Origin of the sequence: Haloarcula sp. Atlit-120R, assembly GCF_003665885.1 — an archaeon.
GTDB classification, from domain to species: Archaea; Halobacteriota; Halobacteria; order Halobacteriales; family Haloarculaceae; genus Haloarcula; species Haloarcula taiwanensis.
The window spans coordinates 1-55,832 of the sequence record NZ_QPLN01000010.1; the positions used below are offsets into that span (position 1 = coordinate 1).

Sequence of the window (55,832 nt, forward strand, 5' to 3'; positions counted from 1 at the left end):
TGGATCTGGACAAGGACGAGCGCAACCACCGCGTCCACGCTGAGGGGAACTTCCAGACGGAGGACGAGCGGGTCTTCGCCATCGGCGACTCGGCGCTGATCGACCAGCCGGGCGACCAGCCCGCGCCGCCGACGGCCCAGGCCGCCTGGCAGGCCGCCGAGGTGGCCGGCGAAAACCTCGCCCGGGCGGCACGGGGTCAGCCGCTGAAGACGTGGACCCACAAGGACAAAGGGACGGTCGTCTCCGTCGGGGAGAAAGCCGTCGCCCACGACGTGGTGAACGTCCCAGTTGAGACGTTTGGCGGGCTGCCCGCGAAACTGCTGAAGAAAGCGATTGCCGCCCGCTGGATCAACGACGTGACCGGCGTTGGTCGGGCCGCCAAGGCCTGGCCCGACATGTAGATAGGACCTTTTTATTTCGTCGGGGTCGACCTGACCGCGCGACCTACTCCTCGCAAAGCGTGGACTAAAAAGGCGCGAAATCGCGGGGCGATTCGCGCGAAACCGCACCAGAGAGACGGTATTCGGGGTCTACCGGAGCTCTGAGCGGCATTCACTGCCGGCTACCAGGCCGACTCTAACACACTGACAATGTCCTTTCGTGTGGGTGCCAGTTCTGACGGGGCGTTCGCTATGAAGGCGTCTTCGAGGACGGCATCAGCAACTTCGGGGAACGCCTCGCGGCCGGGCCCGTCGACATCCCGAAGTCGCGTCGGGAGTCCAAGCGCAGTCACCACGTCGTTTATTTGGTCGATGACCGCAGCAGTGGGGTCTGAAGCATCGCCGGCGCCGAGTGCGTCGGCCAAAAGCGACCGCCGACCGTCGACCTGCTCGAACAGATATGAGAGTGCGTGCGGAGCAATGACCGCGTGGGCCGCGCCCTGCTGGACCTCGTAGGCCCGGGTCAGCCCGTGACCGAGGGCATGAATCAGTGAGAGCGTCGTCCCGTCAGCCCGCGAAATGCCGTACTGGACGAGCATGAGACCCTGGGTGAGCGACTGGTACACCCATGGGTCGTCGTCACCAGTACCGAATGCGAGCAGTCCGTCCGTGAGAAGGCCGAGGCCGCGAGAGGCTGTGGCGTCGGTTACTGGCGTTGCGCTGGCCGCGTACAGCGTCTCGATACCTTTATCGAAGCCGTTCATCGCTGACGCCGCGAGGATCGGACGGGGCGTCGTCGCAATCAGATCGGGGTCATAACAGACTGCTTCGGGCATCAGTTTCGGATCGCTGACACCACCACTGGCAGGCTCGTTCACAGGGCAGGTGTCTGGCGCGGCTGTGACCCCGGCGACGAGAGACAGGTCAGCGCCGGCCAGCGTCGTCGGGGCGGCGATAATCGGCGGCAGCTCCGCCTCGGGGACAGCTATCGTTCCGGAGTCGACAAACGCTTGGCCGACAGCCGCCGGGTCGCGGTCAGTCGCTGCGAGGATACTGATGATTTTCGCAACGTCGAGACTGCTCCCACCGCCGACGGCCACGAGACAATCGGCATCGACTTCTCGGAGGCGTTCGAGTCCGTCGCAGGCGGTGCCGAGCCGCTTGGCTGGCGTCGTTTCGGCGAAGGTGCCGGCCAGTCGGTCGCCGAGACCCTCCCGAACGGGGTCCATCACAGCCGGCGTGTCACCAACGGTCGCGCCACAGACGACCAGCGCACTGTTGTAGCCTTGCGCGTCTAACTCCGCACCCAGCGACTGCACGGCGTCAGGGGCGTATCGGAGTGTCGCAGGCTCGTACTCGAACCGGAACGGGGAATCGAGGTCAGCGGCAACCGATGTGTCGGGCATCGCTGTGACCCATTCAGCCCTGCTCGTGTTTATCACTTCAGGTCGCCAGTGCCGTCTTCCAGTGGTACCTGCAAGCGCAGGTACGTCGCAGTCGCTTGCGGGTCATAGCGTAATCCTGGCGGGTGTCACGGTGCTCAGGTCGACGCCGTCACTGCACTTCTATGCCAGCCAGTCCGTCGGCCAGCGAGTCGAGGTCTTCGAGGGTCGCGGCGAGCGCGTCGACGCTGTCTTTCTCCCGCCGATTCGGATTAGCGAGCACCCGAACGGGCTGGGTTCCGAGCGAGACGAAGCCGAGGCCGAGTTTCGCCGCCGTGGCGCGGAGACCGAGGCCCGCGTCCGCGTCGCCCGCCAGGACCTTCCGGGCGGGGCTTTCGTGGGCCTTCGTCGTGAGTTCGTAGCCGTCGACGGCGTCGGCGACTTCGGCGCGACCGAGGCCCCGCTCCTCGCCAAGAGCGTCGAGCGCGTCGTCGAAGCTCCGACGGAGTCCGGAGGCGGTGTCGCGGTTGACGAAGCGGTAGTCGCCGTCGACGAGGTCGGCCAGGTCGGAGATGTCGGCCTCGGCGTCGACGACCAGCCCCCACTCGCGCTGCCAGCCGCCGATATCGGTTGCCTCGTGGTCGGCGTCGGTCGGACCCGCGACGACGGCGACGTCGGGCACGCCGTTGCCGAGGCGGCGGGCCCCCTCGGTCGATCCCAGCGGGAGGTACCGCGGGCGGTCGATTGTATCGAGCAGGCGCGAGAGGAGCGGGTCGTCCTCGCCCATGCCCAGCAGCGTCGGCGGCCTGACGGCGGGGGAAAACAGCGTCACGTCGACCGTCTCCCCCTCGGCGAGGTAGTCGGTCCCCGGCGGCACGTCGACGAAGCCGTCGGCGTCGACGAGGCTCGTCGTCGCGCCGCTGCCCTTGTCGACCGGGTAGACCAGCAGCGACCCGGAGTCGTCTTCGACCAGCCCGGCTGGCATGAGGCGTCGTCGCCCTTCGCCGTAGCGTTCCTGGACTGCCATTGTGCCGGAGGCCGTAGCTGTCTGTGGCTGCTCCCGTCCAGCAGCGTTCCGTACTGCTGGCGCGACGAACGTCTGGAAAATAGTCAGCGCCGAAACTGGGTAGCCAGGCAGCCCGACGTACGCCGAGTCGCCGATAGTCCCCACGAGCATCGGCTTGCCGGGTTTGACGGCCACACCGTGGAGCCTGAGTTCGCCGCGTTCCTCGATGACGCGGTAGATGACGTCGACCGCGCTGGCGCTGGTCGACCCTGACGAGAGGACGAGGTCGCATTCGTCAGCCGCTTGGTGGAGCAATCGCTCCATTTCCTCGTAGTCGTCGCCAGCGTGGGGGTACATCACCGGCTCACCGCCGGCCTCCGCGACCGCGCCCGCCAGCGTGTAGCTGTTCACGTCGTAAATCTGGCCGGCGGCGCTGTCGAGGGGGTCCCCGGGCCGGACAAGTTCATCGCCCGTCGAGAGAATGCCGACCTGTGGCCGGCCACGCACCGGAACCTCGTCGACGCCAAGGGCAGACAGGAGTCCGATTTCACGGGGCGTGATTCGCGTTCCTGGACCGAGGGCGCGCGCGCCGGCCGCGATATCTGCGCCGGCGAGCATCACGTTATCACCGGGCGCGACGGATGTGCGTATCTCGACGCCGGCGTCGGTTTCAGTCGTTCGCTCGACCATCACGACGGCGTCGGCACCGGGCGGCATCACCGCGCCGGTCGAAATCTCGGCGACCGAACCCGGTTCGACCGTTACGTCGGGCTTCTCACCCGCGTGGACTTCCCCGGCGACCGACAGCGTCACCGGGTCGGCCTCGTCAGCGCCGAAGGTGTCTCTGGCGTGGACGGCGTAGCCGTCCATACTCGCGCGGTCGAACCCTGGCACGTCGATGTCGGCGTCGATCCGCTCGGTGAGGACGCGGTCGCGGGCGTCGGCGAGCGGGACCGTTTCCGGGTCGGGGTCGATGTCGAGGTTTGCGACGACCTCGTGGGCCTCCTCCGGTGATGCGAGGTCGCGGAACTCGCGGCGGTCGCTCATTGGGACCACTCCCAGTCCTCGACGGGCACAGTGTCACCGGCGTCGTAGCCCTCCACGGACTCCGGCACGACGACCCAGCCGTCGGCGAGCGCGACGCTGGAGAGGACGCCCGACCCGCTGGCCCGCGTCGGCGTCGCGGTCGGTCCGTCGTCGTCCTCCTCGCGCAGTTGTACCCGAGCGTAGGTCCGGGTCCCCGGCTCGCTGGCTATCTTCCGCGTGAGTTCGGCCTCGGTCGTCGGCGGGTCGGTCGCCGGGAGGTGGCCGGCACGGCGGAGCGCCGGCCGGAGGAACTGGACGGCGTTGACGATGCAGGCGACCGGATAACCCGGGAGCATCAGAATCGGCGTCTCTTCGACCACGCCCAGCGCGACCGGGTGACCCGGCTTCAGCGCGACGCCGTGGACCAGCACCTCGCCGAGGTCGTCGACGACTTCCGGGAGCAGGTCCCGCTCGCCGACGGAAGAGCCGCCGGTCGTCACCACGAGGTCGTGGTCCAAGTCGTCGCTGATGGCCGCCCGGAGCGCGTCCACGTCGTCGGTAACGATGTCGCGGTAGGTCGCGTCACCCCCCCAGCGCTCGACGTACTGCGTGACGGTCTGGCCGTTCGTCTCGACTACTTGGCCCGGTTCCGGGTCATCTTGGACTAACTCCTCACCGGTCGGAATCACGCTGACAGTCGGCCGCTCGTACACCTCGACAGCGTCGTTCCCGACCGATTTCAACAGCCCGAGGTCCGACGGGCGGAGCAGGTGGCCGTCTGCATACAGCGTCTGCCCTTGCTCTACGTCCTCGCCGACAGGAGCGACGTTCTCCCCGCCAGCAACCGCATCGAACACGGTGACGGTGTCACCGGCGACCTCGGTCTCCTCGATCATCACGACGGCGTCGGCACCCGCTGGGAGTTCGCTGCCCGTGTGTACGCGGGTCGCCGTGCCGGTGGTCACTGTCTCTCCGACCTGGAGCGATTCCGGCGACCGCTGGCTCGCGCCGAACGTGTCTTCCGCGCTGACGGCGAAGCCGTCCATCGCCGCGCGCCGGTAGTGGGGCACCGCTCGCTCGGCGGTGATTTCCCCCGCGACGACGCGCTCGTCGGCGTCGCGTAGCGAGACGCGCTCCGTCCGCTCGTGTGGGAACACTGCGTCCAGCAGCGCCTCCCTGGCTGTCGTTACCGGCGTCCGGTCCTTGAACCCGGCCGACTTTCGGGACTCGTTGCTCATGTGTGTACGAAGGGCCGGCACACCAAAAAGCTCGCCAGGTTCAGGGGGCTTCGGTCGGAAGAGAACGTCTGGCTGAGTCGGACCTGCGCTGTCGCCTCTTCGGGAGCGCCCTCTCGAAAGGACTGGTCGCGACCGACAGTCGGCACTGCTGTCTCACCACCCCTCCTAGCGCCGGGACTCACGCCGAACACGGTCCGGTCGGCCCGCACTACGCTGTAGAGTGGTAGCCGGGCCGAACGTCGCGGAGGTTCAAGTACGGGAACGGGGCCACGCCCCGCTATGCAGTCCATGGCTCCCGCCGTCGACCCGACAGCGACGCTCGCGCTCCTCGCTGCGGTTGGGGCGGGAGTTGGACTGGGAACGCTTAGCGGGCTCGTTCCGGGGTTGCACGCCAACACCTTCGCACTTTTGCTCGCCGCGGCGGCGAGCAGTCTACCGGGGCCACGACTCTACGTCGGCGTGGCAATGCTGGCGGCCGGGGTGACACACACCTTTCTCGACGTGATTCCGGCGCTGGCGCTGGGCGTGCCGGACCCGGCACTGGCGGCCAGTGCGCTGCCGAGCCACCAGCTGGTCATCGAGGGTCGCGGTCGGGAGGCGCTGCGCCTGTCAGCGCTGGGGAGCGGGTTGGCCGTAGTGTTTGCCGTCCCGCTGGCGGTTCCACTCACCCTCCTGATGGAGCGAGCGTATCCGCTGCTCCAGCCGTGGCTGTCGGTACTTCTCGCGGGAGTCGCTGTCCTGCTTGTGGTCACGGAACAGGGCCGCCGTCGGCAAATCGGCGCGGCGTGTTCACTGGCAGCCAGCGGTCTGCTTGGAATCGCCCTCCTCGACGCGCCGGTGACCGGAGTGCTGCCAGTCTCCGACGTGCTGGTCCCGCTGTTTTCGGGGCTGTTCGGCGCACCGGTGCTTCTGGCCGCCATCGAGGGGGAGGGGGTCCCGCCACAGGCCGACGCGGCGGTGACGACGCCGCCCCGAACCGTCGGCGTCCTCGCGGGCGTCGGGACGCTCTGTGGCGGCGCCGTGGGCTACATCCCCGGGGTTTCCAGCGCCATCGCGGCCACGCTGGCGCTGGGCCTCGTCGCCGACCGGGGCCCGCGGGCGTTCGTCGTCACGACGAGCGGGGTCAACACGGCGACGGCAGTCTTCGCGCTGTTCGCGCTCATCTCGCTCGGGACGCCCCGAACCGGTGTCCTCGTCGCGCTCAACCGGGCCGAGGTCCCGCTCGTGCTCCCGGCGCTGCTCGCGGCGGTCGCCGTCGCCGCCGTCGCTGGCGCGATACTCGTCCCGACACTGGGTGACCGCTATCTCCGGGCCGTCGGTCGGGTGGACCAGACGGCCCTCTCGCTTTCAGTGGTCGCGGTCCTTGTCGGCCTCTCGGCGCTGTTTGCCGGCCTCGTGGGCGTCGGCGCGTTCGGGGCGGCCACGCTGGTCGGACATCTCCCGCCGCGGTTCGGGTCCCGACGGGCGACGCTGATGGGGGTGTTGCTCGTCCCGCTTGCGCTATAGGTAGCCCCGCTGGCGGAAGTGGCCGAGCAATATTGCGACGATGAGCCCCATGCCGACCATCACCGCGGGATAGCCGAACGTCCAGCCCAGTTCCGGCATGTTGTACGGGCTATCGGCGAAGTTCATCCCGTAGACCCCGACGACGAACGTCAGCGGGATGAAGACCGTCGCGACGACGGTCAGCACCTTCATCACCTCGTTGGTCGACTGCGAGACGGTGTTGAGGTAGATGTCCCGCGCACCCGAGACGAGGTCGCGGTAGGTCTCGGTCAGGTCCACAATCTGGACGAGGTGGTCGTAGACGTCCCGGAAGTACTTCTCCGTCTGTGGCTGTATCTGCTTTGGGTCGCCACGGGCGAGGCTGCCGACGGCCTCGCGCGCGGGCCAGGCCTGCTTGCGGAACGACAGCAGGTCCCGCCGGACGTCGTTTATCTTCTCGATGGTCTCGCTGTCGGTGGAGACGGTGACCTCCTCCTCTATCTCCTCGATGTCCGTCTCGATGTCGTCGAGCAGGTCGAAGTAGGCGTCGACGACGACGTCGACGACGCGGTAGGCGGTGAAGTCCGGGCCGTGTTGGAGCAGGCGCTCGTCCCCCCGGCGGGCGGCGTCCATCACGCGCTGGACCGGCCGGGCCTCGTCTAAGCCCAGCGAGACGACCCAGTCGCGGCCGACGAACACGCCGACCGGGCTTGTCGTCACCTCCTTCTCGAAGGTGGTCTCGCCCGGGGTGAGCCGCATCGTCTTCAGCAGGACGAAGGTGTAGTCGCGGTACTCCTCGGTCTTGGCCCGGACGTCCCCCCGGAGGTCGTCGATGGCGAGCGGGTGGAGGTCGAATGCCGACTGGACGGCGCGTATCTCCTCGTCGGTCGCCTCGGCGGCGTGGACCCACGTCGTCCCCGCGGCCGCGCGGGCGGCCCCGAGGTCGTCGTAGGGCTCGGCCGTCTCGCCGGCGTAGACGAGTGCGGATATCACGCCCCGCCCTCCGTCTCGTCCGAGCGGCCGACGGCCAGCAGCGTCATCCCGGCGAGCAAGGCGGTCACCGAGAACGCGCGGCCGGGGTACGGCACCGCGACGCCCGCGACGTAGCCCGCCAGGCCGACGACGGTGAGCCCCAGGCCCAGCGCCAGGACGGTGTTCATGGCCCAGCCATCACCGCGCCCGATAAAAAGGGTATGCCCGAGGCCGCCGGCGTCCGAACTCACTGCATCCCGAAGCCCGTCAGTCGCCGCCGTGCTGGAGGCCGGACAGCAGGTCGTCGACGGCGTCGGTCTCGTCGACGGTCTCGGGGTGGACGGCGACGCCGATGACGATGTCGCCCTCGTGCTGGAAGCTGACGAGGTGAAGGCGGACGTCGATGGACTGGCCCGCCACCTCGGTCGTGCCGGTGTACTCGCTGACCTGGCGGTCCGCGCCCAGCGCCCGGACCGTCCGGTTCCCGGCCGACTCGACGTCGTCGATGCTGCCGGTCTGGCCCTGGACCGCTTCGAGGACCCGCCGGTTCGCCCAGTCGGCGGCGGGGTTGAGCGTCTGGCCGGCGACGGTCGCGCTCGGAACGGAGACGACGACGAACCGCGACAGCTCCACGACCTCGACGCCGAGCAGGGAGCCGCTCCGGGTGTACTGTCTGCGCTCGGTCACGAGCCGCACCGTCCGGTCCTGCCCGGCGACGGTCACGTCGCGGGTGACGTTCGCCTGTGTCGCGTTGTTAAGTTCGTATCCGGTCGAGTCGAGCGTGCTGTCAGAAACGGTCGCGGGCGAGGCCTCGAAGGTGACCGTCTCGCCGGTGATGAGCCCGACACAGCCGGAGGTCACGAGAAGGAGCGCCACGGCGACGGGGAGCAAGCGGCGTACCATCTACTTCCAAGCACTGTCCGGTACGGGAAAACGTTTTGTGGCCGCTGGGCGTCGGCCGCGTCAGCCGAAGATGCCCCGGAGGACGTCGGCGACCACGTTAATCGCGTACCACTTGACGCCGCCCAAGAGGCCGATACCGGAGACGCTGATTTCGCCCGCGGTGACGGCATTCTTGAATTCCACAGTGGGGTTGTTCGACGCGATGACTCGGTCCATCGTCGCCTTGTCCGTGTTCATCTGGATAGTAGCGTCGTCACGGGTGCCAAGCGCCAGTTCCTGCATCTGAAGGGCGTTGTTCATGCTGAACGACACCGACGCTTCGGTTCCGTTCTCGGGGTCGTCCACCACGAGGTTCACCTTCTCACCTTGTAGCTCACCAGCTATGAAGCCAAAGTCCTCCGGGTCGACGTTCGCGTTGTACGTCTCGACCATCGGTCCCATGTCCTCGAACATCTGGACGGCCCAGTCGGGCTGGTCGCTCTGTGCGGCGACGGGGGATGCGACCGCGCCGACCGCGGCAACAACGAGCATGAGAGAGACGATCATCCGGGTGAAACCGACAGTAGTTGGTACGTATTTCATAACAATTATATAAACGCACTAATAGTATATAAAATCGTAGTGAGGCGTGTTAGAATGTCCTAAATACGCAATCTGGATATGAAATATCAGATTCGATATGTCGGCCCGTCATCAGTATCTTGGACCTCGACGCCGAGGGCTTCGAGTTCGTCGCGGAGTTCGTCGGCCCGCTCGTAGTTGCCGGCGTCCCGCTCCTGCTCACGGACTGTCAGGACCAGGTCGACCACGTCGCCGGCCAGCGACACGTCGCCGCCGCCGTCCTCGCCGAAGGACAGCCCCAGAATGTCGCCGCCCAGTTCCTCGAACGTCTCGACGGCGCGCCGGAGCCCCCGGTAGTCGTACTCGTCGCGGCCGTCGACGTGCGTGTTGACCGCAGCGGTCAGGTTCAGCAGTGCGGTCATCGCCTCCCGCGTGTTGAAGTCGTCGTTCATCGCGGCCTCGAACGTCGAGCGGGCGTCGTCGACAGCATCCCGAAGCGTCTCGTCGGTCACTTTCGCGTGGGCGTCCACATCGTCGCAGGCTTCAGCCGCTCGCTCGTAGCCCCGGGAGAGGCGGTCCCAGCGCTCCTCGGCCTCCGAGACAGTCTCGTCGCTGTAGGTCGCCCGCGAAGTATATGCCGTCGACAGCAGGAAGGTCCGGAGCACGTCGGGACCGAACTCCTCGACTGCGTCGCTGACGCTGAAGTAGTTGCCAAGCGAGGAGGACATTTTCTCCTCCTCGGTCTCCAGCAGGCGGACGTGGAGCCAGTACTTCGCGAACTGCTCGCCGGTCGCGGCCTCGCTCTGGGCCACCTCGTTCTCGTGGTGGGGAAAGACAAGGTCCTGCCCGCCGACGTGGATGTCGATGGATTCGTCTAAGTGTGTCATCGACATCGCCGAGCACTCGATGTGCCAGCCGGGTCGGCCTTCACCCCACGGAGAGTCCCAGGTCTGTGCGGTCTGGCAGGCCTCCTCGGCCGGGGCGGCCTCTGGGTGCTGATGTTCGGCGATGTCCTCGGGGTCGACGCCGCCGGCCTTCCAGAGCGCAAAGTCGGCCGGGTGTCGCTTCTCGCCTTCGGTGTCCGCGCCCTGTGATTCGATGTCCTCGACGGACTGGTTCGAGAGTTTGCCGTAGTCCTCGAAGCTTGTCACGTCGAAGTAGACGGAGCCGTTGGCCTCGTAGGCGTGGCCGCTCTCGACGAGGCGCTCGACGAGGTCGATGATTTCGGGGACGTGCTCTGAGACGCGGGGGTACACTTCCGCGCGGCCGAGGTTGAGCGAGCGCATGTCGTCGATGACCTGCCGGACGTAGTGGCGGGCCACGTCGGCCTCGCTATCGCCGTCCTCGCCGACGCGGGCGACGATTTTCTCGTTGACGTCGGTGAAGTTCTCGACGTGGTGGACGTCATAGCCCAGATAGTCGAGCCAGCGGGCCATCACGTCGACATGAACCCAGCCGCGCGCGTGGCCGAGGTGGGGCGGGTCGGAGGTCGTCAGCCCGCAGTAGTACAGCAACACAGAATCGGGGTCGCGCGGCTCGAAGGCCTCTTTCTCACCGGTCAACGTGTTCGTCACGCGAAGCGTCATTACCGGGAGGAACTGCGTCCGCCCGCTTTAAGCCGTCGGAAGGCGACTCATCCCTGCACCACCGCCTCAACCATCCGGAGCGCGTCCGGTCCCGCACGGCGACCCACTACCACGACGAGCGCGTCGTCGGTGACGCCGGCGGCCTCGACCGCGACGTCCGCCGCCCGCAGGCGGCCCAGCACCTCGGCCAGCGCCGGCGGCGAGAGGTCGCCGGTAGCGACGATGCCCGTTAGCGAGCCAGCGCCCTCGGCGAAGGCGGCGTCCCCGACTCGGAAGACGATAGCCGACACAGCGTCGGGCGATTCGACCCGACCCAGCCCGCTCTGCATCGAGACGCGGGCGTCGCTGTCGTGGGCCGGGCTGTCGTCCAGTTCCTCGGCGAACCGTCGGAGGGCGGTCGCGACGGCTTCCGCATCGCCGTCAATTTCGAGCGTGCGCGCGGCGGCCGTGTAGTTGACGACGCCCGCTCGAAGTGCGTCGTAGAGAAACGGGCGCTCGCGGACGGCGTCCCTGGTCGCGGCGGCGAGTGACATTGGCGTCGGCCACGCCCGGCGCGGGCAAAAGTCGTTCTATCGCCGGCGGGCGACCACGGGTACGGGACAGGCCGTGTCGGGCCATAACCGACACACGGGCGCGCTATCCCCTCAGAACTGCGGCCCCACTCCCAGCGAGTGAGAACAGGCCGGGGGGTTTGTCCCCCTCGGCGTCCGCTCTCTACACGAGGGAAAGACAATGGCGATTGCACAACGAGAGCGGAAGGCGTTCGGACAGCCCCTGGGAGCAGCGGAGCGAATCATCGGCGGCATCGTCGTCGCTGCCGGCGCGCTGGGACACGCGGCACTGCTTGCGGCCGCTGGACTGTTGTTCTACGTCCTCCTGTTCGGGCTGTGATCGGGCGGAATCGGGCGGCAAAGACACATTTCGGCGCGCAATGTTGCACAGCCCGCCGGCTATCTGTACAGGGCAACGAAGGCCCTAAGGACGACTCGCCCCAACCGAAGTGCATGGACGAAGCACTCGTTATCGCGGCCCACGGCTCCCATCTGAACGCCGAGTCGAGTACGCCCACCTACGACCACGCCGACACGATTCGGGCGACGGGCGCGTTCTCCGAGGTCCGTGAGTCCTTCTGGAAGGAGGAACCGTCGTTCCGGGAGGCCCTGCGGACCGTCGACGCCGAGGAGGTGTATCTGGTCCCGCTGTTCATTTCGGAGGGCTACTTCACCGAGCAGGTCATCCCACGGGAGTTCCGACTCGAAGACTGGGACCCCGAGCTGTGGGACTCCGACGGGACGAGCGCGACCAACGCGACGCTGGCCGCCGAGGACACGGCCCAGACGGTCCACTACTGTGGCCCGGTCGGAACGCATGATTCGATGAGCGATGTCATCGTCCAGCGAGCGGAGTCTGTCACCGGCGATCCCGATGTTGGCGAAGGATTCGGCCTGGCAGTCGTCGGCCACGGGACGGAGCGCAACGAAAACTCCGCGAAGGCCATCCAGTACCATGCCGACCGCATCCGCGCGCGGGACCGCTTCGACGAGGTGCAGTCGCTGTTCATGGACGAGGACCCTGAAGTCGACGACGTTGCGGACTACTTCGAGAGCGACGACATCGTCGTCGTGCCGCTGTTTATCGCCGACGGCTTCCACACACAGGAGGACATCCCCGAGGACATGGGGCTGACCGACGACTACCGGACCGGCTACGACGTGCCGACCACCGTCGAGGGCCACGACATCTGGTACGCCGGCGCGGTCGGCACGGAACCACTGATGGCTGACGTGGTGCTGGAGCGGGCCGCCGACGCGGGCGCGGACGTGAGCGCTGCCATCGAGCAGGTGCGCGAGGAGACTGGCGGCGCGACGCCCGCGACCGGCGACTGACAGGTCGCCGACTGCCGCTATCGGGTCAGAGACCGGAACTGATTACGCCGCTTGCTGGCCGGAACCAGCCGACTTTTGCCGACCGAGTACCGTTTTCCAGTATGGACGGCGAGTACGTGGACGCGCTGGTGGCAACTGCCCCCGATGGCATCGCCTTCGACGACCTCCACGTGACCCACGAGAGTGACGGGTACACGTTCCGAACACCGGATGTGGACCACAGCGGCATCGACGAGGAGACGCTTCGGACGGTAGCGGCGGAGTCACCGTACGTCCGAAACTGGTACTTCTGGCACGCCACCGCGCCCCAGAAGGCGGACCGCTGGGCGTTCCTCCGCTGGCTCGAAGGGGCAGAGCAGCGAGACGTGGCCGAGCGCTACGACGCGCTCGCCGACGGGGTGTCCGCGACCTGGGGGGAACTGCACCTGACCGTTACGCTCTCCGACGGAACGCGGACATACAGCATCCGGCACCGCGCCGACGTCGATGTCGGAACCAGCGCGCTCGACGAGTACGACGACCCCCTCGACGCACGCGAAATTGCGAAACACGACGACGACGGCGGCTACCGCCCGCTCAAGACCGCGCCGTCGCTCCAGACCGGGTGGGCGTTCCCCGAGCTATCGGCGAGCGAGTTCGTCACGACGGTCGACGCGTTCTACCCGGCGACCATCGCGAACTGGCACCGGGAACAGGAGGGGGACCTCGACGTGACCCACTGGCGGGACACCGTCGACCGCCAGACCGGGATTTACGGCGTTGTCAAGACCTGGGACCGCGGTGACGGCTACGAACACGTCAACTGGGTCGCCGAGGCCTGCTGTGACGATTCCCAGTGTCTCAAACGCCGGGAGTGGCAGTACGACGAGGAGACAGAACTCGATGTCGACGGCGGGTCAGGTGAGTTCCCCTGCCGGGAGCCCTGCTCGCTTGTCATCGCCGGCGCGCGCAAGTGGACAAAGCTCGAAGGCGAGCAAGCCCAGACCTACGAGTTCGAACTCACGCCCAGCGAGAAAGAACAGATCGAGGATATCATCGATGCCGTCGCAGACGGCGAGGCAGACGACATCCGTGAAGCCGATATCTACGAGGGAGCCAACCGGTACCGGACACGGTTCCTGCGAGCAAAGCTGTTCGACGACGAGGGGAACCTCGGCGGCGTCGAGACGGAACAGTAGCGGCGCGTCAGGTCGGGCGAACGGCGACGGAGAGGAGTCCTATGACGATTGTGACCGCGAGTACAGCGACGACTGTCAATAGCACGCTCTCGGTGAGCACCAGCGTGATGAGTCCCGCAATCAGGACGGTGAAACCGCCAGCCGCCAGTATCGGTCCCGCAGACAGGTCTTCGAGGCCGGACGCTGATTCTGCCGCCGGTTTCGGCTGTGGCTTCGACAGCTCGTCGTCGACGATGACCGGTTCGTTCTCGGTCCCACCTTCCGGAATATAGATGTCGATGTACCGGGTCTCGGCGCCATATCCGGTCACGACCTTTAGCTTGCCACGGACTGGCCCGTCACCGTCAACGGTCACTCTGACTAACCGATCGGTTTCGGCCCGTACGTGGTGGTTTGTGGCGTCGAGCGACGCGACAGAAGAGAGCGAGTCGTCGAGATGAAGGTGGACGTGCAGGGCCTCGCCGTGGTTGACTAATCGAACGTCGAAACTCCCTGTCGCGTCGAACTCGTTTGGAACTTCCAGACTGTGGATGTCCGTCCGGTTGAGGTGCACGGGCAGGGAGTCAGGCACGGACGTGACTCCGCGTGGCGAGGAAAAAAAGGTTCAGGCCGGTGCCTCGTCGCGCATGTCCGGGGGGAGCAGGTTCGGGATGCCGTCCTCGATGGGGAACGTCTCACTGCACTCGGTGCAAACGAGTTCGCCCGACAGGATCTCGCCGTCGTCGCGCTCCGTCACTTCGAGGTCGAGGTCGTGCTTGTCCAGAGGGCAGCAGATAATTTCCATCAGGTCCTCTTTCATACATTCGACCAAGACCGGCGGTCGCAAAAGTCTGCCGCTCTCCCAGCGGTATCGCCCCGTCGCCGGGTACTCGTGTGTGAACTCGACCGTCGAGTCAGAACGGAGCGCCTGCTAGAACGGATGCTCGCGGACGATAGTTTCACCGCGGCCGGGGCCGACGCCGATGGCGTAGGCCGGGGTGTCGAGTTCGTCCTCGATGTACTCGACGTAGGCCTTCGCGTTCTCCGGCAGCGCGTCGTACCCCTCGTCGGCGGCGTCCGCCCAGTCGACCTCGGGCCACCCGTCGAAGGACTTGAAATTGGCTTCACAGCGCTTCCACTGCTCGGTGGTCGCGGGCATCGACGCCAACTGCTCGCCGTCGAGCGTGTAGCTGTGGCCGACCTTCACTTCGTCGAGGCCGGCGAGCACGTCGAGGTGGTTGATGGCGAGGCCGGTGAAGCCGGAGACCCGCGTGGAGTGGCGGAGCATCGGCAGGTCGAGCCAGCCGACGCGTCGCGGACGGCCGGTAACGGTGCCGTACTCGCCCCCCTCCTCGCGGATGTAGTTCGCCAGCTCCTCGTTTTCGCCTTCGCCCTGCTCGTCGTAGCCGGGCGTATCGCCGGCGACGCCCCCGAGTTCGGTCGGGAGCGGGCCGCTTCCGACCCGGGTGAGGTACGCCTTCACGATACCGATAACCTCGCCGTCGCCGACGACGCTGGGGCTGAGTCCGGTCCCGGTCGCTGCGCCACCGGCCGTCGGGTTCGAAGAGGTGACGTAGGGATAGTTCCCGTGGTCGATGTCGATAATGGTTCCCTGTGCGCCCTCAAGCATGACGTTCTGGCCCTCGTCGATGGTCGCGCTGAGGAACGCGCCAGCGTTGACAGTCATGTCCTCGGCCTCGAAGCGGCGGCCGAACTCGCGGAACTCCTCGAAGATGGCGTCCACGTCGAAGGCGTCCGGGTCGTCAAGCTCGTCGACGTCGAGGTCGTACACGTCCTCGACGACGGCCCGCTTCTGGGGGACGACGTATTCGAGGCGCTCCCTGAGCACGTCCGGGTCAAGCAGGTCGCCGACGCGGACACCGCGCCGACCGGCCTTGTCCTCGTAGGTCGGACCGATACCCCGACCTGTCGTTCCGACTTCCTGATCCGTTTCGCTCTTTACTTCCTCCTCGATGCCGTCGAGCACGCGGTGGAAGGGGAGAATGACGTGTGCTCGTTCAGCGATGCGAACGTCCGGGTCGAGGCCGCGTTCCTGAAGCGTGTCTATCTCGTCGAACAGCGTTCGCGGATTGACGACACACCCGTTGCCGAGTACGCCGACCTTGCCGCGGATGGCTCCGCTCGGAACCAGCGAGAGCTTGTACTCCTCGCCCTCGTGGACGACGGTATGGCCGGCGTTGTCGCCGCCCTGATAGCGCGCGACGACGTCTACGTCGTCGCCGTACAGGTCGACGATGCCGCCCTTTCCTTCGTCGCCGAGCTGTGAGCCGACGATGGTTACGGTCATCGCACGCACCTTCCAGCCACCGTGATAAACAGATTACGGTCCGGAAATCACGCTCGTGAGCAGTACCCATGTGAACCGTTACGACGGTTTTAAGACACCCCTGTTCGAACGTATCAACGTTGTAGCGATTATCCGAGGGAGAACCTTTAAATACCGCAAACACAAGTTAACAATTGCCATGATAGACAGGCTTGAAAAGGAAGTTGACATGCTAGAGCGCCACTTGCAGGTGCTTCGCATGGTTATCGAGAACGAGCCTATCGGTATCGTGAAGATGTCCAACGAAACCGGCTACCCGCACCACAAGGTGCGGTACTCCCTGCGCGTTCTCGAAGAGGAGAACCTCATCGAGCCCTCCAGCCAGGGTGCGATCACGACCGAACAGACCGGTGAGTTCGTCGACGACCTCGACGAGAAGGTCGACGAGATCATCGACAAGCTCGAAGGTATGAAGATCGAAGACGCGGCCGAAATCGAAGGCTAAGCTTCTTTCTCAGAGTTCCGGGACCGCCAGGTGGAACTCCTGGTTTCTCGCTTCTAACAGACAGAGGTGAAAGCCCTTTTTCCGTGAGATGTTCACGAAGCTCTTTCGCTTATCGCGGTTGAACAGTCCACTGGAGGTCGCTTCTTCGGCGGTTTCGAGCGCGCCCGGCTCGAAGAAACTGCTCGTGACGAGAAACGCCGACGCAAGCGACCCGGAGGCGTTACCGACCCGCTCGGCGTTTCGGATGAGGTCCGACATCTGGCCCTCGGAGGCCGGTTCGCGCGAGTCGTTGATGTTTGCGACGACCAGCGGGTTCCCCATCCGGTCGCGGACGACCACATCGAACCGTTCCTGCGAGCGGTTCTCCTGCCCGTCTTCTGTGTAGGTCACTGTGACGTTGCCGTTCAGTTCGGCGCGGTCGATGGCCGGAAGCCCCTCATAGAGGTCCTTCATGGCCCCTGCATGGCCAGTATCTCGAATCTCATAGAGGAGGTTCCGGATGAGCCAGTTAACAAAGCGGTACTGGATGCTGTCTTCGAGGTACTCCTCGAAAGGCGTCCCGTTGACCGTTGCGCCCTCGGCCTCGAACTGCGTGTGATACTCCAGCCTGAGGTTCGCCTCGACCTCCTCGCGGCTCGCCTCGCCGTCCTTGGCCTCCTCAAGCGTCGCCTTGCCCTTCGAATCGTACCTGACGAAGAGGTTCGTCCCGTTTATCGCCTCGCCGGCGCTGAGCCGGGCACCACCTGCGGCGGCGTCGTTCTGCTCGTCGAGTTGTTCCTCCAGCCGGTCGATTTCGGCCCGTGCGTCGGCTAGCTCCGACTCCAGACGGTCGCGCTCGTCTCGAAGCTCTCGGTTCGTTGCCTCCAGATCGGTGAGTTCAGATTCGAGTTCCGACACCGTCTCGGCTTGCTGTTCGAGTTCGGATTCGAGCTCCGCGACACGCTCTCGCTCGCGTGGTGACGGCTCCTCGCTGGCAGGCGACTGTCGCTGGTCCCCTGCCGACGGCTGTGGCTGCGGTGCCTCGGCCTGCTGTGGGTCGTTTTCGGCTGGGCCGCGGCTGTCCTGTGCCGGTGCCGGTCCCTGAACGCTGGAGTCGGTCGACGGTTTCGAGTCGTCCTGTGCCGGCTGGTCACGTCGTGGTGCCGACGCCTGTTGCCCACCCGTCGGTGGCGTCTGCGTGGGTGACACGCTGGTGGCTGTGCTTTCCTGCGCACCGCCGGACTTGTTCGGGTCCAGCGACGGGACCGAGCGCGTCTCTAGATCCCCACTCGCCCCGCCAGAACCGGCTTCGGGCGTCGGAGTTGCCGTATCAGCCCCGGACCGGGACGGCTGTGACTCGGAGCGCTGGGTCGGTTTCGATTCCGCCGGCTCTTCGCGGCGGTCTGTCGAAGCCGCTTGGTCACTCTGTGTCGGGGCGCTCCGTGCGCTGGCGTGCTGGGGTTCCTGTGTCTGTGACGGCTCAGTTGCCGGTCGTTTTTGTTCGGTCTCCCCGGCAGTCTCACGCACTCCGGTCTCCCGTTCGGTGGCGTCGTGGTCGGGTTCTCTCCGTGTCGCGGTGTCAGTCTCCGTCGTCGCTCGCTCGGTTGCGCTGCTGTCTGGCCGGCTATCCGCTTTCGGCCTCTCGTCCGCATTCGGTTGCGCATCTGACCCGGACCGACCGCGGGACCGGCCCGGATTCGCACCGGCAGCTTTCGATCCGGGCGGGCCGCCGCTTGCGGGGCCGCGGTCCGGTGTCGACTCTGTCTCGGCCTGGGCCTGTCCAGCATCGTCGGTTCCATCGGCTACAGTATCTCCGGCCGAGTCTGTGGACGGCTCCACCGGGTCGTCGCTGCTGTGGTCGTGTTGCGTTGTTCCGCCCGGCTCTGCCCCGCCTGCCGGCGCGGCGTCCGCCGCACCGGCGTCGTCCGGTTCGTCGGCGACAGCCGCCTTATCATCAGCGTCAAGCGGGTCGACGCCGGCGGCCGCCGAGTCTGCTGACTGCTCGTCCGCCCTGTCGTCGGGCGGTTCTGGAATCTCAATCGGCTCGATATCGACTGGCATGACCTCGTAGATACCGACCTCATCGTTGGCTGTCTCGAAGGCCTCGTCATCGGTGAGCAGCTTATCCGAGTTACCGACCCACGCGACGCTCATCGAACGGCCCTGATGATACACGGTGTAGTAGTCGCCCGAGAGGACGTTTTCGGAGAGTTCGATAAAGCCAGTAAAGTTCCCGCTCGACAGTGTCTGGTCGACTTCTGCAAGCGCTGTATCTTCAGTGTAGTACTGTGCTTTCACCTCGTCGGCGCGTTCCTGCATCACTGCAAGCAGTGGCAGCGCCTCGTGCGGTGACCGTTTGGCTGTTCCCGACGCGTCCTCGAAATCCTCGATGTTGCCGTCGAGGACGCCGACGACGGTCCCGTTCAACATGAACAGGCGCGTCGGACCCGCGATGACCGCGCCGGAGAACTCCTGTCCGGCGAGGTCCTGCAGGCCCGCGAACCCGCCGTCGAACGGAACCGACTCCCAGCCGTCGACCCGTTCGACCGTGCGTGTACTCATTACTCCCACCAAGCCGGATGGTGAACAAATAGTTTGTGCCCACGGGCGCGGTCCGATGGACATATGACGAGTCGGCCTCAAGAACTGGTATGGTAGAGGAGCCGGGACTAAGCGACCAGTATCCGACCGCAAGTCCGTGGCCGCTGTTTGTCGCACTGGGATTAGCACTGTCAGAAATTGGCGTGTTTGTCGGACTCTTTCCAGTGGCTGTTTTCGGCCTGATACTGTTCGGCGGTAGTATCGCCGGTATCCTCACCGAGTCCGGGTACGTGGAGCGGCCGTGGCCGACCCTGCTCGGAGTCGGAGTCGTTCTTATCGTCCTCGCCGCTGCGTTTACCGTCTGGCAGGTCCCGGCCGCCGACATCGCGCTCTCGAACGTCGGGACCGGGCCGCTGTTCACTCGGCTGGTGGCCGTCGCCGTGGCGGGCGCGGTGATGATCGGGATGGGCGGCGTCGCTTCGGTTATGGAACAGACCGCAGCCTGAGACAGGCACCAGCGCGATTCGGAAACCAACACTCTATTTACTGGCCTGCCCTAACGAGAAGGCATGGCACTGTTCGGGTTCGAAAAAGATACCCTGCTCGACCTCACCGTGAACGTCATCCCGCTCGGGATTCTCTTCTTCTTCATCGTCGCGTTCGCCGCGTTCCCGGCGTTCGGAACCGACCCCGTCTTCTCCGGGATGCAGTTCGCACTGATTATCTCGATGTTCCTGTTGCTCGCCGTCCTGACCTACTACGCGGGGAAGGCCGTCGAGAACGCTGAGAAAGAGAACGGCGAACTGGGCCACGAAGACTGAGCGGAGGGCGTCGGACAGACTGCTTCGAAGACCGACCGCGCTTGCCACTGGGTGACCGTGTGCGGTGGCCGCTTGTTTTTGCGGTTTCAATGTGGGATGGAAGCCGTATTTTATGGTCGTTGCTGCAGGAATCGACCCTTTGATAATGTCCCAGTCCTGAAGGACGACTATGGTAGCAGGAGATATTGTGCTGACGGGGCTGATGGCCGTCCTCCTCGTCGGCGTCGCCGCGCTTCTCACCCGTGTCGAGAACTGGCGTTCGTATACGCCGCTCGCGGGTGGCGGGGCCGTCACTGGTGACGAGGCGACAGTCATCAACCGTGAGAAACCCGCAGGTATCATTCGCTGGCTAACAACTGTCGACCACAAGGATATCGGTCTCTTGTACGGGGTGTACGCGGTCATCGCTCTTGCTGTCGGTGGGATCATGGCGATGCTCATTCGCATCCAGCTCGTCACGCCCGCCGGAGCCATCCTTGGCAACAACGCCTACAACTCCATCCTGACGAGTCACGGCATTACGATGCTGTTCCTGTTCGGGACGCCCATCATCGCGGCGTTCGCGAATTACTTCATCCCGCTGCTCATCGGGGCTGACGACATGGCGTTCCCACGTATCAACGCCATCGCGTTCTGGCTCCTCCCGCCGGCGGCACTGCTGATCTGGGCGGGATTCTTCCTCGCGCCGGTGACCGACAACATGATCGAGCCGGCCCGCACGGCCTGGACGATGTACACGCCGCTATCGGTCGAGCAGGCGAACCCCGGCGTCGACCTGATGCTGCTGGGCCTGCACCTCTCGGGTGTTGCGGCGACGATGGGAGCGATCAACTTCATCGCGACCATCTTCACGGAGCGCAACGAGGAGGTCAACTGGGCGAACCTCGACATCTTCTCGTGGACGATCCTCACCCAGTCAGCGCTCATCCTGTTCGCCTTCCCGCTGCTGGGGAGCGCTATCGTGATGCTGCTACTCGACCGGAACCTTCAGACGACGTTCTTCGCCGTCGAAGGTGGCGGCCCGCTGCTGTGGCAGCACCTGTTCTGGTTCTTCGGCCACCCTGAGGTGTACATCCTTGTCCTGCCGCCGATGGGACTGGTCAGCCTCATCCTGCCGAAGTTCTCCGGCCGAAAGCTGTTCGGCTTCAAGTTCGTCGTCTACTCGACGCTCGCCATCGGGGTCCTCTCCTTCGGCGTCTGGGCCCACCACATGTTCTCGACGGGCATGGACCCGCGGCTCCGGGCGTCGTTCATGGCCGTCTCGCTTGCGATTGCGATACCGAGCGCTGTCAAGACGTTCAACTGGATCACGACGATGTGGAACGGCCGCCTACGTCTGACGACGCCGATGCTGTTCTGTATCGGCTTCGTCTCGAACTTCATCATCGGGGGCGTCACCGGCGTGTTCCTCGCCTCCATCCCCGTCGACCTGATCCTCCACGACACCTACTACGTCGTGGGTCACTTCCACTACATCGTGATGGGGGCCATCGGCTTCGCGGCCTTCGCCGGCATCTACTACTGGTTCCCGATATTCACCGGCCGGATGTACCAGCGCACCCTCGGCAAAGCGCACTTCTGGCTCTCGATGGTCGGGACCAACATCACGTTCTTCGCGATGCTCGCGCTGGGCTATCTGGGGATGCCCCGGCGCTACGCCACCTACCAGTTCGACGGCGCTATCGCGCCACTGACGCAGGTGTCGACGTTCCACCAAGCAGCGACGGTGGGCGCAGTCATCCTGTTTATCGGCCAGCTGTTCTTCGTCTGGAACATCGTCCAGTCCTGGCTCGAAGGCCCGAAGGTCGAGGACGGTGACCCGTGGAACCTCGAGCGCGACGGCATGCTGGACCGCGAGTTCCAGTGGTTCGACGAGCAGCTCGAAGCTGACAGTCCGGAAAAGGACCCATCGCTACTCGCCGACGGCGGGCAGGAAGAACAAGACGACTCGTAAGCGTCCCGCTGTTTTCGCTGCTTTTGTTTCATCCGTAGCCACGACCGAACTGACAGTGCCCGTTAGCTTGCGCCGGAAACGAGCACCATAGCCGTCACGAACATCATGAGTGCAATTCCGGTCAGGACGAGAAACAGTAGCTCCTTCTGTGACATAGGATAGCTACGGCGTGGAAGTGAAAAAGGCTAATCGTCTTCGCGCCGTTGATTCCACATGAGCGAAGTTGAGGCCAGGTCTGGACGACAGATCGTCCTTCGCCTGTACGTTGCTATCGTTGTTCTTGCCGGAGTGATGGGGTTCGTTCTCGGCAGCATCCGGCCGGAGGACCTCGAACCGGAACTGTTCGGTGTGATCGCACTGCCGCCGACGCCGTTTGGCGTCGCTATCTACGGATTCGTCACCATCGGTATCGTACTTGGCGTGTTGCTCGGTCTCGTCATATACGTCTCTGAGCGAATCGACGACGCGGCCGGGTCCTGAGAGGCGATGTGGCATCACACGCTGTGTATAGCGACTGTCCGGTCTCTTGTTGCCTGAGCCCTACATTCCGTTAGTTTAATTCAGCCCGGCTAAAAAGCGGATTCTAGTCGCATACGTGACACTAAGTCAGTGTCTCGTCGCCCTCCCCACAGATGCTCTCCGAGATTGCCTTCCGTCGGCGGCTGGTCCGCCGTATCGCTATCGACCGACGTGCGCTTGCAGCGTTCAGAGTGGTGCTCGGGCTGTGTCTCCTCACCGACATCGCGCTGCGGTTGTCGGACATCGGTGCGTTTTATACCGATAGTGGCGCGCTCCCACGCTCGACACTGACTGAACTGTATCCAGTTCTGGGGCCCATGTCGCCGCTCGCTGTCTGGGGGACCGTCTGGCTGCCGGTAGTAGTCTTCGGACTGACAGCACTCACAGCCCTCGCGCTGGTGGTCGGCTACCGACCCCGTCTGAGTGCGGGCGTCGCGTTCGTCCTGCTCGTATCGATACAGCTTCGGAACCCCATCGTCCTCAATGCCGGCGATACGCTGTTTCGGCGACTACTGTTCTGGAGCCTCCTGCTCCCGCTCGGCTGTGGCTGGGAAAACGGGTCGGCGGAGTCCGCCTCGACACGGGTCGCCACCGCCGGCACTGCAGGAATCCTCCTCCAAGTGCTTGCCGTGTACGTGACGAACGGCCTCATGAAGCTTCGTGGTACGTACTGGCACCAAGGGACTGCGGTGCAGTACGCGTTCCAGCTCGACCACCTCACTATCCGGCTTGGTGACGTGGTTGCGGGCTGGGACCCGGTGCTGGTCCTGGGGAACTGGCTCTGGCTTGCCTTGCTCGTGGGGTCCCCGTTGTTGCTTATCTGGACCGGAAGATATCGGACTGGACTGGTCGCGGCGTTCGTCACCGCCCACATCTGCATGGCACTCTCGTTTCTCCTGGGTGTGTTTCCGCTCGTTTCGATTCTCGGATTGGTACTATTTTTGCCGACGCCGTTCTGGGACCCGCTCGCAGACCGCTGGCCCGACGCAATCGAAGCGTTGCGCCCGCGGTGGCCGGATTCAACGACAGGTCCGCCACAGATCTGGTTCCCTACGACGACGCGCTCGGTAGCGACGCTCGGTATCGTCGCGATTGTGATTCTCAACGCCGTCGCGGTCGGCTTTGTCACCGCACCAACGGGCACGCCGGATAGAATCGAGGACCGGAGCTGGAACATGTTCGCGCCAGACCCGCCACAGGAAACGTGGTGGTACGCGGCCCCGGCAACTCTGGAGTCCGGGAACCGGGTCGACGCGCTGGCCGGGGAGCCGGTCAATCTCTCACGGCCACCGGAGGTGTCCGACCGGTTCCCGAACCAGCGCTGGAAGAAGTTCCTCGGGACAGCGCGTCACGAACCCAGCCTCCGACGGTCGCTCGCAACGTATCTGTGTTCGCGGTGGAACCGAAGCCACGGCGACGCGATGAAACGCGTGGAGTTGATTGTCCTGACCGAGTCGACCAACCTGAACGGGTCCGAATCTGTCGACCGGGAGGGACTCGGGTCGTATCAGTGTGCCTGATGCGGGTGATGAGGGGATTTTGTGCCTCGGAAACAATGGAGCGGACAGTCTAGCGGTCAGGCAATGCTTGCTGTCTCCTGATAGCTCCCGTACTCTGCCTCGAAGACGGCCATAATCTCGCCCATCGTCGCGTAGGCTTTCACCGCGTCGATGATGACTGGCATGACGTTCCCGCCGTCAGTGATTACCTGCTGCAGTTCGTCGAGCGCTGCTTCCACGGCCGCGTCGTCGCGGTCTGCCTTGACCGTCGCGAGCTTGTCCCGCTGGCGTTCCTGTACGTCCTCGTCGACGGTGAGAATCTCGGGTTCGGTGTCTTCCTCGACCGTGTACTTGTTGACGCCGACCATGACCTCGTCCTCGTTCTCGACGCGCTGCTGGTACTCGTAGGCGGCGTCCTGAATCTCACGCTGGAAGTAGCCGTCCTGAATCCCCTGAATAACGCCGTCGCGGACCGATCCGTCGCCGAGTTCGTCCCTGATGTGATTGATGTAGGCCATCGCCTTCTCTTCGACCTCGTCGGTCAGCGACTCGATGGCGAAACTGCCGCCCATCGGGTCGACGATGTCGGCGGCCCCCGACTCCTCCGCGATGATCTGTTGTGTCCGGAGGGCGACTCGAACGGCCTGCTCGGACGGGAGGGCCAGGGCCTCGTCGAAGCTGTTGGTGTGCAGGCTCTGAGTGCCGCCCAGTACACCTGCGAGGGCCTGAATCGTCACACGGACGATATTGTTCAGCGGTTGCTGAGCGGTCAGTGACTGACCGGCGGTCTGAGTGTGGAACTTCAGTTGCTTGCTGGCGTCGGCCTCTGCGCCGTACCAGTCGTCCATCACGCGGGCGTAGATGCGCCGGGCCGCGCGGAACTTCGCTATCTCCTCGAAGATGGAGTTGTGTGAGTTGAAGAAGAAGGAGAGTTGTGGGGCGAACTCGTCGACGTCCATACCCCGGCTCAGGCAGTCCTCGACGTAGGCGAAGCCGTCCGCGAGCGTGAACGCGAGTTCCTGTACCGCCGTCGAACCCGCCTCGCGGATGTGATATCCTGACACCGAGATGGGCTTGAACTTCGGGGTCTCCTGACTGGCGAACTCGATGGTGTCGGTAACGAGTTTCAGCGACGGCTCCGGTGGGATAACCCACTCTTTCTGAGCGATAAACTCTTTGAACATATCGTTCTGGAGCGTCCCACGGATCTCCTCACGCGGGACGCCCTGCTGGTCGGCCAGCGCGATGTACATCGCATAGATAACGGGAGCGCTAGGGTTGATCGTGAATGAGGTCGACACCTCACCGAGGTCGATGCCGTCGAACAGCCGCTCCATATCCGCCAGCGTGTCGACGGCGACGCCTTCCTTGCCCACCTCGCCATCGGCCATCACGTCGTCGGAGTCGATCCCCATCAGCGTCGGCATGTCAAAGGCCGTCGACAGCCCGGTCTGGCCCTCATCGATGAGGTAGTGAAAGCGCTCGTTGGTCTCGTCAGCGGTCCCGAAGCCCGCGAACTGTCGCATGGTCCACTGTCGGCCGCGGTACATCGTTGGATAGACGCCGCGTGTGAACGGCTCCTCACCGGGGAAGCCGATGTCGTCCTCATAATCGATGTCATCCACGTCGAGTGGCGTGTACAGCCGGTCTACATCGAGGTTTGAGACCGTTGCGAACTGCTCTTTGCGCTCGCCGTAGGCGTCCAGTACGGGGTCCAGTGTCTCGGCTTCCCACTCGTCTTTCCGCTCGCGGATGCGCTGGAGGTCCGACTCGTCGAACATACTCCGGTGTATGTCATGATTTAGTAAGAAGGTTCGGGGAAAGCGGGGTGCTAGCGTCAATCACATCGCTCCGGACTAGTCCTGGAGTCGCTCCGTCGTCTGCACGAGCGGGTGGTGGGCGTAGTCGACGACTTCAATATCGTCGATTGACTCCAAGTCGGAGTCCGCGGCCGTCTCGGCCATCCCAAGCTCGACCGTCTCATCGAGGACAATGACATAGGCGTCCATCTCATCGATGTCGAGCCGTGCGGCGGCTTTCACGCGGTGGTGGCCGTCCGCCAGCAAGAGGTCGCCGCCGTTGTCGATAACGACGAGCGGTTCCGCCAGTCCGCGCTCCAGTTCGTACACCCGTCCTTCGAGTTCGTCGGCGTACACTGTCGTCTGTGTCGGCGTCAGGTCGGCAAGCTCTACCTCACGGCGGCCTTCGTGTGTCGTGATGCCGTGGATGTTCTCGAGCGTCCGGCCAAGCTTGTCCACCTTGCCCGGTGTCGCCCGCTCGATCTGTGAGCGAATCACGTCAGCGTTCGAGATGATGCCGACGAGGTGGCCGGCGTCGTCGACAACTGGGAGTTTCTGGATCCCCGACCGCAGGATGACGCGCGCGGCGTCCTGGACGGCCATGTCCGGGTGCGCCACGAGGATATCGTCGGTCATCACGCGGAACATCGGCTCGTGGTCCTCCGCGAGCAGCAGGTCACGTGCGCTGACAAACCCCTCGACGCGGCGGCCGTCAGTCACCGGAAACCCGCTGAAGTGGTCGTTATCGGCGATTCGTCGGGCGACTTCCCCGACGGTATCGTCGAGCTCGACGGTGGCAACCTCGCGTGTCATGTAGTCTCCGACCGTCGGCCGATTCGAGTCCTCCATCGGCACAGAGTTCTCGACCGGCAATAAAAAAGGCTCGCCTACGACCGGTCGTTGTCATCTGGTTCGATGAGTGTCTCCGGGCTGTCCGCCCCCTGCTCTGACTCGTCGTCTGTCGGTTCAGCCGCGTCGGCTGCCTGTTCTGTCTCGTCATTGCCGCCTTCGTCACCGTTTTCCAGAAACATCACATCGGAGTTCCAGTCCGTTGTGCTCTCGTCGCCGGCCTCCCCAGATGCGTCTTCAGCCGTCGCGGGGGTATCTTCGCTGTCCTGTCTGAGCGCCGTCGACTCCGTGAACGCGGCCACGTCATAGTCGGCGCGGGCATAGACACGGCCGAGCAGCCGGTGGGACCGCGACTGGACGGCGTCGAGAAACCGGTCGGAGACAATCGATCGGACGATTTCCGCCAGCGACTCTTCGCGGTCGTCGACGGTAATCATCCCGAGGTCGATCTGTGCGCCCGCCATATCGGCGTGACCGCCTGCGGACCCGATCTGCCCGAAGGCGTCCCGGAGCGCCTCGCCGAGGTCGATATCCGCGCCGCGTGCCCGAGCGGACGCGTAAATCGTCCCGTCGACGACGCCGTACACCATTGTCGCATGGACGCCTTCCAGATCAAGTAGCCTGTCGGCCGCCTGTGCGAGCGCGTCACGGTCACTGATCTCGCCGACGCCGGTCAGGAGCACTGACCCCTCCTGTTCGCGGTTCGAAATCGCGCGGCCGATGACTGACAGCGTCTCCGGACTCACACTCGGGTCTTCGATACGCTGGAGCGTCGCCATGTCAGCGTTTGTCACGAGATGCGCGGCGGCCTCGAAGTCCGCGGCAGCGACTTCCCGACGAAAGTCCTTCGTGTCGACCTGAATGCCGAATAGCAGGCCCGTTGCGATAGGTGTCGGAATGTCGACGTTGAACCGCTGGAGATAGTCGACCAGCAGGGTGCTCGTCGCCCCGACGCCGCTGCGGAGGTCAACGAAGCGGGCTTCGACTGGGACACGCGGCGGGTGGTGATCGATGACGATGTCGATAGGTGTCTCCGGCGGGAGCTGGTCGTTGACACCGGCTCTGGAGTGATCGACGAGGGCGAAGCCGTCGAACGCTTCCAGCTCGTCCGGCGACTCAGCATCGAGGTTCCGGAGGTCGAATTCGAGGAGGTTAACGAACGCCCGGTTTTCCTGATGCGAAATCTCCCCGTAGTAACAGATTGTCACCTCGCAGTCGGCCCGTTCAGCAAGCGCGCCGAGGGCGACAGCGCTAGCAATCGCGTCAGGATCGGGATTGTCGTGCGTGACGACGGCGAGATGGTCGTCGATGTCCCGGAGCACCTGATGGAGCTGTCTGGCTCGTGTTCCTTCGTCGCCGACCGATTGGGTAACGTAGTCAGTGATGACTGTCTCCGGCGTGACCAGCCGGTCCGCCACGCTGTCGAGTCGGTCGCGCTGGTCGACCGTCGCGCCGTGCCCGGCGTAAGCGAGGAGGAACGCGTCGGGAAAGCGGTCACGCGCGGTCAGTGCCGCGTTGACGTTCTGTTCTGGCTCTTCGCTGGCGACGATGACGCTTTCGGGCTGGATGTCGAGACCGGTGAGAACAGACGGATCAGCCTGGTCGGCTTCGTGGACATCGATTCCATCCGCTCGAAGCGTTTCAGCACGGTGCTCGTCCTGTGTCACGACTGCCAGATCACCGCGGTCGCCGCTAATCGCGTCGAGAATGTCCGCGGCCGTTGGCCCGAGGCCGAGCACCAGCCGAGAAGGCATACCGTGCAGTCAGCGCTGGAGCGTCTAAAAACCCGTTACTTCAGCCGTTCCTGGAGAAACGACGGATGTGCGGCGGTAACGCCGTCGAGGGCGAGAATCTTGTCTTCGATGACATCCGCCAGCGAGTCGCCGTCCATCGCTCGGACCTCCGCCATCAGCATGTGGTCACCGCTTGACGTGTACAGTTCTTCCATCTCCGGAATCTCTTTGAGGTTCCGCGTAGCCTCAACGTAGCAATCGCTCGCGATATCGATGCCGACCAGGGCAATCGACTGGCCTGCTAGCTTCTTCGGGTCAACATCGGCGGAGTACCCGACGATGACGCCCTCCTCTTCGAGCTTCTGGATGTATTTCCGGACTGTCGGTTTCGATACGTCGGCTCGCTCCGCGATTTCTGCGTACGAGGCCTGTGCGTCCTCTTCGAGGACCGACAGGATTCGACGCTCCGTAGACTCGGCACTCATGGACTAATCTTTTCGGTGCATGAAAAAATATCTTCCGAACCGGAAACCGTCGTTCGAGATGGTATTCGCAGTCCGGCAGCGAGTCCTATTTGTGGTGTTCGAGGAGGTTGTCGTAGGTCCGCTCCCACTCCGCGTCCTCGTCGAAGTACCGCTCTGCGAGCGGTTCCTCGGGCATCTCGCCGATCTGGCGCTTCTCCTCGCCGTAGGATGGGCGACTGTCATCGACGTACATCCGTCCGGTCAGCACTTCACCCTCGTAGAGGCGTTCCTCGGTCTTTCGCATCATCTCCGCGGCTTCCGCGCGGTCCGAGACGTCGAAGTCGAACTCATCGGACTGCTGCACGTCCGTGTACGGGACGTAGTGTTTCGCGTCCTTGTTCCAGGTCGGACACTGGGTCAGGAAGTCGATGTGCGCGAAGCCGTCGTGTTCGATGGCCTCGGCGATGATTTCCTTGGCCTGGTTCGGGTTCACGGCGGCAGTCCGGGCGATGTAGGTCGCGCCGGCGTTGAGCTGCTGGGACAGGGGGCGAATCGGCGACTTCGCCGACCCGTGGGGCTGTGTCTTGGACTTGTGGCCCTTCGGCGATGTCGGCGATGTCTGGCCCTTGGTCAGCCCGAAGATCTCGTTGTTGAACACGATATAGGTCATATCGTGGTTTTCACGGGCCGTGTGGATGGTGTGGTTCCCGCCGATACCGTAGCCGTCGCCGTCCCCGCCGGCCGCGATGACTTCGAGGTTGGGGTTGGCGAGCTTCGCGGCCCGGGCGACGGGCAGCGAGCGGCCGTGGATGGTGTGGAACCCGTAGCTGTTGAAGTAGCTGTTGAGCTTGCCCGAACAGCCGATGCCGGTAAACAGCGCGACCTCGTCGGGATTCTTGCCGACTTCCGGCATGGCCTGCTTGAGCGCCTTGAGGACGCCGAAGTCGCCACAGCCCGGACACCAGGTCGCCTGCGGTTCGATGCCGGGTGTAAACTCGTCGCGCTCGATTTCGCGTTCTTCGTTGATTGCTGAGAATGCACTCATAGGTTAGTCACCTGCCGCGGGTAGGTACTTCATGTTGCTCGCGGCGAGTTCCTCGCCGTCGATGCTGGACTCGAACCCGTCGACGATTTCGGCGGGCTCGAAGGGGTTGCCGTTGTACTTGAGCAAGCTCGACATCTTGTCGCCGTACTTGCCGAGTTCCTTCTGGGTCAGGCCGCGGAACTGGGCCGTGGCGTTCATCTCGACGACGAGCGCCTCGTCGACCGATTCGAGCCACTCGGAGACTTCCTCCTTCGGGTACGGAGCCATATCCGAGACGCCGAGCGCCTTCACGGAGTGGCCGTTCTCGTTGAGCCGGTCGACAGCCTCGAAGACGGTCCCCTGCTGGCTGCCCCACACGAGGATGCCGTAGTCGGCCTCGTCGGGTCCGTGGTAGGTCTGGTGGGACGTGTTTTCGTCCAGATCAGCACGGATGTCGTCGAGCTTGTTGAGCCGACGGTTCATCTGGGCAACGCGGTTCTCGGGGTCCTCGCTGATGTGGCCCGACGGGTTGTGCTCGTTGCCTGTCGCGAGGAAGCGGCCGTCTTTCTGGCCCGGCACGGAGCGCGGGCTGACGTTCGAACCGTCTTCGGGTTCGTGGAGGAACCGCTGGAACTTCCCGGAAGAGTGGTGTGCGGCGTCCTGAATCTCCTCCTCGGTGAGGACGGACCCGGGGTCGGCGTTCGGCTCCTCGTCGAAGTGGCTGGCAGGGAGATTCCGGAGTTCGCCCTGTATCTTCTGGTCGTAGATGACGATAGCCGGAATCTGGTACTCGTAGGCGATGCGGAACGCCGAGCGGGTCTGCGTATAGCACTCGCGGATGTTCGCCGGCGCGAACACGACGCGGGCGGAGTCGCCCTGTGAGGTGTACAGGACGTGTTCGAGGTCCGCCTGCTCGGGCTTGGTCGGCATCCCCGTCGAGGGGCCGGCCCGCATCGCTTCGACGAGCACGATGGGCGTCTCGGTCATCTCCGCCAGTCCGAGGGGCTCGGACATCAGCGCGAAGCCGCCGCCGGAGGACCCGGACATGGCCTTCACGCCGGCGTGGGACGCACCGAGGGCGAGCGCGGCGGCCGCGATTTCGTCCTCGACCTGCTCGGAGATGCCGCCGAACTCGGGCAGGTGTTGGGACATGATGGTGAACACGTCGGTCCACGGCGTCATGGGGTACCCCGAGATGAAGCGACAGCCCTCGTCGATTGCGCCGTAGGAGATGGCGTTCGACCCCGAGAGGATGACCTGCTCCTCGTCGTGGGAGCCCTCGGGGACCTCGATGTCGTGGTCGACGTCGAGTTCGCTCGCGGCTTCGTAGGCGTCGTGCAGGACGTTGAGGTTCGCTTCCTGCATGTCGCCGCTCATGTTCTGTTTGATGAGCTTCTCGAACTCGTCGGTGCTGATGTCGAGGATGGCCGCGGTCGCGCCGATACCGGCCGTGTTCCGCATGATCTCGCGGCCGTGTTCCTTGGCGATACCGCGCAGGTCCATCGGGACGACGTGCCAGTTGTTCTCCTCGGCGGCCTCTTCGAGACCGATCTCGTCGACGTCCTCGTCGTCGAGCAGTCCCTCGTCGTAGAGGAGCACGCCCCCTTCTCGGAGGTCGTCGAAGTTCTCGTACAGCGGTTTCAGCTCCTCTTTGCCGTAGTAGGCCTCTTCCTGTGGGTTACGAGCGAAGGAGTCACCCAGTGCAAGCAGGAAGTTGTAGCCGTCCCCGCGGGACTGTACCGGTTCGTCTTTCGCACGTACTTCCACGTACGTGTGGCCGCCGCGGATACGCGACGGGTAATGACGATGTGTGAACACGTTCAGCCCCGACCACATCAAGGCCTTCGCGAAGTTCTGGCTTGTCGAGTCGATTCCGTCACCGGAACCACCGGCGATTCGCCAGATTAGTTCGTTGTCTGTCATTGTGAAATCCTCGGCCCCAGCTCTGGTGCCGTACCATTCCGTTGGGGGGCCATGACTAAAGATTTTCCACTACATCACCACTCATTAATCGTTATCTTTCGCCACAGGACCTCAGATTGCCGTTTTCGAAATGCGGATTCGTCGGTGTTTTTGCGTATCCTTTCACCCATTTTATACATCTCTGTGACACTTTTTGCCTGTGATTACCGATGCGCGTTCCTCCTCCCGCAACGACTAACACAGTGAATACCGTTGTACAGTCGAGGATGTCGTTAACGGAACTCATCGCCGGCGTCGAAGACCACCAGAAGACGCTGACTATCTTCAACGCCGGGCCGACAGCGGCCGAAGACCTGCGCGAGCGCTTCGCAGACCGCAACGTTCAGGTTCAGACCGAGCAGACTGAGAGCGGGCGACCGGGCGAGTTTATTACCCTCAGCGAAGACGAGGAGGTCATCGCAGCTGCGAGTCTCACTTCGTTCACCGACTCGCTCGAACAAGGCCGTCAGTACATCACGCGGGACAACAGTCCGTACGCGTCGATTCTCGACCACCTCGACGAGACGATGTTCACCTCGTGGTCTATCCAGCGGATGACTGCCGCGTCCCGCGAAATTGAGGACCGCGCGTGGCGGGTGGGACAGGGGACTCTCCACGCCGGCTTCCAGACGCTCTCGACCCTGCAGGGCGAACTCGACCTCTACGAGCGGCTGGGCGAGACCGACGTGGACGTTCATGCCTATGCCGTCCCTGACGTTGACCCGCCCGAGTACAGCACGTTCACGCTGCATCTGGAGCGGTCCGACGAAATCGCCGACTCGTGGTTCGTCGTGTTCGACGGCGGCGGTGACCCGACCCAGAAGTGCGCCCTGCTGGCCGAGGAGCGCGAACCACGCGAGTTCTACGGCTTCTGGACGTACGACGAGTCGACAGTCGACTGGATTATCGATTATCTGGAGGAAACGTACGGTTACCTCGAACAGTGACGGCTCCCCCCGACCTGGCCACCGCGGTCCGCACGACGGCCGACCCGTCGGCAGCCTTGCGGTAACATGTCACCTGACGACACACGCGAGTTCCGTATCGAGGAGACCGGTGAACGCGTCAACGGTCTCGAACTGGAGTTACACTTGTTTTTCGGCGTGTGGGCAGTCGTCGAGCGCCACGATGACCGGTGGGTCGTAGCGACTGAAGGCGGCGAACGCCGAACTCTCGTCGCTGTCTCGGACTGACTTGACGCGAACCGTGTCTCAGTCCATCGTCCCGGATGCGTCCTCAAACACCGCGAGATCGTGGCCGAGCAGCACTTCGGCCCCTGTGGCACGCTGGCGGTCGCGGCACCGTTCGAGGCTCTCCTTCCACGCGCCGTTGTTCCACAGGAGGCTCGTCGCCATGGGCTGGCCGGCGTAGTTGGCCTCGACGTACGCTTCGTCGCCGACGACCAGCAGCGGCTGTTCCGGCCGGTCGATGAACGCGCCCATGAGTCCCGGCGTGTGTCCGGGGAGGTGCAGCAGTTCGACACCGTCGGTGAGATGATGGCTGTCGCCGTGGACGACCTCCCAGTTCAACTCGCGGTCGAAGTCGCTGGCGAGGTAGGCGATAGAACCCTCGTCGGTGTTAGCACTGTAGTACGCGAATGGGAGTTCGTCACGGTGGACGTAGATCGGCACGTCTGTTCCCGCGAAGTTGTGCAGGCCGCCGGCGTGGTCCAGGTGCAGGTGGCTCATCACGACGGCGTCGATGCCGTCGACGCTGTAGCCTGCATCTTCTAGGTCGGCTGGCAGAGTGTGCTCGGCGGCATCGACGTGCGCGAACGCCTCATACAGCGGTGTCGGCCAGTACCCGGCTCCAGCCTCCGGGTGCGAGCCGGTGTCCCAGAGGACGGTCAACTCGGGCGTTTCGATGACAAGGTTCCACACGACGTACGTTTCGTACTCGTGTTCCGGGTCGCGGTTCGAGGCCGTCGCAACGCTGTGTCCATCGACGACAAAGTTTCGGTCAGCCTGTACGCGGCCCCGGTCGACGAACGTTACTGTGAGATCGTCCATACGGCGTCTACGGGCTGTCACAAAGTAAAGACGATGCCGCGTGTCGTGGGTAGGATCGGTTCTGTCTGCGGTTCACTGTGGAATGTAACTGTATGCCAGACAGACGCCGGGGCGTTTTTATACCAAATCTCGCTCACAGATTGGGACCCACACACACCACCGTGCAAGTGTTCTTGGCATTTGCAGGGGTGGGGGTGGGGAGGGGTGGAGCCCCTTTTTTCTTATTTAAGCGGACGCAAGATTGCTCTGGTCTGTTGAGATTATGTGATCTGGCCAGTAGCTCAATGCGGTGATTTAGGTGCGATGAGAGGCTTATTGGTGGGAAATCTGTAGAACACGCTATTCAACATGTACCGGTATAAATTGCATGTACAACAAGATATAAGAATTATATTCTAGTTCTATATCTACTCTGAATCGAAGAAGCAAGAATCGCAGGACTCAAGTGTGTTAGCTCAGCTCTCGACGTAGCGGACCGTTCGTGCCTGTTTTCGAGATGGAGTGGAGAAACACTTGCAGGGTGGTGTGTGACTGTTCGACGTAGGAACACTTGAAACACTTGAACGGTGGTCACTGGTTTTATATAGAGTCACTCGAAAGGTGGCATACATGGTCGACGTGAACGAGAACCCGTTCGATGGGACTGATGCAATCTTCGAACGAAAGCAACCGCTGAAAAAAGACACGTTCACGCCGGATACGATATTTCACCGCGACGAGGAGATCGAGTTCTACATCAACGCGCTTCAGGATGTCATTGTCGGCCACGACCCCAACAACGTCTTCGTCTACGGCCCAACAGGAGTCGGAAAGACGGCGGTTACGAAGTGGGTACGGGACAAACTCGAGGAGAAGGCCGAGGCCGAGGACATCCCGCTCACCGTTGTCGGGCCGATAAACTGCCGGAACTACCGGTCAGCGTATGCACTGGTGAACACGCTCGTCAACGAGTTCCGGGATCCTGAGAACCAACTCCCGGAGAGCGGTTACAGCACTGACAGCGTCTTCGAATTTCTCTACGAAGAGATTGAAGCTGTTGGTGGGAACGTCCTCATCATTCTGGACGAGATTGACAACATCCCAGCGGACGCGCGGAACGATTTCCTCTACGAACTGCCACGGGCTGAAGCGAACGAGAACACGCCGATCACCGATGCGAAGGTCGGACTCATCGGTATCTCGAACGACCTCAAGTTCGTCGACGTGCTGGAACCCAAGGTAAAATCGACGCTGGGCGAGCGAGAGATCAAGTTTGGCCCGTACGACGCGACCGAACTTCGCGACATTCTGGGCTACTACGCCAACATCGCGTTCCGGGAAGACGTACTCGGCGAAGATGTCGTCCCGCTTGCGGCGGCCTTCTCGGCACAGGAACGGGGCGACGTTCGACAGGGGCTTCGAATTCTGGAAAAAGCCGGGGAGTACGCGCGGATGGAAGGCGCAGACGGTGTGACGGAAGCCCATACACGGCGGGCGACAGACACCATCGAGACTGACGAACTGCTGGATTACTTCGAGCACGACCTGAGTTCACAGCAGGCGCTAACGTATCTCGCGACGACGCTTGCACTTATCGAACCAAAACACGAAGCGTCGACGAAACGGATCTACAACCTCTACTCCTCTATCGCGGAGTCAAGCGGCCGCCGTGTGAAGTCTGAGCGGAAAATCTACGAGTTCCTTGACCAGCTTTCGATGCAGGGGCTGGTCCGCTCAGCCGAGCGCAACCTTGGTCGCAAGGGCGGGCGCAAGTACATCTACGAAGTCACCGACGACCCGACCGATATCATCAACGCCGCCCTCCAGTCATCCTACAGTGATGCCGTACCGAGTAACGTCAACGGAATTCTCGAACACTATCTGGAAGACGAGGCGACTGAATTCGAGGCACCGGACACCACTGACGATGAGCAACAGAACCTCTGGCAGTTCACGTAGCCCACGTTTTTGCACACCCCTTCCGGCTCACGCGGCAGAACACTTGCACGGTGGTGTGTGTGTGTGTTCAGCGGCAGTCTCCATATCGTGACGACAAGAACAGTTGCACGGTGGTGTGTGTACCCACAATCAATAATAAGCTGGATGCGACTATGCAGGCATCTGGTCCCCGTTGCGGTGTGTAGAACACTTGCAGACCGGTGTGTCCTCTTTCGCTACCACAGCCCCACGGTATTCCGTTTCGAAAACACTTGCAGGGTGGTGTGAACCCTCGATCCGACGGCAAAACCGCCCAAAACGGTCTTTTTGAAACACTTGCAGGGTGGTGTTCCGATACAGTCTTCTCGCTTAGTACGTGAAACACTTGCACGGTGGTGTGAGGGGACGCGTTGAGACTCCGAACAACGCAATAAAACACTTGCAGCGTGGTGTCTTCGGGAATTTCAGATGTCTGTACACCGCCGTGTGAACACTTGCAGGGTGGTGTGTGAACGCGTGTTCACTGTTCTAGTCCGGTTGCAACCGAACTAAAAACACTCGCAGGGTGGTGATAGAACACTTGTATAGTGGTGTCGGGTCAGCTGGGTGGTGATGTCAGAACACTTGTAGGGTGGTGTACCAGCTCAGTATGACCCACACAGACCGCGTACAGTAGCGTACTGACCAGTCTAGTTGGTACATTCGGGCTGTGGAGACTGTCAGGGGTGAACTGCCGTCGTAGCGACAGCTGGCCAGTCAGATTCCCCAAAGAACACTCGAAGGGTGGTGTTCCCGGGAAAAACACGCTGTCCGTGACCCAATCAATCAACCGGTGTCTGTCGGCTGATACCGACCGGTTACATCGGGGCTTGGTTGTAGATGAGGTTCCGCTGGATGTCGTTGGCTCCTTCGTAGATGACCGGAATCCGAACGTCGCGGTACACGCGGGAGATCCGGTTCTCCGTTAGCACGGACCGGCCGCCGTGGAGTTGCATCCCCTTCTCCGCACAGTCCATCGCAGCCTCGGTCGCCTTGGTCTTTGCCAGCGCGGCCCAGTAGCCGGCGTTCTCCTGATTGGCGACGCGCTCGGCCGCGTGCCAGGTGAGGGCTCGGGCGGACTGGAGGCCGAGTTGCATATCGGCCAGTTTGTGCTGGACAGCCTGGAACTCGTCGACGGTTTTGCCGAAGGCCTCGCGGTCGTGGACGAACTCCCAGGCTTCTTCGATGGCCGCCGCAGCGAGACCGATGCCGTGGCCGCCGACGACAACGCGACCGTGATTGAAGAATTCGGCAAGCATATAGAAGCCAGCCCCTTCGACGCCGATCAGGTTCTCTTCCGGAATCCGGCAGTCGTCAAGCACGATGTGGGCCTGCTTGGACGCCCGGAAGCCCATCTTCTCGGGGATGTGTTCGGCGTGGTAGCCGTCGGCATCCGTCGGGACAATAAACATCGAGTAGTTCCCATAGCGGTCGTTCGGGTCGTCGCCGGTCTTGGCGTACAGCGTCACCCAGTCCGCCTCGACCCCGTTGCCGATCCAGTACTTTTCGCCGTTGATCACCCACTCGTCGCCATCCTTCTCGGCGGCCGTCGTCATCCCGGCGAGGTCGCTCCCCGTCTCCGGCTCGGAGACAGCGAGGCCAGTAAGCTGGTCACCGCCGGCGACGGGCTTGAGGAACTCTTCTTTCTGCCAGTCCGCGCCGTGGTCTTCGACAATCTCTGCGCCGAAGCTAGCGAGCTGAATCGTCAGCGCGATCCCTGCGTCGGCTTTGTACAGTTCCTCCGCCATCGCAAGCATCTGCTGGAGGTCGTAGCCGCTCCCACCCCACTCTTCGCCGATATCCTGAGCGACGAGTCCGGCCTCCGTCGCCGCTTCGAGCACTTCCCAGGGGTACTCTCCGGACGCGTAGTATTCCCCTGCAACTGGTTCGATGTGCTCCGTGGCGAACTCCCGAGCCTCTTCCTTGACCTCGTGTGCGTGCTCCGGAACGAGTTTCTCGGATAGTAGTTCCATGGCGAATATCATGGTTTGTGTACTCATATACTCCGTGGAACTCTGCCAAACACCGTCGTAGTTGTTTCCCGGAAACTCCTGATAATCGGCCAGCACGCTTTTGCATGGCTGTGGCCTTCCTCGAACATGAATCGTCGAGACTACCTGCTCGCCGGAGCAACCCTCGGAACCGCCGGGCTTGCGGGGTGTTCGTTTCTGGCTGCAGCCGAGGCACCGCCACCGAACGTTCCGACAGCACAACTGAAAGACGGTGGCTGGACGCGAACGGACCAGTCCTCGGACACAGTGTTCGACCGAAGCTACGGTCCGGTTTCGGTCGAGGCCGTCTCCAGCACGGTCCAGTATGTCGACGAACAGCTACAGGAGCGCGTCGCCAGCCGTACCCTCGACCAGGTCCAGACTGCGCTCTCCGTGTTTTTCGCCACGCGAGTGGATTTCAGCCCGAACCTCGACAATCTCCCGGCTGGCGCGGGCCGCGAGGAACTACTTTCGGAAGTCAGAACAAACGCTCGCGACAGTTTCGAACAACAGATGGAAGCGCAGGGGCTGACAGACATCGAGCAATCCGGCGAGGGAACAATCGATATCGCCACCGGTGAGACGGCCGAAACGGTCGAACTGTCCGCTGTGTACCCGTTCGAGGGAATCTCTTTTGCGGTGACGGAAAATGAGGCGGTCGAGATACCGGCCAGCAATATCGACATCTCGGCGATGTTCGCCGTCTGGCACCACGGTGATTTTGTCATCATCTCCGGGGGTGCGTACCCGGCGCAGAACTTCGCACAGACCGTCGAAACCGACCTGAGCGACGGCATCACGGTCTCAGTCGACGTCGACCTCGGCCTCCAGCCAGCCACCTACCGGACCGAAGTTCGGGATCTCGTCGCAGGCGTCCAGTAACTGTACCGTACTCTCTCACTCAGGTGCGGCATCGTCGGGGACGCGGCCCTCAACGAGCGATTCGTCGGCGTACTCGTCACGGAGCGACTTCTTGTCGAACTTCCCGGTTGCTGTCTTTGGCACCTCGTCGATGGTGATGAAGTTGTCCGGGACCCACCACTTGGGGTAGGAGTCGAGGATGTGCGCCCGGAGTTCGTCACCGAGCGTCTCCTCGTCGGCGTCGGCCGTCGGAACGATCATCGCGAGGGGGCGCTCCTGCCAGCGCTCGTGTGGGACACCGATGACTGCGGCTTCGTTCACGTCGTCGTGGGCTATCAGTTCGTTCTCTAGTTCGAGCGAGGAGATCCATTCCCCGCCGCTCTTGATGACGTCTTTCGCCCGGTCGACAATTTTGATGTAGCCGTCCTCGTCGACGGACACCACGTCGCCGGTCTTCAGATAGCCGTCCTCGAACTCCTGTTCGTTTGCCTCCGGCCGCTTGAAGTACTCCGTGGTCACCCACGGGCCGCGGATGTGGAGTTCGCCGAAGTCCTCGCCGTTGTGCGGGACCTCGTTGCCGTCGTCGTCGATGACACGGAACTCCAGCCCGGGCGTGACGAGCCCCTGCTTTGCCCGCTTATCTAGCTGCGTCTGGTAGTCAGCGTCCGCCAAGTCACTCCGCAGGGACGCTACCGCACCCACCGGAGCCGTCTCGGTCATCCCCCAGGCGTGGACCAGTTCCACGTCATGGTCGTCGAAGAACCGAATCATTGCTTCCGGCGCGGCGCTTCCGCCGACAATGAGCCGCTCAAGCGATGAGAGGTCGACATCGTTCTCTTTGATGTACTCCATCAGCCCCAGCCAGACAGTCGGGACACCAGCCGTGACGGTGACATCCTCTTCCTCGATGAGCTTTGCGAGGTCCGCCGGCTCCGGCTGTGGCCCGGGGTAGACGTGCTTGGCCCCGCCAGCAGTTGCCGAAAACGGGAGGCCCCACGCGTTGACGTGGAACATCGGGACGACCGGCATCACGACGTCGTCGTCGTCGAGCGGAATCCCCTGTGGCGACTGAATCGCCATCGTGTGGCTCCACAGCATCTGCTGGGTGTACTCAACGCCTTTCGGCCGCCCGGTCGTGCCGGATGTGTAACAAAGGCCGGCAGGACGCTCCTCCTCCAGTTCGGGCCAGTCGTACTCCGTCGGCTGGTCGGCGATGAACGACTCGTAGGCAACGGCATCGAGGTCAGTGTCCGGGACGGACTCACTCATCACGACGAACTGCTCAACCGTTTCGAAGGAGTCGGGATCATCGGCGGCGGCACCCTCGAGTTTCGGCAGGAGCGATTCGTCGACGAAGATGAGTTCGTCCTGTGCATCGCTGACGATATACTGGATGTGTTTGTCGGGCAGGAGCGGGTTGATCGTGTGTAGCTGCGCACCGGTCCCCGGCACCCCGAAGTACGTCTCGAAGTGACGGCTGTGGTTCCAGCAGAACGTCCCGAGTCGTTCCCCGTCGCCATAGCCGGCTGCCTCGATTGCGTTCGCTAACTGCGCCGTCCGCTCGGCATATTCGGCGTAGTCGTGACGGACGATGCCCTCGTGGGTACGAGAGACGACCTCTGTGTCCGGATATAGTGTTTCTGCACGCCACAGGAACGGTCGGAGAGTTTGTGGGCTACCTCCTGGCATATCATGACGCAAGGGCCCACGATACAAGAAACACTGCTAAATCTTTTATGAAGGACAAGGAGTTCATCCGTCGCGCCCGCCGTCTCCATCATTACGGCCTGCTTACACTTCGATTTCCTGCATCAGGTCGACCAGTTCTTCGAGTTCCGGAAACGTGTACACCTTTACGTTGATATCGGACTCCAGTGCGTGGACGCGGGAGTCGAACATCAGCGCCATCTCGTTGTCCCGATCGCCGACGAGCTGGTCCACCATTCCACTCCCCGGGCCGAACGTGAAGTTCGGCGTGGAGATGTCGATGGTGGTATCGAGCACGTTCGCCCAGCCGTCGATGAAGCCGCTGGTCATTATGTTGCCGATTTCCTGAATCGCTGATCGCTCCATATCGGTGAAACCGCTCGCGTTGGGGTCTGTCTCACCCATATCGCCGATCATCCCAGTAGCGAGGTCCTTCGCACTGGCGGCGTTGAACAGGAACAGGATATGCCCATGGGGCTTTTCGACCATTTCGATACTGATACCGATCTGCTTCTCGTCGCCGACGTGTGTTTTGATATCCGGGATATCGATGAAGTTGATCTTCGTGATCTCCATCTCCGTCTCCATCCCTGTCATCTGGCTGAGGTGGTTCGCAACGGTGTTGCCGCCCTCTTTAGCCATCTGATTGAACAACCCGAGCTTCCGAATATCTATCATCAGACTCATTCGTTAGGACCAGCGTTGCCGCTGAGTTGTGTGGCCTCATACATAAGCTATGCACCCGCATTTTCGTCGGCGAGAATCAGAGCGTGTTGGTCCTGTGCCGCTCACTCCATACGGACGCTCACGGCAACGCCCTCGCCTAGCGGCAACAGCCCTGTCTCGAACTCCGGGTCGTCGCCGACGCATTCGAGATACGCGGCGATACCGCGACTCGTTTCGTTCGCATCGATGTCATCGCCGTCCAGCAGTGCCCGGACTGCCTCGAACTCCAGCGGCCCGGCCTCGATCATGTTATCGGCGACTACGGCCCCGCCGACCGGCACTTTCTCCCGGACAGCCTCGAAGGCCTCTGTATATCGGTGTTTCTCGTTGTCGATGAGCACAACGTCGAACGGGCCGTCGTACCCCTCGACAATTTCGATTGCGTCCCCGTGCTCGAAGGCTGCCCGGTCGCTGAACCCGCCGCGGTCGAGGAACTCACGGGCGTCTTCGAGTTCGTCGGCGTCAATCTCCGTCAGAACGATCTGCCCACTGTCGGGCACGGCTGGAGCCATCCAGTAGGCCGAGTAGCCGAAGCCGGAGCCGAACTCGAAGACGCGGTCGGCGTCGACCATCCGGGCGACGAGGCGGAGCCACCCGCCGACTGCGGGGCCGACCGTCGGGAATCCTTCCCGGTCGGCTTTGGCGTCCATCTCCTCGATGACTGCATCGCTGGCCGGTGCCAGTGTCCGGGCGAACTGCGCTGTCACTTCCGGGAGCGGGGTTTCATCCATGTCGGGCTATGTCGGGAGCGGTGACATAAATGAGTGGGTCCAGGCCGGGACTAACCGAGTTCGAGGCGTTCGACGTACCGGATGACCGACTCCAGCGCGGGATTGTGATAGTACTCGACAGTGTTGGCCGCCGTCTCGTATGAGAGAATCCCGAGATCGTCCAGCCGCGGCAGGTGGTTGTGTGCCAGCGATACGCCCACTTCGTCGCGCGATTTTGGCGTCTCCCTGGCTGGAATCGCCTTTTCGCGTTCGTAGACGCGGTCGACGAGGTCGTCAAGTGGGATCTCGGTTTCAGACCGGTCTTTCAGGTGATACAGGAGACTCCGTCGCCGCGGGGCGGAGATCAGCTCCAGCACCTGATCAAACGAGTACGGTATCGGAATCGTTTCGGGTTCCTGCGGGTCGCCCTTCTTGACGCCGCCGGGTGGGGTGACGGTATTCCGAAACGTCGGCGACTCCTCTGCGTCTTTCGACGCCGTGACGGTCCAGCCGTGGCCCGGGAGATACTCGTAGACGACATCATACAGCGGCCGAAACATCTCAACTGTCTCTTCCGTATGAGCCTCCGGGTCCATGTGGTGGTGGCTTGAGACGTTCATCTCGGCACACTGGCGGTTCAATGCGGTCACCAGCGCGATGACGCGGTCACGCTCCCAGGACTCGAGCAGTCCAGTTATTGAATGGAGACAGAGCAGTAGCGGCGCATCCGACTGTTTCAGTCGACCGAGATGTCGGGAGACGGTCGCGCCGATATCTATCGGGGCCACTGTCCCGGGGAGGGTATCGAGCGTCAATGAGGGAAATGCGCCAGAGGCCGCTGCCTGTGAGTTCGCCGGTAACTCGCTGCCGGCGTCGACGATGATCGCCTCCTCGGGCATCTCGTCGTCGAGGTGCTGTTGCCACAGCGAGAGGCGGGAATCGGGGGACTCAGTCACTGTGACACAGATTGCTTTCGACTCACTGGCCCCTTGCTCAGCCAGGAATCCTGCACAGCCCTCTCGTTCGGCGTCGCTCGAATCGCGTGCCAGCACCAATACGGACGACGCCTCTTTCAGAGGTTGGTCCACTGTCCCACTCCCGGAGTTCATTGCGTACTGTATCGTATCAGGAACCATAAAGGCATCAACAAATAAGCGTTCTCTAGACAGACGATACCGGGTAACGACCATGTTCTAATACGAGCGGCATCCGTCTCGGCTCTCGCTGTGTAATCAGTTCGTACTGTGTGCCAGTGCGTCTCGATTCCGAGGATTTTTGCAGTGCTAGGCGGTAGTATTGACTATGCCAATCATGTCGAGCAGCGACTTTTCTATCCACATCGAGGAGTGTGACGAGTTCGACGATGGGATGCCGATAAGTTCGCTTCCGGACGAAGTCACGTCCATCGACGACCTCGATTGCGAGTGCTGGAGTGGGTTCGAATCGCTGGACGAAATCTAACAGGAGCACAACAGCCTGCGTTTCATCGCTGGGCCTTCGGTCGACGGCTGTCAGGTGTGTGCTTGCCGGTACTCCCGTCGGTCAACACGCACCGCCAGCATGACTTCTTTCAGAGCTTGTCGACATCCCGAGCCGCTTCTGCCTGTTCCCGGACGGAACCGAGCGTCGCGTCCGGGCTGGTGGCGGCTACCGCCGCGTTGACTGCGCCCTCCAGCACTGGCGCGTCCGCTATCGCGGCCTCAGTCTCGCTCAGTTCGATGGCGACCTCGGTGTTCATAACGGCGCTACCGAGGTCCACGAGGACAACGACACCGTCGCCGTCGTCGGCGGCAGCAAGCGCAGCTTCGATGTCGTCGGGGACCGTCCCGATACCACCGTCACTGTCGCCACCGACCGGTTCGATGGGTGTCTCACCGGCCATCTCCGCGGCTATTTCCGAGATTCCCTGTGCGGCAGTGTAACTATGGGAAACGACAACGAGTCCTACCATTACTCCTCGGTCGCCTCCCCATCGGGAATCGTCGGAGAGGTGGCGTCGACCGACGGGACTACCTGGTCGAGGTGATCTGCGGCCGTCGCCAGCAGCTCTTCCATGATGTACAGCGTGCTTGTCGCTCCCGGGTCTTGATGCCCGACTGACCGCCAGCCCAGATACGACGCCCGACCCTTTGCGGCCCGGATGGGGACGGTGAATGCGACGCCGTGCTCCGCTGCCGCGACGGCTTTCGCGAGGGCGTCGAGCGGGGGCAGGTCGTCCGTCTCGACGGACTTCTTGAACGTGTGAACCGCTGGGACGAGCGCGTCGACCATCGTCTTGTCGCCGACCTTCGCGTCGCCGCGGTCCTGCACCTTCTCCAGGTACGTCTCCGCGAAGGCGACGGCCGATTCGGCGGTGAGGCCGTCGCTCAGCTCCGCACTGGCGAACACGAGCGAACCGCCGTACAGCGGCCCCGACGCCCCACCGACCTCCGACAACAGGGTCTCTCCGGCAGTTTTGACGACCGCCTCGACCGTTGGGCTGTCGAGGTCGGTAACCGCTTCGGCTGCTGCCTGCCACCCCCGGGCCATGTTACCGCCGTGGTCGGCGTCGCCGATTGCGGAGTCAAGATCGGTGAGGTGCTCCCGTTCGGTCTCGATTCTGTCCGCGACGTTCTCGACGGCCGCGACGGCAGCGGCCGCGGCGTCGCTCTCCGGGCTCATCGGACCGTCAGAGCCGGTGTTTCGGCTGGCGCGCCCAGCAGCGCTTTCAGTTCCTCGTCCACCGCACAGACCGTAATTGAACACCCTGCCATGTCCAGCGAGGTCATGTAATCTCCCACCCACGCGTCCCACGTCTCGATGTCCCGTTCACCGAGGAGTTCCTGCAGGCGACGGTTGACGACGAACAGTTCCATCTGTGGCGTCCCGCCCATCCCGTTGACGATGGTGACGACCTCTTGGCCGGCGTCCAGTTCGAGGTCGTCGAGGACGGCCTCGGTGAGTTCCTCGGTAATCTCGTCGGCGGACATCGCCTCTGTCCGCTCGACCCCCGGCTCGCCGTGGATGCCGATGCCGAGTTCGATTTCGTCTTCGCCAAGGTCGAACGTCGGTTCCCCCTTTTCAGGGGTGACACAGGAGGTGAGGGCCATGCCCATCGTCCCGACATTGTTAACGACCTTGTGTGCCACGCGCTGTACCTCGTCGAGGTCCGCGCCTTCAGCGGCCTTCGCGCCGGCGGCTTTGTGGACGAGAATCGTCCCACAGACGCCGCGGCGACCGCTCGTGTACAGCGAGTCCTCGACGGCCACGTCATCGTCGACCACGACTTCGGCGACTTCCGTCCCCTCCATCTCCACCATCTCCCCGGCCGTTTCGAAGTTCATCACGTCGCCCTCGTAGTTTTTGATGACCAGCAGGACGCCCGCCCCGCTGTCGCAGGCGTCGACCATCGCTTCGAGTTCGTCCGCTGTCGGGGAGGTGAACACTTCTCCCGCCGCTGCACCGTCGAGCATTCCCTCGCCCAGATAGCCGGCGTGTGTCGGCTCGTGACCGCTCCCGCCGCCGCTGACGACCGCCACCTTGTCGTCGACCGGCGCGCTGTCCCGGACCAGCACTTGTGTGTCAGGTAACCGGCGAACGGTGTCGGGGTACGCCGCGACCATCCCGTCGAGCATCTCGTCGACGACCGTCTCCGCATCGTTGATGAGCTTCTTCATGATCTATGTTGACGAATGTCTCACCACCGCATAAAGGTACTGTAGCTCGGGATGTCTCGACCGGTCTCCACAGGTCGTCACTCGCTCCGGCAACGCAACTTCCCGAAGCTTCCGCTCGCGCTCCGCCGTTCTATTCAGACGTCCCAGTAGGCTGGTTCGTTACCGGGCTTCCACTTTATCGAGCACCCTCTGGATGGTTTCTCGACTGCCGTAATCTGGTCGCCACTGAGCAACGTTTCGACGTGTGCAGCCATCTCCCGCTCGCTCGGTTCGTCGTCCGGGTTCGGTGCGTCGTCGAGGCGGCCGTGGTACGCCAGTTTGAACGTTCCATCGTCGTTTCGGAACAAGAACGGATCGGGGGTACAGCGAGCGCCGTACGCGGCCGCGACATCCTGTGGCTCATCGAATAGATACGCGTCGTACTGTATCTCTCCACGGTCGACGAGTTCCTGCATCCGCTCGAACGAGTCGTCTGGGTACTCTTCAGGGTCGTTGGCGTTGATTCCAATGACAGCGAGATCGTTGTAGTCTGTCGCGAGACGGTTTAGCTCTCCAATCTTCGCTTTCGCGTACGGACAGTGGTTGCACGTAAATACGACCAGTAGTGCGTCCTTGTCCGTGAAATCCGACAGTGAGTGCGTTTTTCCGTCCGCTCCCGGGAGTTCGAACGTCGGTGCTCTGTCCCCACGTCCGAGCACGTCGGACTCCGAATCGAGTGAAACCATCGCCTCTCACTACGACTGTCACCGTCAAAAGTCCACGGACGCTGGGCTGACTTCTGTGACAGCCGCTTTACTCAGTTGTCCACTTCGCCAGATGTCGCTGCTGCGGCATCGAAAGCCTTCGCTGCCTCGAACGCCTCGCTCCCATTGTCGACGGAGAACAGCGTCTCTTTCCCGTCTGCTTCGTGTTTTTCCAGCAGTCCGACCGTCACTAGCTCTTCGAGCGTCCCATCAAGGTACAACGTCTTCAGCGGCACGCCGGCCGCTTCACTCAGGGCGGTTTTCGTGTACGTCTCGTCCGCATCGAGACGGAGTAGCGTGTCGATAACTGTTGCCGCCTTATCGTGGTTCGCGATGTGTGCCCATCCCGTGTCGGAATCTGCCCGCTGGCCACCCTCTTCGAACATTAATCAACATCTAACCGGCAGAGATATTAAAACCGTCTGGTGTGGTTCGACCCGAATGATGTGATCCTCTCCCACTATTGAGCAAGGCTTTTGTCCGCGTCACTCTGCTGGCACTGTATGAGCAGTCGCCGCGAGATACTCGACCTGCTACGGGAGAACGCTCGCTACACGACCGAGGACATCGCTCGGTTGACCGATTACTCCGAGAGCGAGGTAGCCGAACTTATCGACGAATTTGAGGAGGCAGGCATCATTCGCGGCTATCAAGCTGTCGTCGACTGGAACGCGGTCGAGAGCGACGAGGAACGCGTCCGTGCCACTGTCGAACTCAACGTTACGCTGGACCGTGAGACCAGCTACGACGACATCTCCGACCGGATAGCGAAGTTCCCGGAAGTGACGTCACTGCGCCTCGTCAGCGGTGACTACGACTTCGATCTGGAGGTTGAGGGCGATTCGATGCGCGAAGTGTCGCACTTCATCAGCGACAAAATCGCACCAATCCCCGAGATTACGCAGACGGTAACCCACTACATCATGGAGTCGTACAAGGAGCAGGGGATGGAGTTCGACGACCACGACGACGATGACCGGCTGTCCGTCTCACCATGACGTTCGAGCCAGCGGACAGAGTCGACAGCGTGCCGCCCTCCGGCATCCGTCGATTCTTCGAACTGGCCGAGGAGATGGACGACATCATCTCGCTCGGGGTCGGTGAGCCGGACTTCTCTGCCCCATGGGCGGCCCGTGAAGCCGCTATCGCGTCGCTCGAACGCGGCCAGACCTCCTACACCGCCAATCGCGGCAAGCGGGAGCTCCGGGAACGCATTGCAGACTACGAAGCGGCGACACACAACCTGCAGTACGACCCTGACGAGGAAATCCTCATCACCGCGGGTGCGAGCGAGGGTCTAGACCTCGCTTTTCGGGCGCTGCTAAACCCCGGAGACTCAATCGCTATCGCCCAGCCCTGCTACGTCTCGTACGTCCCCGGCGCGACGTTCGCCGGCATCGACGTGATTGACGTTCCAACACGCGCGGAAGACGAGTTCAAACTCACCCGAGAGGTGCTGGAGTCGTCCGGTGCGGCCGAGGCCGACGCACTCGTGTACTGCTACCCGAACAATCCGACCGGAGCGACGATGACGGCCGAGGAGATGGCGTCCGTTGCAGCCTTTTGCCGCGAAAACGACCTCCTCGTGTTCGCCGACGAGATCTACGCCGATCTCACGTACGAACACGACCACACGTCTATCGCGACCCTTCCCGGGATGCGCGAGCGGACCGTCGTGTTCAACGGGTTTTCCAAGGCGTTCGCGATGACGGGGTTCAGACTGGGCTACGCGATGGCCCCGCCAGAGGCTATCAAGGCGATGAACCGAATCCATCAGTACTCGATGCTTTCGGCCCCGACAACGGCTCAGCACGCCGCTATGGAGGCACTCGACAACTGCCGCGACGAGGTCACGGAAATGGCCGCGCAGTACGACCGCCGACGGAAGTACGTCCTCACGCGCTTCGAAGAAATGGGACTTGATTGCTTCCCGGCGGCTGGGGCGTTCTACGCGTTCCCGGAGTGTCCCTGGGACGATGCCGGTGAGTTCGCCGAAAGTCTGCTTCAGGAAAAGCGAGTCGCGGTCGTCCCCGGCACAGCCTTCGGCGAGGGTGGATCAGGTCATCTGCGAGTGTCGTACGCGACGGGCCTTGATGACCTCAAAGAAGCGATGGCCCGGATAGAGTCGTTCATTAATTGACAGTAAGGGTCGGCGAAACATTCAGTATGGTCCACTTACTACCGTGAGGAGACCGTGATACAAACGACCGGAATCTCTTTTTCAGCTACATTTGATGGGGGTAAAGTTTTTTCCTGCCTAACGGGAGATGAATAACAATGGCTATCGATGATACTGGGGGAGGTGAGTCAGAGCAGGTCAATAGTGGGGGGAGCCTGACTGACAAGCCTGTCCGGGTCGGCGAATACACGTGGGATGATCTCCGGCGGGAGGTCCACGACGGCGGCCGGTTTGACCGGAGCGTGTACCTCGGCTTCGAGCCGAGAGAACTCAGCCAGCGACTCGAAAACGCGGCGAGCGCCGGGAAAACACTCCAAGCGCCATTCGAAGAGTATCTTGATCCAACAACGACGCCAGTCGCGAAAGATATCTACACGTGGGAGCATTTCAAACAGGAGTATTATTACGAGGACGGCAGCCTCCCCCGTGACAGTGACGGCGAGGTCATCCCTTTCGATGCCAGTGAGTATCTAACCTTCGACCCTGAACACACGGAAAACAAGCTCTCCGCCGCCGAAGGCATCGCCAGTGAACTGCACGAGTACGTCGACGAAAACACCGTCGACGTGAATCCGGAACTGGACGAAGACGAGTTCTTCTCGACACGGGAGGGCCACACAACTGTCGTTAACCGCTATGACCTCGAAAAAGCCGTTCCCCAGTCGAAGAAATCCCACTTCAGGGAACTGGAACGGTACTGGGTGAACAAGCCCTACGCCTGCGTCGTCATCTTCCACTCACGGAAAGAGAACGAGAAGAAGTACTACGTCATCGAGCCGTATCTCACCGACATCGAGATCGACCTTCGGGAGTTCCTGTCGGGCAAACTCAAAACCGCGATCAAGTATTCTGAGGATGACGTGATCGTCCAGGGGACCGACGCCGACCGGGCACAGGTCATCCAGCGGGAGGCCGAACAGCTCCTTTCACGGTACGACCTCTACGACGGCTCAGTCTCCGGTAGCGGCGAAGAGAGCGTTCTCGGCCAAGTCAAAGAGCTGTTCGGACTAGACGAGGAGACTCAAAGTGAAACCACGGGGCAACTCTCCGGCATCTCGACACGTCCGGAACCGGCTATCCTCGAAGACGACGAACCGAAACTAAACGAGTATCAGGTCGAGAAGCTGCTGTACATGCTCAAGCGGGACTTCGTCGGCTACGCCCGCATTGACGGCGTCAAACACGACATCAACGTGGAGGACATCTCCTGTGACGGGTACAACTCCCGGGTGTTCGTCTATCACACCGACTACGAGCAGATCATCTCGAACGTCGAACACGGCAAGGGCGAACTCGACGACTTCGTCGTCAAACTCGCACAGCGTTCCGGGAAGGGTATCTCGAAGCGCCAGCCACAGGTCGACGCGACGCTCCCGGACGGGTCGCGTGCGCAGTTGACGCTCGGCCGTGAGGTGTCCGATCACGGGACCAACTACACCATCCGGCAGTTCAAGGACGTCCCGTTTACCCCGGTCGACCTCATCAACTGGAACACCTTCTCTTTGGACGAGATGGCGTTCCTCTGGCTCTGTATCGAGAACAACAAGAGCCTCATCTTCGCCGGCGGTACTGCTTCGGGGAAGACGACCAGCCTAAACGCTGTCTCGCTGTTCATCCCGTCAAACTCCAAGATCGTCTCCATCGAGGACACGCGTGAGGTCGAACTCCCACAGCGTAACTGGGTGGCCAGCGTCACGCGCCCCTCGTTCGGTGAGGACGACAAGGGCGATGTCGACGAGTTCGACCTGCTGGAGGCCGCGCTCCGCCAGCGTCCGGACTACATCGTCATGGGTGAGATCCGTGGCGAGGAAGGCCGGACGCTGTTCCAGGTCATGTCGACCGGCCACACCACATACACGACGTTCCACGCCGACTCCGTCGGTGAGGTCATCAAGCGGTTCACCACCGAGCCAATCAACGTCTCGAAGACGCTGTTTACGGCGCTCGACCTCGTCTCGATTCAGACCCAGACGCGGGTCGACGGGAACAAGGTCCGCCGGAACAAGTCCCTGACCGAAATCAACGAGTACTCCGCCGAGAACGACGAAATCAACGTCCGGGACGTCTACGAGTGGCGCGCCGAGACGGACGAGTACATCCAGATGGGGAACTCCAACACCCTCGAAGAAATCAAGTTCGACCGCGGGTGGACCCAGGACAAACTCGACGAGGAACTGTTCAAGCGGAAAGTCGTCCTCGCGTACCTCATCGAAAAGGGGCTAAACACCTACACGCAGGTCGCAGCGACAATACAGGCGTTCATCAACGACCCCGAGACCATCCTCACGCTCATCGCCAACGACCAGCTCGAACTGTCGCTTGAGGACCTCCGAGAGATGGAATCCGTCAAGATCGACATCGACCCGGAGAAAGAGGAGATGGTGCCCCGGCCGGACGCGCCGCCGGAGATGGTCGAGGAGACCAAGCAGGTACTTGATAACGCACAACCGCTGTTCAACACCTACAAGAGCCGCGAAACCCCGGATATCGTCTCAGCGCTGATGGACGATTCTGAGGAGAGTGATGACGAAGACAGCATCGACTTCGGCCAGTTCGTTCCGAAGGCCGGTGCGGAGGCAGATAGCGAATGAGCCTCGACACACCGAGTCAGCAACAGGTGGGCAGCGGCGGTGCCCTCGGTGACACGTTCTACCCGGCGTACCAGATGGTGTTCGACGACGAGGGCGACTTCGTCAACAGCGTCGAGAACAAACTCGCAGAGGCCCGGATGGCCGACAACGTTGAGATGTTCCTTGCACGCGCACTCGCAGTCGGTGTCATCGCCGGCTTGGCGCTTTGGCTCGTCGGCACGTTCCTCGGGTATCTGCTGGTCCAGTTGCTGTTTACCGGTGGAGAGGCCCCGACACTCATCGGGATTCCGGTGTCTGAGAGCGTCTCAGCGATCCTCGATATGCTGAAACTCCCATTCCTCGTCATCGTGACCGGGTTCGTATTCGGTGCCATCGGGTTCGGAATCGGGTTCGGGTCGCTGGTCTCGATACCGTACTTCCGTGCGAGCGCGCGCGAGCGCGAAATCAATGTCCTGTTGTCCGACTCGATCTCGTTCATGTATGCGCTGTCCGTCGGCGGGCTCAACCAACTCGAAATTCTGCAATCGATGGGGAAGGCCGAAGACACGTACGGTGAGGTCGCAAAGGAGTTCCAGTCTATCGTGCTGGAGACGGAGTATTTCGATACCGACTACCGGACTGCTGTTCGGAACCAAGCGCTCCAGACCCCCTCGGACGAACTGTCGCAGTTCCTGACGGATATGCTCTCCATCATCAACTCCGGCGGAGACATGACCTCCTTCCTCGAAGATCAGAAGGAAAAACACATGCGAACCGCCCGGCAGGAACAGGAGAAGATGCTGGAGACGCTGGAGCTGTTCGGCGAGATGTACATGACGCTCTCGCTGTTCCCGCTGCTTCTCATCATCATTCTGGTCATTATGTCGATGATGGGTAACGCCCAGAAGTCGCTCATCTACGGCACCGTGTACGGGCTGATTCCCTTGACCGGGCTGGGCTTTCTCGTCCTCGTCTCGACTGTCACGCAGGACTCCATCGGCGACGGCTATCTGCGTTCGAGCCCCGGTGAGAAGGAACTCGTCGTCGACGAAGGTGTCGGCGTGTTCAACCTCGGGCTCATCGAGAGCTACACAGGGACCTACAGTGTCTTCGACCGGATCAAGAGCCGGGAAGGAACTCACGAGCTCCTCGCTATCCTTACACGGCCTGACCTGTTCTTCCGTGACCATCCGCTGTTGGTGCTGTGGCTGACGGTTCCGCTGTCAATTCTCGCTGTCGTCGCGGCTATCGTCATCGGCTGGGCCCCGCTATCGCTGGATGGGATGATCGCTGTCCCGGTTCGGTCGACGTTTTTCTGGGTGTACGTCCCGATGTACCTCAATTTCGTCCCGCTGATGATATTCTACGAATGGAACCAACGCTCGCGGAAGGCGATCATCGGAAAGCTATCCGAGAACCTCCGGAAGCTGGCGTCGGCCAACGACACTGGGATGACGCTTTTGGAGTCGGTCAAGGTTGTCTCCGAAACGTCCTCGGGAAAACTCTCTGAGGAGTTTGAGACCATTCACGCGAAGGTCAACTACGGCACGAGCCTGAAAGATGCGCTCCGGGAATTCAACAACAAGTACAACGTCCCGCGACTGGCGCGGACGGTCAAGCTCATCGCTGAGGCACAGGAAGCCTCCAGTCAGATTCAGGACGTGCTTTCGACGGCCGCACAGGCCTCGGAAAATCAAGACGATATCGAACGGGAGCGCAAATCCCGGACGCGGATGCAGACGGTCATCATTCTGATGACGTACCTGACGCTGCTCGGCGTGATGGCGTTGCTGAAAACACAGTTCCTCGACGTGATGTCTGGGCTGGCGACGCAGGCGTCCGGGGCGAGCAACCCGAGCGCGCCCGGCGGCGGGTTCGGTGGCAGCGTCGACACGGAACTGCTGTCGATGCTGTTCTTCCATGCGGTGACGCTGCAGGCGTTGCTGTCGTCGTTTATCGCCGGTTACATTCGGGAAGTGAAGCTCGTCGCAGGCGTCAAATTCGCGGTCGTCCTGTCGACAATTGCACTGGTGGTGTGGATCGCCGTGGGCTAGCATCCAACTCGCGGGTCGACAGCGGACGTATCAAATACAAATAGGGTGTGTGGGATATGGATACAAGAGCACAAACACCGCAGGACTTCGCCATCGGAGTGAGTGTCCTGCTCGTGACGATCATCGGGGTATTGGCATTCGTACAGGGCAGTGCGGTCGGCGTGTACGAATCCCCAGACGTACAGCGTAACCAACCAATTGCAGACAGGGCGGCGACGTACCTTGTTGAAAACCACTCGGTTGAGGGGACACGGAACTTCATTCGATACAACACGAGCGGTGGGATCAACGAGTCCCTCAACGAGGACAGTTCCGAACTCGATAACCTCAAGACCAACGCCGGACTCGATGTCGCGACGGAACGCCGCGTGAATCCACGCGTGAACGTAACGGTGGTCAACGCGTCAGCGCTCAAAGCAGGAACACGGGACCCGGCAGTCGATAGCCACGGCCAACGGCTCGCTTGGGGGCCTGATGCCGCCGGTCGAGACAACGTTGCGTCGACGACCCGTGTCGTGAAACTGACCAACGCAACCGGCCAGTGTGACCCGGTCTGCTGGCTCGTCGTGAGGGTGTGGTAACGATGCGTGGCCAAGCCTACACGCTGGAAGGCGTTCTCGCGGCTATCGTCGTTGTGACGGCGACTGTCTACGGCCTGTCAGCAGTCGACACCGGCCCGTTCCAGACAGGCGCTCAGCAGCGGACGGCGGCACTGGAAACACGCGCGAGCGACACGCTATCACTGGCGGCAGAAACCGGAGCGCTGCACAACGCGACGGCGTGTTACAGCGTCGGCACACCGACACTCAACGGCAACCAGACGGGTAGCTCCACAGCCTTCGAGTCGATGTTGAATCGGAGCTTTGACCGGCAGGGAGAACAGTACAACCTCTACTTCAGTTACTGGGACTCGGATTCGAGTGCACGACAGACCGCGCTCGTCTCGCAGGAATCAGACGAGAACGTCGTTGAGAGGCCGGCAGATGCAGCCGTCGCAACCGAAACAGTGACACTGACCGACAATATGCCCGCCCGGATCGGCGACTGCAGCGGTACCGGCCCGTCCCTCTCGGCTGTCGACGGGTATTTCGCCCCCGACGCGGAGCCCGACTCTATTGTCTACAATGTCGTGGAGGTGCGTCTGGTCGTATGGTAGCCAACGAACGCGGACAACTGTTGTTGATCGGTGGCGTCGCCATCGCTATTGTCGTGTTCAGCACGATACTGTTTGCCCACAGTCTCGCTGTCACTGACGGTATCACGACCACCGGAAGTGCAGATACTATTGAGCGTTCGGCTGACCGCGAAGCCTCCGTCGAGCGGGACCTCGGTGTGCTTGCAATTAAGGCACGCGGCGACGATCTCGACGGATTCGAGGGGCGATATGAACACGCGCTCCAGAACTACACGCGGACACACAACCGGGTTGTCGCAAGCAGCGGCGGCACCTATCTCAACGCGACGCTGAACGAGTCCGCGTCGCTCGGCACTGAAGTAAACCAGACGGGCACGTCCTCCAAGTTCCAGCGACCAGACCCATCGGGTGGTCCACAGAACGACTGGCTAGTTGCCAATGATATCTCTCGTATCGCGGTGTTCAACCTCACTGCTGATGTCGTTGGCGGTTCGATGAATACCTTCACTGTTAGTGTTCGAAACAGCTCCACGGATCTAACACTGTCAATCGAGCCGAGCACTGTTGGGAGTGGGAACAATGTCACAGTCGACGGCAAGACGCAATGTCACGGCAGCGGTGATGTCACCGTCGACTTGGTTGCCGGGTCATGCACTGTCGGAAGCAACAGCAGTTCCTTCGATAGCTACCACAGTCTCGACCCACCGTACTCAGTGAAAATAAAGAACGGAAATAAGGCCGAAGGGAAATACCGGTTTGCGGCAGTCGGGACGTTCCCGTCCTCGAACTATGCATCTCCAGTTTCGCGTGTCAACTATCCCGTCGTCCCTGCTATAGATGTGACCTACGACAGACCATCTGCGAGCTACAACCGAACAGTTCTGGTGGAGGTGGACGGCGGATGACCTTCGACCGTTTCCTGTCTGACAGTCGCGGCGTCTCGCCCGCGGTCACGCAGGCGCTCACTATCGGCATCACGTCGCTGCTGGTGACCGGTCTCCTCATCGGAGGGAGCCAGATGGTCGAGTCACAGCGTGAGCGAGTGACGGAAGAAGCTCTAGAGAACATCGGCGATGGTATCGCGCGCGACCTCATTCGCTTGGATGCATTCGATACCGAGACCCTCAATTCGTCAGTGTCGTTTCGAGCGACATACCCGGAACGGATCGCGGATCAGTCGTATAATGTCGAGGTCACTGGGGACCCGTCACGAACGCGCGTGTACGTGAACGCATCAGGGTTGAATCGGTACGCTGTCGTCCGATTCGAGAATGAAACTAGTGTCTGCTCGTCTGTCGTCTCTAGCGGGCCGCTGGCGGTTTCGTATAATGCGACAGCCAACTGTATGGAGGTGACACGCGGATGATCGCACAACTGTCAAACGGTCACGACCGCGGTGTGTCCGACCTGCTCGCGTTTACGCTCACGTTCAGTATCATCATCACCGGCATTGCGCTGGTAACGCTTGGTGGGCTTGGTGCCTTCGACGCCATTCAACAGGGAGCGACAACTGATGTCGCCGAAACGTCGATGATTGGGTTCGCAGAGACGACGGACGACCACATCCAGAGCGAAGCCCCACGACGAACCACGAGTATGAAACTACAGGGCCACGGACTCTCCATCCGGTCGTCAACCCTGAACGTGACTGTTGACGGACGGTCCGCGAATATTTCCACTGGAGCGTTCATCCGGGAAACCGATTCGGGGACTGATATCGTCTACACCAGCGGTGCAGTGTACCGGGTTCAGGAGGAGGGACTGGTTGTCTCACGGAAACCTGGCTTTCGGTGTACTCCCGAAAGCGGCAGCGTCTACCTTTCTGTCCTTTCGCTCGATGGACAGACGGATTTCTCGTCGTCGAGCCGCATTACCATCGAGACCACTATCCAGAACAGGACGCTTGTTTCGCCACGGGCTGGCAAGTCACCTTCCGCGACAACCGTCTCAGTCAACGTCTCGAAGACTGCGTACCCGGATGCGTGGCACCGGCTGTTCGAGGAGGAACTGTCGCACT

Annotated in this window: 54 protein-coding genes and 1 pseudogene (1 of these 55 running past the window's edge); 25 read left to right on the forward strand and 30 right to left on the reverse strand. The window is 62.4% G+C overall.

What is annotated here, in order from left to right; translation table 11 throughout:
- Nucleotides 1-401: pseudogene (locus tag DVK01_RS19980) on the forward strand (NAD(P)/FAD-dependent oxidoreductase); the annotation flags it as partial.
- 161 nt (nt 402-562) lie between these two features.
- On the opposite strand, the gene DVK01_RS19985 reads toward DVK01_RS19980, so the two are convergent.
- The 3 genes from DVK01_RS19985 to glp form a co-directional block, all read right to left on the reverse strand.
- The gene (locus DVK01_RS19985) at nt 563-1,786 is read right to left on the reverse strand and encodes an iron-containing alcohol dehydrogenase family protein (protein WP_101350359.1); all 1,224 of its coding nucleotides are present in this window, start codon (nt 1,784-1,786) and stop codon (nt 563-565) included.
- Nucleotides 1,787-1,934: 148 nt separating this feature from the next.
- Nucleotides 1,935-3,815 (reverse strand): molybdopterin biosynthesis protein, encoded by a 1,881-nt coding sequence (locus DVK01_RS19990; protein ID WP_121538547.1) that lies wholly within the window; start codon nt 3,813-3,815, stop codon nt 1,935-1,937.
- Nucleotides 3,812-5,032, reverse strand: coding sequence for a gephyrin-like molybdotransferase Glp (gene glp, locus DVK01_RS19995; RefSeq protein ID WP_101350357.1), 1,221 nt, complete (start codon nt 5,030-5,032; stop codon nt 3,812-3,814). Before glp ends, DVK01_RS19990 begins: the two co-directional genes overlap by 4 nt.
- Before the next feature lie 288 nt (nt 5,033-5,320).
- Between glp and DVK01_RS20005 the strand changes: the two genes are divergently transcribed.
- Complete coding sequence (locus tag DVK01_RS20005; RefSeq protein ID WP_199722401.1) at nt 5,321-6,538, forward strand: tripartite tricarboxylate transporter permease; 1,218 nt, start codon at nt 5,321-5,323, stop codon at nt 6,536-6,538.
- On the opposite strand, the gene corA is transcribed toward DVK01_RS20005, so the two are convergent.
- The 6 genes from corA to DVK01_RS20030 form a co-directional block, all read right to left on the reverse strand.
- Nucleotides 6,533-7,510 (reverse strand): magnesium/cobalt transporter CorA, encoded by a 978-nt coding sequence (gene corA, locus DVK01_RS20010; RefSeq protein ID WP_101350354.1) that lies wholly within the window; start codon nt 7,508-7,510, stop codon nt 6,533-6,535. The two genes, DVK01_RS20005 and corA, sit on opposite strands and share 6 nt — an antisense overlap.
- The gene (locus DVK01_RS22410) at nt 7,507-7,677 is read right to left on the reverse strand and encodes a hypothetical protein (protein WP_198560174.1); all 171 of its coding nucleotides are present in this window, start codon (nt 7,675-7,677) and stop codon (nt 7,507-7,509) included. The genes corA and DVK01_RS22410 overlap by 4 nt, the downstream gene beginning before the upstream one ends.
- Nucleotides 7,678-7,756: 79 nt before the next feature.
- Entirely contained in the window at nt 7,757-8,392 is a 636-nt protein-coding gene (locus DVK01_RS20015; protein ID WP_101350353.1) for a DUF6517 family protein, read from the reverse strand.
- A gap of 60 nt (nt 8,393-8,452) precedes the next feature.
- A complete protein-coding gene (locus tag DVK01_RS20020; RefSeq protein ID WP_101350352.1) occupies nt 8,453-8,974 on the reverse strand; it encodes a hypothetical protein in 522 nt (173 codons plus the stop codon).
- Between the two features lie 86 nt (nt 8,975-9,060).
- Complete coding sequence (cysS, locus tag DVK01_RS20025; RefSeq protein ID WP_101350351.1) at nt 9,061-10,539, reverse strand: cysteine--tRNA ligase; 1,479 nt, start codon at nt 10,537-10,539, stop codon at nt 9,061-9,063.
- 47 nt (nt 10,540-10,586) lie between these two features.
- Entirely contained in the window at nt 10,587-11,072 is a 486-nt protein-coding gene (locus DVK01_RS20030; protein ID WP_121538553.1) for a hypothetical protein, read from the reverse strand.
- Nucleotides 11,073-11,271: 199 nt separating this feature from the next.
- Between DVK01_RS20030 and DVK01_RS22415 the strand changes: the two genes are divergently transcribed.
- The 3 genes from DVK01_RS22415 to DVK01_RS20040 all read left to right on the forward strand — a co-directional run bounded on the left by DVK01_RS22415 (nt 11,272) and on the right by DVK01_RS20040 (nt 13,603).
- Nucleotides 11,272-11,430, forward strand: a complete 159-nt coding sequence (locus DVK01_RS22415) for a hypothetical protein (protein WP_198560173.1) — start codon at nt 11,272-11,274, stop codon at nt 11,428-11,430.
- A 113-nt stretch (nt 11,431-11,543) separates the two neighbouring features.
- Nucleotides 11,544-12,425, forward strand: a complete 882-nt coding sequence (locus DVK01_RS20035) for a CbiX/SirB N-terminal domain-containing protein (protein WP_101350349.1) — start codon at nt 11,544-11,546, stop codon at nt 12,423-12,425.
- A gap of 101 nt (nt 12,426-12,526) precedes the next feature.
- The gene (locus tag DVK01_RS20040) at nt 12,527-13,603 is read left to right on the forward strand and encodes a DR2241 family protein (RefSeq protein ID WP_101350348.1); all 1,077 of its coding nucleotides are present in this window, start codon (nt 12,527-12,529) and stop codon (nt 13,601-13,603) included.
- Between the two features lie 7 nt (nt 13,604-13,610).
- Here the strand turns inward: DVK01_RS20040 and DVK01_RS20045 are convergent, their stop codons facing one another.
- The 3 genes from DVK01_RS20045 to DVK01_RS20055 form a co-directional block, all read right to left on the reverse strand.
- Complete coding sequence (locus tag DVK01_RS20045; protein WP_101351452.1) at nt 13,611-14,156, reverse strand: hypothetical protein; 546 nt, start codon at nt 14,154-14,156, stop codon at nt 13,611-13,613.
- Nucleotides 14,157-14,207: 51 nt separating this feature from the next.
- Nucleotides 14,208-14,402: a methytransferase partner Trm112 gene (locus DVK01_RS20050; protein ID WP_004516264.1), complete on the reverse strand. Its 195-nt coding sequence runs from the start codon at nt 14,400-14,402 to the stop codon at nt 14,208-14,210.
- A 111-nt stretch (nt 14,403-14,513) separates the two neighbouring features.
- Nucleotides 14,514-15,890: an adenylosuccinate synthase gene (locus DVK01_RS20055; protein WP_121538555.1), complete on the reverse strand. Its 1,377-nt coding sequence runs from the start codon at nt 15,888-15,890 to the stop codon at nt 14,514-14,516.
- 178 nt (nt 15,891-16,068) lie between these two features.
- Between DVK01_RS20055 and DVK01_RS20060 the strand changes: the two genes are divergently transcribed.
- A complete protein-coding gene (locus tag DVK01_RS20060; RefSeq protein WP_004516266.1) occupies nt 16,069-16,374 on the forward strand; it encodes a hypothetical protein in 306 nt (101 codons plus the stop codon).
- 9 nt (nt 16,375-16,383) lie between these two features.
- On the opposite strand, the gene DVK01_RS20065 is transcribed toward DVK01_RS20060, so the two are convergent.
- The gene (locus tag DVK01_RS20065; RefSeq protein ID WP_121538557.1) at nt 16,384-18,915 is read right to left on the reverse strand and encodes a hypothetical protein; all 2,532 of its coding nucleotides are present in this window, start codon (nt 18,913-18,915) and stop codon (nt 16,384-16,386) included.
- Between the two features lie 89 nt (nt 18,916-19,004).
- On the opposite strand from DVK01_RS20065, the gene DVK01_RS20070 reads away from it, so the two are divergent.
- The 5 genes from DVK01_RS20070 (at nt 19,005) to DVK01_RS20090 (ending at nt 23,708) form a co-directional block, all read left to right on the forward strand.
- Entirely contained in the window at nt 19,005-19,400 is a 396-nt protein-coding gene (locus DVK01_RS20070) for a hypothetical protein (protein ID WP_101350345.1), read from the forward strand.
- Between the two features lie 63 nt (nt 19,401-19,463).
- The gene (locus DVK01_RS20075; protein WP_053969440.1) at nt 19,464-19,715 is read left to right on the forward strand and encodes a DUF6684 family protein; all 252 of its coding nucleotides are present in this window, start codon (nt 19,464-19,466) and stop codon (nt 19,713-19,715) included.
- A 169-nt stretch (nt 19,716-19,884) separates the two neighbouring features.
- Complete coding sequence (gene ctaD / locus DVK01_RS20080; RefSeq protein ID WP_121538559.1) at nt 19,885-21,669, forward strand: cytochrome c oxidase subunit I; 1,785 nt, start codon at nt 19,885-19,887, stop codon at nt 21,667-21,669.
- 213 nt (nt 21,670-21,882) lie between these two features.
- On the forward strand, nt 21,883-22,149 hold the full coding sequence (locus DVK01_RS20085) for a hypothetical protein (protein WP_004516272.1): 267 nt from the start codon (nt 21,883-21,885) through the stop codon (nt 22,147-22,149).
- Nucleotides 22,150-22,301: 152 nt separating this feature from the next.
- The gene (locus tag DVK01_RS20090; RefSeq protein WP_232794460.1) at nt 22,302-23,708 is read left to right on the forward strand and encodes an HTTM domain-containing protein; all 1,407 of its coding nucleotides are present in this window, start codon (nt 22,302-22,304) and stop codon (nt 23,706-23,708) included.
- A 56-nt stretch (nt 23,709-23,764) separates the two neighbouring features.
- Here the strand turns inward: DVK01_RS20090 and DVK01_RS20095 are convergent, their stop codons facing one another.
- The 6 genes from DVK01_RS20095 to DVK01_RS20120 form a co-directional block, all read right to left on the reverse strand.
- A complete protein-coding gene (locus DVK01_RS20095) occupies nt 23,765-25,468 on the reverse strand; it encodes a methylmalonyl-CoA mutase family protein (RefSeq protein ID WP_101350343.1) in 1,704 nt (567 codons plus the stop codon).
- Between the two features lie 75 nt (nt 25,469-25,543).
- Nucleotides 25,544-26,335 (reverse strand): CBS domain-containing protein, encoded by a 792-nt coding sequence (locus DVK01_RS20100; RefSeq protein WP_101350342.1) that lies wholly within the window; start codon nt 26,333-26,335, stop codon nt 25,544-25,546.
- Between the two features lie 38 nt (nt 26,336-26,373).
- Nucleotides 26,374-28,089, reverse strand: coding sequence for a DHH family phosphoesterase (locus tag DVK01_RS20105; protein WP_121538561.1), 1,716 nt, complete (start codon nt 28,087-28,089; stop codon nt 26,374-26,376).
- A gap of 35 nt (nt 28,090-28,124) precedes the next feature.
- Nucleotides 28,125-28,553 carry an HTH-type transcriptional regulator LrpA1 gene (gene lrpA1 / locus DVK01_RS20110; protein WP_004591923.1) on the reverse strand — a complete coding sequence of 143 codons (429 nt, stop codon included), beginning with the start codon at nt 28,551-28,553 and terminating at the stop codon, nt 28,125-28,127.
- Nucleotides 28,554-28,638: 85 nt separating this feature from the next.
- The gene (locus tag DVK01_RS20115; RefSeq protein WP_101350340.1) at nt 28,639-29,577 is read right to left on the reverse strand and encodes a thiamine pyrophosphate-dependent enzyme; all 939 of its coding nucleotides are present in this window, start codon (nt 29,575-29,577) and stop codon (nt 28,639-28,641) included.
- Between the two features lie 3 nt (nt 29,578-29,580).
- Entirely contained in the window at nt 29,581-31,479 is a 1,899-nt protein-coding gene (locus DVK01_RS20120; protein ID WP_101350339.1) for a 2-oxoacid:acceptor oxidoreductase subunit alpha, read from the reverse strand.
- Between the two features lie 266 nt (nt 31,480-31,745).
- Here DVK01_RS20120 and DVK01_RS20125 point away from each other — a divergent pair, with 266 nt between their 5' ends.
- Together DVK01_RS20125 and DVK01_RS20130 are read left to right on the forward strand one after the other, a co-directional pair.
- Entirely contained in the window at nt 31,746-32,465 is a 720-nt protein-coding gene (locus DVK01_RS20125; RefSeq protein WP_053969434.1) for a DICT sensory domain-containing protein, read from the forward strand.
- Nucleotides 32,466-32,531: 66 nt separating this feature from the next.
- A complete protein-coding gene (locus tag DVK01_RS20130; protein WP_121538563.1) occupies nt 32,532-32,711 on the forward strand; it encodes a hypothetical protein in 180 nt (59 codons plus the stop codon).
- Nucleotides 32,712-32,729: 18 nt separating this feature from the next.
- Here the strand turns inward: DVK01_RS20130 and DVK01_RS20135 are convergent, their stop codons facing one another.
- Nucleotides 32,730-33,527, reverse strand: a complete 798-nt coding sequence (locus tag DVK01_RS20135; RefSeq protein WP_101350337.1) for an N-acyl homoserine lactonase family protein — start codon at nt 33,525-33,527, stop codon at nt 32,730-32,732.
- 609 nt (nt 33,528-34,136) lie between these two features.
- On the opposite strand from DVK01_RS20135, the gene DVK01_RS20140 reads away from it, so the two are divergent.
- Nucleotides 34,137-35,465 (forward strand): Cdc6/Cdc18 family protein, encoded by a 1,329-nt coding sequence (locus tag DVK01_RS20140; protein WP_101350336.1) that lies wholly within the window; start codon nt 34,137-34,139, stop codon nt 35,463-35,465.
- Between the two features lie 836 nt (nt 35,466-36,301).
- Here DVK01_RS20140 and DVK01_RS20145 read toward each other — a convergent pair.
- Nucleotides 36,302-37,456 (reverse strand): acyl-CoA dehydrogenase family protein, encoded by a 1,155-nt coding sequence (locus DVK01_RS20145; protein ID WP_121538565.1) that lies wholly within the window; start codon nt 37,454-37,456, stop codon nt 36,302-36,304.
- A 126-nt stretch (nt 37,457-37,582) separates the two neighbouring features.
- Between DVK01_RS20145 and DVK01_RS20150 the strand changes: the two genes are divergently transcribed.
- The gene (locus DVK01_RS20150) at nt 37,583-38,356 is read left to right on the forward strand and encodes a DUF6517 family protein (RefSeq protein WP_101350334.1); all 774 of its coding nucleotides are present in this window, start codon (nt 37,583-37,585) and stop codon (nt 38,354-38,356) included.
- A gap of 15 nt (nt 38,357-38,371) precedes the next feature.
- Here the strand turns inward: DVK01_RS20150 and DVK01_RS20155 are convergent, their stop codons facing one another.
- The 4 genes from DVK01_RS20155 to DVK01_RS20170 all read right to left on the reverse strand — a co-directional run bounded on the left by DVK01_RS20155 (nt 38,372) and on the right by DVK01_RS20170 (nt 42,587).
- The gene (locus tag DVK01_RS20155; protein ID WP_101350333.1) at nt 38,372-40,024 is read right to left on the reverse strand and encodes a long-chain fatty acid--CoA ligase; all 1,653 of its coding nucleotides are present in this window, start codon (nt 40,022-40,024) and stop codon (nt 38,372-38,374) included.
- A 102-nt stretch (nt 40,025-40,126) separates the two neighbouring features.
- Nucleotides 40,127-40,729, reverse strand: coding sequence for a chemotaxis protein CheC (locus tag DVK01_RS20160; protein ID WP_049944153.1), 603 nt, complete (start codon nt 40,727-40,729; stop codon nt 40,127-40,129).
- Nucleotides 40,730-40,830: 101 nt separating this feature from the next.
- On the reverse strand, nt 40,831-41,499 hold the full coding sequence (locus tag DVK01_RS20165) for an O-methyltransferase (protein ID WP_101350332.1): 669 nt from the start codon (nt 41,497-41,499) through the stop codon (nt 40,831-40,833).
- Between the two features lie 50 nt (nt 41,500-41,549).
- Nucleotides 41,550-42,587 carry a hypothetical protein gene (locus tag DVK01_RS20170; RefSeq protein ID WP_121538566.1) on the reverse strand — a complete coding sequence of 346 codons (1,038 nt, stop codon included), beginning with the start codon at nt 42,585-42,587 and terminating at the stop codon, nt 41,550-41,552.
- 193 nt (nt 42,588-42,780) lie between these two features.
- On the opposite strand from DVK01_RS20170, the gene DVK01_RS22420 reads away from it, so the two are divergent.
- Complete coding sequence (locus tag DVK01_RS22420) at nt 42,781-42,939, forward strand: hypothetical protein (protein ID WP_014040640.1); 159 nt, start codon at nt 42,781-42,783, stop codon at nt 42,937-42,939.
- Nucleotides 42,940-43,048: 109 nt separating this feature from the next.
- On the opposite strand, the gene dhaM is transcribed toward DVK01_RS22420, so the two are convergent.
- The 5 genes from dhaM to DVK01_RS20195 form a co-directional block, all read right to left on the reverse strand.
- Nucleotides 43,049-43,429 (reverse strand): dihydroxyacetone kinase phosphoryl donor subunit DhaM, encoded by a 381-nt coding sequence (gene dhaM / locus DVK01_RS20175; RefSeq protein ID WP_101350330.1) that lies wholly within the window; start codon nt 43,427-43,429, stop codon nt 43,049-43,051.
- Nucleotides 43,429-44,139: a dihydroxyacetone kinase subunit DhaL gene (gene dhaL / locus DVK01_RS20180; protein WP_121538568.1), complete on the reverse strand. Its 711-nt coding sequence runs from the start codon at nt 44,137-44,139 to the stop codon at nt 43,429-43,431. Before dhaL ends, dhaM begins: the two co-directional genes overlap by 1 nt.
- Entirely contained in the window at nt 44,136-45,134 is a 999-nt protein-coding gene (dhaK, locus tag DVK01_RS20185; protein ID WP_101350328.1) for a dihydroxyacetone kinase subunit DhaK, read from the reverse strand. The genes dhaL and dhaK overlap by 4 nt, the downstream gene beginning before the upstream one ends.
- Nucleotides 45,135-45,268: 134 nt before the next feature.
- A complete protein-coding gene (locus DVK01_RS20190) occupies nt 45,269-45,859 on the reverse strand; it encodes a thioredoxin family protein (protein WP_121538570.1) in 591 nt (196 codons plus the stop codon).
- A gap of 71 nt (nt 45,860-45,930) precedes the next feature.
- Nucleotides 45,931-46,263, reverse strand: a complete 333-nt coding sequence (locus tag DVK01_RS20195; protein ID WP_101350326.1) for a hypothetical protein — start codon at nt 46,261-46,263, stop codon at nt 45,931-45,933.
- Nucleotides 46,264-46,380: 117 nt separating this feature from the next.
- Between DVK01_RS20195 and DVK01_RS20200 the strand changes: the two genes are divergently transcribed.
- The 9 genes from DVK01_RS20200 to DVK01_RS20240 all read left to right on the forward strand — a co-directional run.
- Nucleotides 46,381-46,875: an Lrp/AsnC family transcriptional regulator gene (locus tag DVK01_RS20200; RefSeq protein WP_053969292.1), complete on the forward strand. Its 495-nt coding sequence runs from the start codon at nt 46,381-46,383 to the stop codon at nt 46,873-46,875.
- A complete protein-coding gene (locus DVK01_RS20205) occupies nt 46,872-48,017 on the forward strand; it encodes a pyridoxal phosphate-dependent aminotransferase (protein WP_121538572.1) in 1,146 nt (381 codons plus the stop codon). Before DVK01_RS20200 ends, DVK01_RS20205 begins: the two co-directional genes overlap by 4 nt.
- 137 nt (nt 48,018-48,154) lie before the next feature.
- Complete coding sequence (locus tag DVK01_RS20210) at nt 48,155-50,647, forward strand: type II/IV secretion system ATPase subunit (protein WP_101350324.1); 2,493 nt, start codon at nt 48,155-48,157, stop codon at nt 50,645-50,647.
- Nucleotides 50,644-52,680 (forward strand): type II secretion system F family protein, encoded by a 2,037-nt coding sequence (locus DVK01_RS20215; protein ID WP_101350323.1) that lies wholly within the window; start codon nt 50,644-50,646, stop codon nt 52,678-52,680. Before DVK01_RS20210 ends, DVK01_RS20215 begins: the two co-directional genes overlap by 4 nt.
- 56 nt (nt 52,681-52,736) lie before the next feature.
- Entirely contained in the window at nt 52,737-53,261 is a 525-nt protein-coding gene (locus DVK01_RS20220) for a hypothetical protein (RefSeq protein ID WP_101350322.1), read from the forward strand.
- 2 nt (nt 53,262-53,263) lie between these two features.
- Complete coding sequence (locus tag DVK01_RS20225; protein WP_101350321.1) at nt 53,264-53,836, forward strand: hypothetical protein; 573 nt, start codon at nt 53,264-53,266, stop codon at nt 53,834-53,836.
- Nucleotides 53,830-54,720: a hypothetical protein gene (locus DVK01_RS20230; protein WP_101350320.1), complete on the forward strand. Its 891-nt coding sequence runs from the start codon at nt 53,830-53,832 to the stop codon at nt 54,718-54,720. Before DVK01_RS20225 ends, DVK01_RS20230 begins: the two co-directional genes overlap by 7 nt.
- Nucleotides 54,717-55,181 carry a hypothetical protein gene (locus DVK01_RS20235; RefSeq protein WP_121538574.1) on the forward strand — a complete coding sequence of 155 codons (465 nt, stop codon included), beginning with the start codon at nt 54,717-54,719 and terminating at the stop codon, nt 55,179-55,181. The genes DVK01_RS20230 and DVK01_RS20235 overlap by 4 nt, the downstream gene beginning before the upstream one ends.
- A protein-coding gene (locus DVK01_RS20240; RefSeq protein ID WP_101350318.1) for a hypothetical protein crosses the window boundary here: on the forward strand, nt 55,178-55,832 show its 5' portion. It continues 95 nt past the right edge of the window; 655 of the gene's 750 nt are visible here — the first part of the coding sequence; it begins with the start codon at nt 55,178-55,180; its stop codon lies off the right edge, out of view. Before DVK01_RS20235 ends, DVK01_RS20240 begins: the two co-directional genes overlap by 4 nt.

Excerpts from the sequence above, each read along its gene's own strand:
- DVK01_RS20090 (WP_232794460.1), top strand. The coding sequence starts at position 22,302 with ATGCTCTCCGAGATTGCCTTCCGTCGGCGGCTGGTCCGCCGTATCGCT.
- lrpA1 (WP_004591923.1), bottom strand. The coding sequence starts at position 28,553 with ATGAGTGCCGAGTCTACGGAGCGTCGAATCCTGTCGGTCCTCGAAGAG.
- DVK01_RS20230 (WP_101350320.1), top strand. The coding sequence starts at position 53,830 with ATGGTAGCCAACGAACGCGGACAACTGTTGTTGATCGGTGGCGTCGCC.
- DVK01_RS20160 (WP_049944153.1), bottom strand. The coding sequence starts at position 40,729 with ATGAGTCTGATGATAGATATTCGGAAGCTCGGGTTGTTCAATCAGATG.
- DVK01_RS20085 (WP_004516272.1), top strand. The coding sequence starts at position 21,883 with ATGAGCGAAGTTGAGGCCAGGTCTGGACGACAGATCGTCCTTCGCCTG.
- DVK01_RS20005 (WP_199722401.1), top strand. The coding sequence starts at position 5,321 with ATGGCTCCCGCCGTCGACCCGACAGCGACGCTCGCGCTCCTCGCTGCG.
- DVK01_RS20015 (WP_101350353.1), bottom strand. The coding sequence starts at position 8,392 with ATGGTACGCCGCTTGCTCCCCGTCGCCGTGGCGCTCCTTCTCGTGACC.
- DVK01_RS20195 (WP_101350326.1), bottom strand. The coding sequence starts at position 46,263 with ATGTTCGAAGAGGGTGGCCAGCGGGCAGATTCCGACACGGGATGGGCA.
- DVK01_RS20095 (WP_101350343.1), bottom strand. The coding sequence starts at position 25,468 with ATGTTCGACGAGTCGGACCTCCAGCGCATCCGCGAGCGGAAAGACGAG.
- DVK01_RS20055 (WP_121538555.1), bottom strand. The coding sequence starts at position 15,890 with ATGACCGTAACCATCGTCGGCTCACAGCTCGGCGACGAAGGAAAGGGC.
- DVK01_RS22420 (WP_014040640.1), top strand. The coding sequence starts at position 42,781 with ATGCCAATCATGTCGAGCAGCGACTTTTCTATCCACATCGAGGAGTGT.
- cysS (WP_101350351.1), bottom strand. The coding sequence starts at position 10,539 with ATGACGCTTCGCGTGACGAACACGTTGACCGGTGAGAAAGAGGCCTTC.
- dhaM (WP_101350330.1), bottom strand. The coding sequence starts at position 43,429 with ATGGTAGGACTCGTTGTCGTTTCCCATAGTTACACTGCCGCACAGGGA.
- dhaK (WP_101350328.1), bottom strand. The coding sequence starts at position 45,134 with ATGAAGAAGCTCATCAACGATGCGGAGACGGTCGTCGACGAGATGCTC.
- DVK01_RS20065 (WP_121538557.1), bottom strand. The coding sequence starts at position 18,915 with ATGAGTACACGCACGGTCGAACGGGTCGACGGCTGGGAGTCGGTTCCG.
- DVK01_RS20020 (WP_101350352.1), bottom strand. The coding sequence starts at position 8,974 with ATGAAATACGTACCAACTACTGTCGGTTTCACCCGGATGATCGTCTCT.
- DVK01_RS20225 (WP_101350321.1), top strand. The coding sequence starts at position 53,264 with ATGCGTGGCCAAGCCTACACGCTGGAAGGCGTTCTCGCGGCTATCGTC.
- DVK01_RS20220 (WP_101350322.1), top strand. The coding sequence starts at position 52,737 with ATGGATACAAGAGCACAAACACCGCAGGACTTCGCCATCGGAGTGAGT.
- DVK01_RS19985 (WP_101350359.1), bottom strand. The coding sequence starts at position 1,786 with ATGCCCGACACATCGGTTGCCGCTGACCTCGATTCCCCGTTCCGGTTC.
- DVK01_RS20140 (WP_101350336.1), top strand. The coding sequence starts at position 34,137 with ATGGTCGACGTGAACGAGAACCCGTTCGATGGGACTGATGCAATCTTC.
- DVK01_RS20030 (WP_121538553.1), bottom strand. The coding sequence starts at position 11,072 with ATGTCACTCGCCGCCGCGACCAGGGACGCCGTCCGCGAGCGCCCGTTT.
- dhaL (WP_121538568.1), bottom strand. The coding sequence starts at position 44,139 with ATGAGCCCGGAGAGCGACGCCGCGGCCGCTGCCGTCGCGGCCGTCGAG.
- DVK01_RS20105 (WP_121538561.1), bottom strand. The coding sequence starts at position 28,089 with ATGCCTTCTCGGCTGGTGCTCGGCCTCGGGCCAACGGCCGCGGACATT.
- DVK01_RS20060 (WP_004516266.1), top strand. The coding sequence starts at position 16,069 with ATGATAGACAGGCTTGAAAAGGAAGTTGACATGCTAGAGCGCCACTTG.
- glp (WP_101350357.1), bottom strand. The coding sequence starts at position 5,032 with ATGAGCAACGAGTCCCGAAAGTCGGCCGGGTTCAAGGACCGGACGCCG.
- DVK01_RS20210 (WP_101350324.1), top strand. The coding sequence starts at position 48,155 with ATGGCTATCGATGATACTGGGGGAGGTGAGTCAGAGCAGGTCAATAGT.
- DVK01_RS22410 (WP_198560174.1), bottom strand. The coding sequence starts at position 7,677 with ATGAACACCGTCCTGGCGCTGGGCCTGGGGCTCACCGTCGTCGGCCTG.
- DVK01_RS20040 (WP_101350348.1), top strand. The coding sequence starts at position 12,527 with ATGGACGGCGAGTACGTGGACGCGCTGGTGGCAACTGCCCCCGATGGC.
- DVK01_RS20100 (WP_101350342.1), bottom strand. The coding sequence starts at position 26,335 with ATGGAGGACTCGAATCGGCCGACGGTCGGAGACTACATGACACGCGAG.
- DVK01_RS20155 (WP_101350333.1), bottom strand. The coding sequence starts at position 40,024 with ATGCCAGGAGGTAGCCCACAAACTCTCCGACCGTTCCTGTGGCGTGCA.
- DVK01_RS20115 (WP_101350340.1), bottom strand. The coding sequence starts at position 29,577 with ATGAGTGCATTCTCAGCAATCAACGAAGAACGCGAAATCGAGCGCGAC.
- DVK01_RS20215 (WP_101350323.1), top strand. The coding sequence starts at position 50,644 with ATGAGCCTCGACACACCGAGTCAGCAACAGGTGGGCAGCGGCGGTGCC.
- ctaD (WP_121538559.1), top strand. The coding sequence starts at position 19,885 with ATGGTAGCAGGAGATATTGTGCTGACGGGGCTGATGGCCGTCCTCCTC.
- DVK01_RS20190 (WP_121538570.1), bottom strand. The coding sequence starts at position 45,859 with ATGGTTTCACTCGATTCGGAGTCCGACGTGCTCGGACGTGGGGACAGA.
- DVK01_RS20170 (WP_121538566.1), bottom strand. The coding sequence starts at position 42,587 with ATGAACTCCGGGAGTGGGACAGTGGACCAACCTCTGAAAGAGGCGTCG.
- DVK01_RS20150 (WP_101350334.1), top strand. The coding sequence starts at position 37,583 with ATGAATCGTCGAGACTACCTGCTCGCCGGAGCAACCCTCGGAACCGCC.
- DVK01_RS20120 (WP_101350339.1), bottom strand. The coding sequence starts at position 31,479 with ATGACAGACAACGAACTAATCTGGCGAATCGCCGGTGGTTCCGGTGAC.
- DVK01_RS20200 (WP_053969292.1), top strand. The coding sequence starts at position 46,381 with ATGAGCAGTCGCCGCGAGATACTCGACCTGCTACGGGAGAACGCTCGC.
- DVK01_RS20050 (WP_004516264.1), bottom strand. The coding sequence starts at position 14,402 with ATGAAAGAGGACCTGATGGAAATTATCTGCTGCCCTCTGGACAAGCAC.
- DVK01_RS20145 (WP_121538565.1), bottom strand. The coding sequence starts at position 37,456 with ATGGAACTACTATCCGAGAAACTCGTTCCGGAGCACGCACACGAGGTC.
- DVK01_RS20205 (WP_121538572.1), top strand. The coding sequence starts at position 46,872 with ATGACGTTCGAGCCAGCGGACAGAGTCGACAGCGTGCCGCCCTCCGGC.
- DVK01_RS20135 (WP_101350337.1), bottom strand. The coding sequence starts at position 33,527 with ATGGACGATCTCACAGTAACGTTCGTCGACCGGGGCCGCGTACAGGCT.
- DVK01_RS19990 (WP_121538547.1), bottom strand. The coding sequence starts at position 3,815 with ATGAGCGACCGCCGCGAGTTCCGCGACCTCGCATCACCGGAGGAGGCC.
- DVK01_RS20075 (WP_053969440.1), top strand. The coding sequence starts at position 19,464 with ATGGCACTGTTCGGGTTCGAAAAAGATACCCTGCTCGACCTCACCGTG.
- DVK01_RS20125 (WP_053969434.1), top strand. The coding sequence starts at position 31,746 with ATGTCGTTAACGGAACTCATCGCCGGCGTCGAAGACCACCAGAAGACG.
- DVK01_RS20130 (WP_121538563.1), top strand. The coding sequence starts at position 32,532 with ATGTCACCTGACGACACACGCGAGTTCCGTATCGAGGAGACCGGTGAA.
- DVK01_RS22415 (WP_198560173.1), top strand. The coding sequence starts at position 11,272 with ATGGCGATTGCACAACGAGAGCGGAAGGCGTTCGGACAGCCCCTGGGA.
- DVK01_RS20165 (WP_101350332.1), bottom strand. The coding sequence starts at position 41,499 with ATGGATGAAACCCCGCTCCCGGAAGTGACAGCGCAGTTCGCCCGGACA.
- DVK01_RS20070 (WP_101350345.1), top strand. The coding sequence starts at position 19,005 with ATGGTAGAGGAGCCGGGACTAAGCGACCAGTATCCGACCGCAAGTCCG.
- DVK01_RS20035 (WP_101350349.1), top strand. The coding sequence starts at position 11,544 with ATGGACGAAGCACTCGTTATCGCGGCCCACGGCTCCCATCTGAACGCC.
- DVK01_RS20235 (WP_121538574.1), top strand. The coding sequence starts at position 54,717 with ATGACCTTCGACCGTTTCCTGTCTGACAGTCGCGGCGTCTCGCCCGCG.